This window comes from Synechococcus sp. R65.1 (assembly GCF_047461755.1).
Taxonomy (GTDB): domain Bacteria; phylum Cyanobacteriota; class Cyanobacteriia; order Thermostichales; family Thermostichaceae; genus Thermostichus.
This window is the reverse complement of sequence record NZ_JANSHU010000011.1, coordinates 1-57,671: the sequence shown is the minus strand read 5'-3', so window position 1 is coordinate 57,671 and position 57,671 is coordinate 1. Positions and strand designations below refer to the sequence as shown.

The 57,671-nt window shown below is 60.6% G+C and carries 48 protein-coding genes, 3 tRNA genes and 1 pseudogene (1 of these 52 running past the window's edge); 24 read left to right on the top strand and 28 right to left on the bottom strand.

The window, feature by feature from the left end; translation table 11 throughout:
- Positions 1-2,525, top strand: the 3' portion of a protein-coding gene (locus NW814_RS06645) for a DEAD/DEAH box helicase (protein ID WP_414405666.1). The gene continues 2,545 nt to the left of window position 1, outside the view; 2,525 of the gene's 5,070 nt are visible here — the last part of the coding sequence; the start codon falls outside the window, past its left edge; the stop codon is at positions 2,523-2,525.
- On the opposite strand, the gene NW814_RS06640 is transcribed toward NW814_RS06645, so the two are convergent.
- From NW814_RS06640 to pds, 3 genes are read right to left on the bottom strand one after another with little or no spacing between them, the layout of a single operon-like run.
- Positions 2,522-3,337, bottom strand: a complete 816-nt coding sequence (locus NW814_RS06640) for an ABC transporter permease (RefSeq protein WP_414405665.1) — start codon at positions 3,335-3,337, stop codon at positions 2,522-2,524. The two genes, NW814_RS06645 and NW814_RS06640, sit on opposite strands and share 4 nt — an antisense overlap.
- Before the next feature lie 50 nt (positions 3,338-3,387).
- Positions 3,388-4,275: a phytoene synthase gene (locus tag NW814_RS06635; protein WP_414405664.1), complete on the bottom strand. Its 888-nt coding sequence runs from the start codon at positions 4,273-4,275 to the stop codon at positions 3,388-3,390.
- 48 nt (positions 4,276-4,323) lie between these two features.
- Positions 4,324-5,736 (bottom strand): 15-cis-phytoene desaturase, encoded by a 1,413-nt coding sequence (pds, locus tag NW814_RS06630; RefSeq protein WP_414405670.1) that lies wholly within the window; start codon positions 5,734-5,736, stop codon positions 4,324-4,326.
- Between the two features lie 134 nt (positions 5,737-5,870).
- On the opposite strand from pds, the gene NW814_RS06625 reads away from it, so the two are divergent.
- Positions 5,871-7,109, top strand: a complete 1,239-nt coding sequence (locus NW814_RS06625; RefSeq protein ID WP_414393861.1) for a phosphoglycerate kinase — start codon at positions 5,871-5,873, stop codon at positions 7,107-7,109.
- Positions 7,110-7,202: 93 nt separating this feature from the next.
- Here the strand turns inward: NW814_RS06625 and NW814_RS06620 are convergent, their stop codons facing one another.
- The 3 genes from NW814_RS06620 to NW814_RS06610 form a co-directional block, all read right to left on the bottom strand.
- A complete protein-coding gene (locus tag NW814_RS06620) occupies positions 7,203-7,553 on the bottom strand; it encodes a DUF1257 domain-containing protein (RefSeq protein ID WP_414360780.1) in 351 nt (116 codons plus the stop codon).
- 119 nt (positions 7,554-7,672) lie between these two features.
- A complete protein-coding gene (locus tag NW814_RS06615) occupies positions 7,673-9,184 on the bottom strand; it encodes an AAA family ATPase (protein ID WP_414405663.1) in 1,512 nt (503 codons plus the stop codon).
- A 70-nt stretch (positions 9,185-9,254) separates the two neighbouring features.
- Positions 9,255-9,626: a hypothetical protein gene (locus NW814_RS06610; protein ID WP_414393858.1), complete on the bottom strand. Its 372-nt coding sequence runs from the start codon at positions 9,624-9,626 to the stop codon at positions 9,255-9,257.
- A gap of 172 nt (positions 9,627-9,798) precedes the next feature.
- On the opposite strand from NW814_RS06610, the gene NW814_RS06605 reads away from it, so the two are divergent.
- Positions 9,799-10,005 carry a hypothetical protein gene (locus NW814_RS06605; protein WP_414393856.1) on the top strand — a complete coding sequence of 69 codons (207 nt, stop codon included), beginning with the start codon at positions 9,799-9,801 and terminating at the stop codon, positions 10,003-10,005.
- Here NW814_RS06605 and NW814_RS06600 read toward each other — a convergent pair.
- The 3 genes from NW814_RS06600 to pheT all read right to left on the bottom strand — a co-directional run bounded on the left by NW814_RS06600 (position 10,002) and on the right by pheT (position 15,472).
- Complete coding sequence (locus NW814_RS06600; protein ID WP_414405662.1) at positions 10,002-11,846, bottom strand: ABC transporter ATP-binding protein; 1,845 nt, start codon at positions 11,844-11,846, stop codon at positions 10,002-10,004. The genes NW814_RS06605 and NW814_RS06600 overlap by 4 nt on opposite strands.
- Positions 11,847-12,003: 157 nt before the next feature.
- Complete coding sequence (argB, locus tag NW814_RS06595) at positions 12,004-12,900, bottom strand: acetylglutamate kinase (RefSeq protein ID WP_099813268.1); 897 nt, start codon at positions 12,898-12,900, stop codon at positions 12,004-12,006.
- A 100-nt stretch (positions 12,901-13,000) separates the two neighbouring features.
- A complete protein-coding gene (gene pheT, locus NW814_RS06590; RefSeq protein ID WP_414405661.1) occupies positions 13,001-15,472 on the bottom strand; it encodes a phenylalanine--tRNA ligase subunit beta in 2,472 nt (823 codons plus the stop codon).
- Positions 15,473-15,881: 409 nt separating this feature from the next.
- Between pheT and NW814_RS06585 the strand changes: the two genes are divergently transcribed.
- Positions 15,882-16,808 carry a D-isomer specific 2-hydroxyacid dehydrogenase family protein gene (locus NW814_RS06585; RefSeq protein ID WP_414405660.1) on the top strand — a complete coding sequence of 309 codons (927 nt, stop codon included), beginning with the start codon at positions 15,882-15,884 and terminating at the stop codon, positions 16,806-16,808.
- A 24-nt stretch (positions 16,809-16,832) separates the two neighbouring features.
- Here the strand turns inward: NW814_RS06585 and NW814_RS06580 are convergent, their stop codons facing one another.
- The 4 genes from NW814_RS06580 to NW814_RS06565 form a co-directional block, all read right to left on the bottom strand.
- Positions 16,833-17,915, bottom strand: a complete 1,083-nt coding sequence (locus NW814_RS06580; RefSeq protein ID WP_414405659.1) for an isocitrate/isopropylmalate dehydrogenase family protein — start codon at positions 17,913-17,915, stop codon at positions 16,833-16,835.
- A gap of 126 nt (positions 17,916-18,041) precedes the next feature.
- Entirely contained in the window at positions 18,042-20,465 is a 2,424-nt protein-coding gene (gene priA, locus NW814_RS06575; protein ID WP_414405658.1) for a primosomal protein N', read from the bottom strand.
- Positions 20,466-20,476: 11 nt separating this feature from the next.
- On the bottom strand, positions 20,477-21,667 hold the full coding sequence (locus NW814_RS06570; RefSeq protein WP_414405657.1) for a hypothetical protein: 1,191 nt from the start codon (positions 21,665-21,667) through the stop codon (positions 20,477-20,479).
- A gap of 174 nt (positions 21,668-21,841) precedes the next feature.
- Positions 21,842-21,914 (bottom strand) — tRNA-Ala (locus NW814_RS06565).
- 389 nt (positions 21,915-22,303) lie between these two features.
- On the opposite strand from NW814_RS06565, the gene sppA reads away from it, so the two are divergent.
- From sppA to NW814_RS06540, 5 genes are all read left to right on the top strand, one after another.
- Entirely contained in the window at positions 22,304-23,311 is a 1,008-nt protein-coding gene (gene sppA, locus NW814_RS06560; protein ID WP_414405656.1) for a signal peptide peptidase SppA, read from the top strand.
- Between the two features lie 70 nt (positions 23,312-23,381).
- Positions 23,382-24,566 carry an alanine racemase gene (alr, locus tag NW814_RS06555; RefSeq protein WP_414405655.1) on the top strand — a complete coding sequence of 395 codons (1,185 nt, stop codon included), beginning with the start codon at positions 23,382-23,384 and terminating at the stop codon, positions 24,564-24,566.
- Positions 24,567-24,791: 225 nt separating this feature from the next.
- Complete coding sequence (gene speD / locus NW814_RS06550; RefSeq protein WP_414393840.1) at positions 24,792-25,250, top strand: adenosylmethionine decarboxylase; 459 nt, start codon at positions 24,792-24,794, stop codon at positions 25,248-25,250.
- A 27-nt stretch (positions 25,251-25,277) separates the two neighbouring features.
- Complete coding sequence (locus NW814_RS06545) at positions 25,278-26,216, top strand: fused MFS/spermidine synthase (protein WP_414405654.1); 939 nt, start codon at positions 25,278-25,280, stop codon at positions 26,214-26,216.
- A gap of 425 nt (positions 26,217-26,641) precedes the next feature.
- Positions 26,642-27,793 carry an NAD-dependent epimerase/dehydratase family protein gene (locus NW814_RS06540; protein WP_414393836.1) on the top strand — a complete coding sequence of 384 codons (1,152 nt, stop codon included), beginning with the start codon at positions 26,642-26,644 and terminating at the stop codon, positions 27,791-27,793.
- Here the strand turns inward: NW814_RS06540 and NW814_RS06535 are convergent.
- The 5 genes from NW814_RS06535 to lepA form a co-directional block, all read right to left on the bottom strand.
- On the bottom strand, positions 27,790-28,701 hold the full coding sequence (locus NW814_RS06535; protein WP_414405653.1) for a histone deacetylase: 912 nt from the start codon (positions 28,699-28,701) through the stop codon (positions 27,790-27,792). The two genes, NW814_RS06540 and NW814_RS06535, sit on opposite strands and share 4 nt — an antisense overlap.
- 37 nt (positions 28,702-28,738) lie before the next feature.
- The gene (locus tag NW814_RS06530; RefSeq protein WP_414405652.1) at positions 28,739-29,059 is read right to left on the bottom strand and encodes a hypothetical protein; all 321 of its coding nucleotides are present in this window, start codon (positions 29,057-29,059) and stop codon (positions 28,739-28,741) included.
- 435 nt (positions 29,060-29,494) lie between these two features.
- Positions 29,495-29,866 carry a ribosome silencing factor gene (gene rsfS, locus NW814_RS06525; RefSeq protein ID WP_414393830.1) on the bottom strand — a complete coding sequence of 124 codons (372 nt, stop codon included), beginning with the start codon at positions 29,864-29,866 and terminating at the stop codon, positions 29,495-29,497.
- 12 nt (positions 29,867-29,878) lie between these two features.
- Positions 29,879-30,520: a bis(5'-nucleosyl)-tetraphosphatase (symmetrical) YqeK gene (gene yqeK / locus NW814_RS06520; protein ID WP_414405651.1), complete on the bottom strand. Its 642-nt coding sequence runs from the start codon at positions 30,518-30,520 to the stop codon at positions 29,879-29,881.
- Complete coding sequence (gene lepA / locus NW814_RS06515; protein WP_414393826.1) at positions 30,513-32,324, bottom strand: translation elongation factor 4; 1,812 nt, start codon at positions 32,322-32,324, stop codon at positions 30,513-30,515. The genes yqeK and lepA overlap by 8 nt, the downstream gene beginning before the upstream one ends.
- 249 nt (positions 32,325-32,573) lie before the next feature.
- On the opposite strand from lepA, the gene NW814_RS06510 reads away from it, so the two are divergent.
- On the top strand, positions 32,574-33,815 hold the full coding sequence (locus NW814_RS06510; RefSeq protein WP_414405650.1) for an ATP-binding protein: 1,242 nt from the start codon (positions 32,574-32,576) through the stop codon (positions 33,813-33,815).
- Positions 33,816-33,856: 41 nt separating this feature from the next.
- On the opposite strand, the gene NW814_RS06505 is transcribed toward NW814_RS06510, so the two are convergent.
- Positions 33,857-34,174 (bottom strand): DUF3067 family protein, encoded by a 318-nt coding sequence (locus tag NW814_RS06505; protein WP_414405649.1) that lies wholly within the window; start codon positions 34,172-34,174, stop codon positions 33,857-33,859.
- A gap of 138 nt (positions 34,175-34,312) precedes the next feature.
- On the opposite strand from NW814_RS06505, the gene NW814_RS06500 reads away from it, so the two are divergent.
- Entirely contained in the window at positions 34,313-34,831 is a 519-nt protein-coding gene (locus NW814_RS06500; protein ID WP_414405669.1) for a cytochrome b6-f complex iron-sulfur subunit, read from the top strand.
- Between the two features lie 143 nt (positions 34,832-34,974).
- A complete protein-coding gene (locus NW814_RS06495; protein WP_414405648.1) occupies positions 34,975-35,958 on the top strand; it encodes an apocytochrome f in 984 nt (327 codons plus the stop codon).
- A gap of 52 nt (positions 35,959-36,010) precedes the next feature.
- Here the strand turns inward: NW814_RS06495 and NW814_RS06490 are convergent, their stop codons facing one another.
- A complete protein-coding gene (locus NW814_RS06490) occupies positions 36,011-36,823 on the bottom strand; it encodes a PhzF family phenazine biosynthesis protein (RefSeq protein ID WP_414405647.1) in 813 nt (270 codons plus the stop codon).
- Positions 36,824-37,033: 210 nt separating this feature from the next.
- Here NW814_RS06490 and groES point away from each other — a divergent pair, with 210 nt between their 5' ends.
- The 6 genes from groES to NW814_RS06460 all read left to right on the top strand — a co-directional run bounded on the left by groES (position 37,034) and on the right by NW814_RS06460 (position 43,210).
- Positions 37,034-37,345, top strand: a complete 312-nt coding sequence (gene groES / locus NW814_RS06485; protein WP_414393818.1) for a co-chaperone GroES — start codon at positions 37,034-37,036, stop codon at positions 37,343-37,345.
- A gap of 90 nt (positions 37,346-37,435) precedes the next feature.
- On the top strand, positions 37,436-39,070 hold the full coding sequence (gene groL / locus NW814_RS06480) for a chaperonin GroEL (protein ID WP_414405646.1): 1,635 nt from the start codon (positions 37,436-37,438) through the stop codon (positions 39,068-39,070).
- 136 nt (positions 39,071-39,206) lie between these two features.
- On the top strand, positions 39,207-40,043 hold the full coding sequence (locus tag NW814_RS06475) for a DUF429 domain-containing protein (protein WP_414405645.1): 837 nt from the start codon (positions 39,207-39,209) through the stop codon (positions 40,041-40,043).
- A gap of 27 nt (positions 40,044-40,070) precedes the next feature.
- Positions 40,071-41,234, top strand: coding sequence for a GuaB3 family IMP dehydrogenase-related protein (locus tag NW814_RS06470; RefSeq protein ID WP_414405644.1), 1,164 nt, complete (start codon positions 40,071-40,073; stop codon positions 41,232-41,234).
- A 38-nt stretch (positions 41,235-41,272) separates the two neighbouring features.
- A tRNA-Val gene (locus NW814_RS06465) sits at positions 41,273-41,344 on the top strand.
- 285 nt (positions 41,345-41,629) lie between these two features.
- Complete coding sequence (locus tag NW814_RS06460) at positions 41,630-43,210, top strand: iron uptake porin (RefSeq protein ID WP_414405643.1); 1,581 nt, start codon at positions 41,630-41,632, stop codon at positions 43,208-43,210.
- Positions 43,211-43,320: 110 nt separating this feature from the next.
- Here NW814_RS06460 and NW814_RS06455 read toward each other — a convergent pair whose 3' ends face one another.
- Positions 43,321-44,160, bottom strand: a complete 840-nt coding sequence (locus NW814_RS06455) for a DUF6671 family protein (RefSeq protein WP_414405642.1) — start codon at positions 44,158-44,160, stop codon at positions 43,321-43,323.
- Between the two features lie 52 nt (positions 44,161-44,212).
- On the bottom strand, positions 44,213-45,904 hold the full coding sequence (locus NW814_RS06450) for a SulP family inorganic anion transporter (RefSeq protein WP_414405641.1): 1,692 nt from the start codon (positions 45,902-45,904) through the stop codon (positions 44,213-44,215).
- Positions 45,905-46,101: 197 nt separating this feature from the next.
- Here NW814_RS06450 and gyrA point away from each other — a divergent pair, with 197 nt between their 5' ends.
- From gyrA to psb28, 4 genes are all read left to right on the top strand, one after another.
- Positions 46,102-48,633 (top strand): DNA gyrase subunit A, encoded by a 2,532-nt coding sequence (gene gyrA, locus NW814_RS06445; protein ID WP_414405640.1) that lies wholly within the window; start codon positions 46,102-46,104, stop codon positions 48,631-48,633.
- A gap of 166 nt (positions 48,634-48,799) precedes the next feature.
- A complete protein-coding gene (locus NW814_RS06440) occupies positions 48,800-49,195 on the top strand; it encodes a DUF760 domain-containing protein (RefSeq protein ID WP_414395907.1) in 396 nt (131 codons plus the stop codon).
- Between the two features lie 44 nt (positions 49,196-49,239).
- On the top strand, positions 49,240-50,412 hold the full coding sequence (locus NW814_RS06435; protein ID WP_414405639.1) for a glycerate kinase: 1,173 nt from the start codon (positions 49,240-49,242) through the stop codon (positions 50,410-50,412).
- A gap of 26 nt (positions 50,413-50,438) precedes the next feature.
- Positions 50,439-50,753 (top strand): photosystem II reaction center protein Psb28, encoded by a 315-nt coding sequence (gene psb28, locus NW814_RS06430; RefSeq protein ID WP_414395904.1) that lies wholly within the window; start codon positions 50,439-50,441, stop codon positions 50,751-50,753.
- Here psb28 and gatA read toward each other — a convergent pair.
- The 6 genes from gatA to NW814_RS06400 all read right to left on the bottom strand — a co-directional run bounded on the left by gatA (position 50,750) and on the right by NW814_RS06400 (position 54,225).
- Positions 50,750-52,249: an Asp-tRNA(Asn)/Glu-tRNA(Gln) amidotransferase subunit GatA gene (gatA, locus tag NW814_RS06425; protein ID WP_414405638.1), complete on the bottom strand. Its 1,500-nt coding sequence runs from the start codon at positions 52,247-52,249 to the stop codon at positions 50,750-50,752. The two genes, psb28 and gatA, sit on opposite strands and share 4 nt — an antisense overlap.
- 45 nt (positions 52,250-52,294) lie before the next feature.
- A complete protein-coding gene (locus NW814_RS06420) occupies positions 52,295-52,633 on the bottom strand; it encodes a hypothetical protein (protein ID WP_414395900.1) in 339 nt (112 codons plus the stop codon).
- Between the two features lie 81 nt (positions 52,634-52,714).
- A tRNA-Ala gene (locus tag NW814_RS06415) sits at positions 52,715-52,787 on the bottom strand.
- Entirely contained in the window at positions 52,778-53,416 is a 639-nt protein-coding gene (locus NW814_RS06410) for a Uma2 family endonuclease (RefSeq protein WP_414405637.1), read from the bottom strand. The genes NW814_RS06415 and NW814_RS06410 overlap by 10 nt, the downstream gene beginning before the upstream one ends.
- Before the next feature lie 70 nt (positions 53,417-53,486).
- Complete coding sequence (locus NW814_RS06405) at positions 53,487-53,783, bottom strand: hypothetical protein (RefSeq protein WP_414405636.1); 297 nt, start codon at positions 53,781-53,783, stop codon at positions 53,487-53,489.
- A gap of 142 nt (positions 53,784-53,925) precedes the next feature.
- The gene (locus NW814_RS06400; RefSeq protein ID WP_414395897.1) at positions 53,926-54,225 is read right to left on the bottom strand and encodes a ferredoxin; all 300 of its coding nucleotides are present in this window, start codon (positions 54,223-54,225) and stop codon (positions 53,926-53,928) included.
- Between the two features lie 449 nt (positions 54,226-54,674).
- Here NW814_RS06400 and NW814_RS06395 point away from each other — a divergent pair, with 449 nt between their 5' ends.
- The gene (locus tag NW814_RS06395) at positions 54,675-56,888 is read left to right on the top strand and encodes a hypothetical protein (RefSeq protein ID WP_414405635.1); all 2,214 of its coding nucleotides are present in this window, start codon (positions 54,675-54,677) and stop codon (positions 56,886-56,888) included.
- Between the two features lie 251 nt (positions 56,889-57,139).
- Positions 57,140-57,671 (top strand): annotated as a pseudogene (locus NW814_RS06390) (hypothetical protein); the annotation flags it as partial.

The window sequence follows — 57,671 nt, the reverse complement described above, 5'->3', positions numbered from 1 at the left end:
TGTCTCTCCTGGTCAGCCAGGGCCTGCTGCGGTGCCACGTGGAAAATGACCAGGTAGCCTACCAGCTAGACGCCGGCTGTCTGCGTTGGTGTCTGGGGGATGGCCTGCCGCCGCCACCGGATCCTCTGTACTCCCGCCGCGCCCAGCAGGAGGGCTACACCTCCGTCCGCCGTCCCATCAACCCCTTCTTCCAGGAGCTCTACCGAGCCGGGGCAGCAGGGCTGGGATCCCTGGAGGCCAGAGAGCACACCGCCCAGGTGGTTCAGCCGGGGGAGCGGGAGCGGCGAGAGAGACGCTTCCGCAATGAGCCGGGGGAGCGCCGCCTTCCCTACCTCATCTGCTCGCCCACCCTAGAGCTGGGGGTCGACATTGCCGATCTGGATCTGGTGCACCTGCGCAACGTTCCCCCAACGCCAGCCAACTACGCCCAGCGCAGCGGTCGGGCCGGTCGCCAGGGGCAGCCGGGGCTCATCCTCAGCTACTGCGGCGCCTTCAACAGCCACGACCAGTACTACTTTCGCCGCCGGGCCGAAATGGTGGCTGGACGAGTGCGACCTCCCCGCCTGGACTTGGCCAATGAGTCGCTGCTGCGGGCCCACATCCACGCCGTCTGGCTAGCCCAGGTGCGCTTGCCCTTGGGCAACTCCATCGAAACGGTCATCAACTTGGATCGGCCAGAGCTGCCCCTGCGGGAAGAGGTAGTTGCCTCCATTCAGCTAGGGGAGGCGGCGCGCCAAGAGGTGGCGGAGCGGGTGGAAGCGCTCTTGGCTGCTGACCGGGAAGTGCTAGAGCGCAGCGGCTGGTTTAGCCGGCGCTGGATCCAGCAGGTTATTGAAGAGGCCCCCCGCGCCTTTGACCGCGCTTTTGACCGCTGGCGGGAGCTCTATCGGGCCGCCACGCAACAGCTAGAAGCCGCCAACCAGCAACTGCAGACGGCTCGCCGCCGGGAAGACCAGCAGGAAGCCAGGCGCCGCCAGCAGGAGGCTCTGCGCCAGCGGAACCTGCTGTTGCAAATCGATACCCAGCGGGAGGAAAGCGACTTCTACCCCTACCGCTACTTAGCCAGCGAGGGGTTCCTGCCCGGCTACAACTTCCCTGCCTTGCCCGTGCGCGCCTGGGTGCCCCGCGGCAGCGAAGGGGAGTTTATCGCCCGGCCCCGGTTTTTGGCCATTCGCGAGTTTGCCCCCCACAACTTCCTCTACCACGAGGGCTGCCAGTGGGAATCGGTGGCCTTTCAGGCTCCGCCCGGCGGCCTGGAGGAGCGCAAAAGCAGCCACAAGCTCTGCTTTAGCTGTGGGGCCTTTGGGGATCCCTCCTTGGATTGCTGCCCCGTCTGCGGTACCCGCTTCGATGGGCAAAATAGCCTTTTAACGCAGCTTCTGGAAATGCCTAATGTGCGCATGCGGCGCCGGGATCGCATTACTGCCGACGAAGAAGAGCGGCGGCGCCAGGGATACGAGCTGCAGACTTTCTTTCAGTTTGCTCCCGAAAGTTCGGGCTACCGCGTCCAGGAAGCCGACGTGCTAAGGGGCGAAACTCCCTTGCTGCAGTTGCGCTATGCCCCAGCCGCCACGCTACTGCGCATCAACTCCGGCTGGCGGGGCAGTGGGGGGCGAGGTTTCCTGGTCAACTTTGACAACGGCGAAGTCCCTTCTCGAGCTCAGCTGGAGGGCCATAGAGCCAGCTCGTCTAGCCAGATGTCCTTGCAGCCCATCCGCCTGGCAGTGCGCGCTACCCAAAACCTCTTGCTGGTGCGGCTGGTTCAGCCCAGCGGGGGGAATCTGCAGGCGCTAGAAACGACCCTGCGCTATGCCCTCAAGCGGGGCATCGAGGAGACCTTTGAGCTGGAGGAGACGGAGCTGGCGGCCGAGTCCATTGGCCAGGGATCCCATCGCGCCATCCTCCTCTACGAGACCGCCGAAGGGGGAGCTGGCGTCCTGCGGCGGCTGGTGGAAGAGCCCCACGCCCTTGCCGAGGTGGCCCAAGTGGCTCTGGAGATCTGCCACTTCCAGCTTTCGGAAGAGGGGATCCAAGATCGGCGACCGGAGTGCCGGGCAGCCTGCTACGAGTGCCTGCTCAGCTATGCCAACCAAAGGGAGGCGTTGGAACTCGACCGGTACAGGATTCGGGATCTCTTGGGGGCGCTAGCCAACAGCCGCACCGAGCTGCGCTCCCTGGGCCGCTCCCGCCAGGAGCACCTGGAGTGGCTGCGCCAGCTCATCGATCCCCGCTCGGAACTGGAGCGCCGCTTTCTGGAGACCCTCGCAGCAGGGGGTTATCGCCTTCCCGACGACGCTCAGAAAGCCATTGCCGATCCCCGCTGTGTTGTCGACTTCTTCTATGATCCCAACGTCTGCATCTTCTGTGATGGCGCTGTGCACGACCAGCTTCCCCAAGTGGAGCAGGATCACCAGATTCGAGCTCAGCTCCTGGGGCGGGGCTACCGGGTAATTGTCCTGCGCTACGACCAGGATCTGGGGGAGCAACTGGCTCGCTACCCCGAGGTGTTTGGCCAAGGCAACTAGTCTTGCTGGTGGGAAAACAGGTAGGCTCCCACCAGGGCCAGGATGGCCGCTAGGCCCGCTAGCACCACAACCGTGTACCAGGGGAACTGGGAGAGGGGCTGGTAGGCCGCCGCCCGCATGCCGATGCTGGCGTAGGAAAGGGGCAGGCAGTAGACCAAAACCTGCAGGTAGGTTGGCAACTGACTGGGATCGAAAAAGGTGGCCCCTAGGAAGGACATGGGTGTAATTAAAAAGTTGGTGAGCACGCCCACGCTCTCCAGGCTGGGCACCTTCAGGCCAGCAATGACCCCAATGCCGGCAAAGACGGCGCAATCCAAAAGCAGCACCAACAGCGCCAAGGGGTGAAGCAGGCCCCAGGCCCCTGTACCTAGCACCCCCACCGCCAAGACCCCCAAAGCCGTCAGCAAACCCCGGGCAATGCCGGCCAACACCTTGCCCAGGTGCAGCGCCAGCGGATGCACGGGCAAAAGCAGCAGCTCTTCAAAGCTTTTGGTAAATAGCCGCGCTCCACAGATGGAGAAGGTGGTGCCGGCAAAGCTAATGGTCATGGCAGAAAGCGCCACCATCCCTGGCAGAATGAAGCGCAGGTAGGAGCCGGCCGCCGTGGATCCCGCTACATCGGCCAGGGCTTCTGAGCGTAGGGATCCGCCCAGCCCCACCCCAAAGGCAACGATGTAGATGAGGGGGGCTACCAGCCCCGAGGCCACCACCTGCCAGACCCGCCCGCGCAGATCCAGCCAGTCGCGCCAGAAGATGGTTAAACTGTCTTCCCAGATTTGCCGATAGGGTAGGCTCAGGGCACGGCTGACCATAGGTTTTCCTTTCTATTTCTTGGTTTTCTGCCGCTACTGCCAACGGCTCGCTAATAGCCGTAGTAGTTGGAGCGGCGCGACCGCCACCAGGCCACCGGCAGCGCCAAGGCTTTGCCCAGGGTGGACACATAGGCGCGGGTGCGAAACACCTGGTAGTGGTTGCGCTCGATGGCGTTGAGAATCTGCCGGTAGAGCATCAACGAAGCCGCCACCGGCCAGCGGGAGTCCGGCTGCAGGGTGGGGATCCCCCGTTCCGCCTGGGCATAGAGCTCTCGAGCCCGCCGGATCTCGTAGTCCATGAGCGCCATCCAGCGCTCGTCGATGACGTGGTTAAACAGATCCCGCTCCGAGTAGTTGAAGCGGCGCAGATCTTCAAGGGGAATGTAGATCCGACCCCGACGGGCATCTTCCCCCACATCCCGCAAAATGTTGGTCAGTTGCATGGCAATCCCCAGGGCCACCGCCTCCTCGCGGCCATCCCGCCCCGGCACAAACCCCATGATCTCGGAGCACATCAGGCCCACTACCCCAGCCACGCGGTAGCAGTAGACCTGCAGCTCTTCCCAGGTGGCATAGCGCCGAATGTCCAGATCCATGCTCTGCCCCCGCAACATCTCGCGGAAGGGCTCAATGGAGAGGCGGTAGGTGCGGATGGTGTGGATAAGAGCCAGGTCAGTGGGGACTTGCGGCTCCCCCCCCTGGAACAGGGACTCCAGATGAGCTCCCCACTGCTCCAGCTTGCGGCGGGTGACTTCCACCTCTACTTGGCTGGCCTCTAGCCCATCCAACAGCTCGTCCGTTTGCCGCAGCCAAGCATAGATGGCCCAGATGGCCCGCCGTTTGGGTCGAGGCAGGAGTAGGGACCCCAAATAGAACGTCTTGGCGTGCTTAGCCGTGATCTGGCGGCAGAGGGCAAAGGACTGCTCAAGCGGACTCATTGGGCTCGTCTCCAGAGGCGCAGGGCCACATCTCAACACTATGGGAAGCTAGACCCCTGCCGGTGCCAAACGTGAGCAAGCAGCCGCTGGGGAGGGGATCCCTTTGTGGATAGCCTCAGCCGCCCACTTGCCGGAGAGGATGGCTCCCTCCATGCTGCCTAGGAAGGGCTGCAAGGTGTAGCTGCCGGCTAGGAAGAAGTTGGGAATGGGGGTAACTTGGGTGGGGCGGTACTGCTGCCGGCCTGGAGTAGCCTTGTAAACCGAGCGCGGGGTCTTCACCACCACCCATTTGCGCACCCGCGCCGGGTTGGGGCCAGTGAGATGCTGGGGAAAGAGTTTTTTCAGCTCCTCCAGGGTGGCGGCAAAGATCTCCTCGTCGCTGCGCTCGATCCATTCGGCAGCCGGGGCCAGCACCAGCTCCAGCATGGACCGGTGGGGATCGGCATAGGCGCGGCAGGTGTTGCTCATGTCGGCATACACGCTTAAGAGAGGCGAGCGGGAAAACAGGGAGTGGTCAATGTGAGTAATCTTGCGGTCAAACCAAATCTGCAGGCTGATCACCGGCACCCCTTCCAGCTCGCGCAGCTTTTGGAAAAAGGGGATCCCCCACCACTGAGCTGGCAGCAGCTCCTTGAGCGCATCCACCGAAAGGGCCGAGACGTAGGCATCGGCAGTTACCTGCAGGGATCCGGAAGGAGTGACGACGCGAAAGCCGGCCACGCTGCCGTCAGGGTTGAGGTCAATCGCCTGCAGCGCCGCGTTCAAGTGCACCTGGCCGCCGTGGGCTACGATATAGTCCACCATCGGCTGGCAGAGCCGCTCCGGCGGGGCACCGTCCAGGTAGGCAATTTTGGAGCCGTCTTTCTGGCGCAAAAAGCGGTTGAGGGCTGTCAGGGGCACCATGGCCGAGATCTCGTCCGGGTTGATGAACGCCAGCGCCTTGGAGACGGCGATGAAAATATCCGTGTTGACCCGCTCGTCAATGCCCTGCCGCCGCAGCCACTCCAGCAGAGTGTAGCGATCCATCTGCTCCACGTAGCGCTGGCCGCGCACCATGGCCGGCACCAACCCTAGGGCAAACCTCACCTTTTCGCTCCAGGTGAGCATGTCGTTGTTGCGCAGGATGGCCACAATGGCGTTGAAGGGGGCGGGAATGTCCGGCAGGTCAAAGCGGGAGTAGGTGCCCGGCTTGTCTGGCTGGTTGAAGATCAAGCTATGCTCCTTCCACTGCAGGCGATCCGAGATGCCCAGCTCCCGGAACAGTTGCAAGGTGTTGGGGTAGGCGCCGAAAAAGTTGTGCAGCCCCGTCTCGATCCAGTCGCCGTCGGCATCCTTCCAGGCGGCCACTAGCCCCCCCAGCACATCCCGCCGCTCAAAAAGCAGCGGCTGATGCCCAGCATCGCAGAGGTACTTGGCACAGGCCAGCCCTGCCAGCCCTCCCCCAGCAATGGCAACGCGCATGACGGTGACGCTCAAGCAACACTACCATTCTATTTGCAAACCGTTACAATTGCTGGCGGCTGCGAGAGCCCTGCTTTCCCGCCGGGATCCGATCCCTGGTAGGATACGGAAAAAATCCAGGGGGAGCGACAAAGATGGCCAAGCAAACATTGGGATCTCTTTTGTCATCTGGCTTTGATCTCAAAGGCAAGCGCGTACTGGTGCGAGTGGATTTCAACGTCCCTCTGGATCCTCAGGGCAACATCACTGACGACACTCGCATCCGCGCCTCCCTGCCCACCATCCAGGCCCTGGCCCAGGCAGGGGCCAAGGTCATCCTCACGAGTCACCTGGGCCGCCCCATCAAAAAAGACAAAGAGACCGGCGCTGTTCACATTACCCGCGAGGGCAACAGCCTAGCTCCTGTAGCCGTCCGCCTTGCCCAGCTTTTGGGCCAGCCGGTGGCCTTTGCCCCCGACTGCATTGGCCCTGAGGCCGAAGCGGTGGTGAACAACCTGGAAAACGGCCAGGTGGCCCTCTTGGAAAACGTTCGCTTTTACCCCGAAGAGGAAGCCAACGACCCAGAATTTGCCCGCAAGCTGGCCTCGCTGGCCGATCTATTCGTCAACGATGCCTTTGGCAGCGCCCACCGCGCCCATGCCTCTACTGCTGGCGTCACTGCCTACCTCCAGCCTGCTGTAGCTGGTTATCTCCTGGAAAAGGAGCTGCAGTTTCTTTCCGGCGCCATCGAGAATCCGCAGCGGCCCTTGGCGGCCATCATCGGCGGCTCCAAGGTCTCTACTAAGATTGGCGTCATCGAGCGGCTCTTGGAAAAAGTGGATAAGCTCCTTCTGGGTGGCGGCATGATTTTCACCTTCTACCAGGCCCAAGGGATTAAAACTGGCAAGTCTTTGGTGGAAACTGACAAGCTGGATCTAGCTCGCTCCCTGATGGAGAAAGCCAAAGCCCGGGGCGTCGAGCTGCTGCTGCCGGTGGATGTGGTGGTAGCCGATAAGTTTGACCCTGAAGCCAACGCCCAAACGGTTTCCATCCACGCCATCCCCGAAGACTGGATGGGCTTGGACATTGGCCCGGAATCGGTCAAAGCCTTCCAGGCTGCCCTACAGGGGTGCAAGACCGTAGTCTGGAACGGGCCGATGGGCGTCTTTGAATTTGACCGCTTTGCCGCAGGTACAGAAGCCATTGCCCGCACCCTGGCCGACCTCACCCAGGCCGGGGCCATCACCATCATTGGCGGCGGCGACTCGGTGGCGGCTGTGGAAAAAGCGGGCCTAGCGGACAAGATGACCCACATTTCCACGGGTGGCGGCGCCAGCCTGGAACTGCTTGAGGGCAAGGAGCTGCCTGGCATTGCTGCCCTCAGCGAAGCGTAGGTTCTGCGCAGCCCCTTAAAGGCAAAAAAGTGGGGGCTGGGCCCAGCCCCCTCCTTTGAAGATCGCTGCAGCGATGAGGACAGAGGATCCGGCTTAGTGCACCACCACCTTAACGTTGGCGTTGTTCAAGCCGGGACGCTTCACCTCAGCCAAGGTCTTGTTGATGGCGTACTTCTGGTTGATGGAGTTAATCAACTCGGTTTGGTTGTACTTCTTGGCCACGCCCCACAGATCGGCAATCAGGTCGTAGGAACCATCAGGGTTCTTGGACCAGCCCAGATCGTAGTCGCCCTCCAACTGGGCCACGATGTCAGCGCGAACACGCTGGCCATTGTAGCCACGCACCTCGGCGTTCAGCTTAACGGTGTAGCCAAGATCGCGCAGGGAGTTGATCAGGATTTGGCCGTCGGTGATTTTGGTGCGCAGAGTGCTAAAATGGGACATGGTGTTTCTCTCCTCCTTTGTGTAGGGGTTGGAACGTCAACAGAAACAACGGGCAACTTCTAGCGAAGGGTTGAGGCCATCTCTACCTATGCGGCAGTGATGTGGGCCTCAACCTTTTACTAGAACTCCAGCCGTTGATACTCGGCTACAGCAGCTGCTGCTGGCCGAGCCCGCTGCTGGGCCCATTCCCTCAACGCTACCACTTGCTCCGTCATGGTGCGAGATAGCGGTTGAGTTGCTTTCGTTGCTGCCAAAATGTCCAGCTGGGTAAACTCACGGTTTTGGGCGAACGCTTCGTACATGGCAGCAATCAAAACTTGTTCGATCTCCGCGCCGGAGAAGCCTTCGCAGGCAGCGGCTAGCTGGCGCAGGTCAAAGCGACTGATATCGCGCCGCCGCTTCTGCAGGTGGATCCGGAAGATTTCCATGCGCTCGTTGATGTTAGGCAGATCCACAAAGAAGATCTCGTCAAAACGGCCCTTGCGCAGGAACTCTCCAGGAAGGCGATCCACGCGGTTAGCAGTGGCAAGCACGAAAACCGGCGCGCGCTTCTCCTGCATCCAGGTGAGGAAGGAACCGAAAATGCGGCTGGAGGTGCCCCCATCGGAGTCGCTAGAGCCTGCTGCTCCTGCAAAGGCTTTATCCAGCTCGTCGATGAAGAGGATGGCTGGCGCCAGCGATTCAGCGGTGCGCAGGGCGCTGCGGAGGTTGGCCTCTGATTTCCCCACCATGGAGCCATCGTAAACGCGGCCCATGTCCAGGCGCAGCAGGGGCAAGCCCCAGAGACGGGCCGTAGTCTTGGCAATCAGGGACTTGCCGCAGCCAGGCACCCCCAGGATCAGCAAGCCCTTGGGGGCAGGTAGCCCGTAGGCGCGGGCTCGCTCGGTAAAAGCCTCGGAACGCTGCAGCAACCAGCGCTTTAACTCCTCGAGGCCGCCAACCGCGTCGATGGACTCGTCCTCTTCGATGAACTCAAGGATGCCATTGCGGCGGATGATTTGCTTTTTCTCGGAAAGGATGATGTCCACCTCCGCCTCGCTGAGGCGGCCATGCATCACCACCGCCTTGCGGTAAACTTTTTCCGCCTCGTCCTGCGTCAGCCCCAGGGCTGCCTTGACCAACTTTTCTCGGGTTTCGGGACTCAGGGATCCCCCGCGCGGAAGCTGCTCCAGCTGCCGGTTGAGGATGCGCTCTAGCGTGGCCATGTCGGGAAGGGGGAAGTCCACCACGCAGATATCCTTTTCCAGCTCAACTGGGATTACCTGCACCGGCGACATGAGGAGAAGCGTTTTGTGGGATCCCTTGAGGCTGGCGACAGCATCCCGCAGCCAGCGCTTGACCTCAGGGTTGTCCAGAAAGTCGTGCAGATCCTTGAAAACAAAGATGGCAGGATCCTTGTGCTCCATCACCCACTGGATAGCAGGCTGGGGAGACTGGGTGTTGTGCTGGGTTAGGCTGCGGGGGTTGCCGTATTCAACAATGCCGTGAGTAACCGTCCAGGTAAACAAGCGCCGCTGCGGCCTAAGAGTACGGGCAATCGCCGCCAGGGTTGCCTCCGCCCGCTCCTCCTCTGAGGTAACCAGGTAAAGCAGTGGGTATTGAGCTTGGATGAGGATGCTGAGCTCTTGCATGGAAAACACCAACTGCGCGGAGGGAAACTGGAAAAAGGCTGAGGCAAGTGGGCGCTAACTGGGAAGCGGCCTAGCAGGGCACCAGCGCGTCCTGGCGCTCTTCCCCTGAACCTGTGGCAGCCTCCCAATATCCTGGCTCCACCGCTTCCAGGATGGCTTCAGCGGCAGACTGTTGGCGGAGAGAGACCACCTCCCCGTTGCGAATGACAAACGGGTGACTGCACTCGGGACAGCGGTGAACTCGGTAGGTACTGCCCTGAACTCCCTCGATGATCTCTGGGTGGAGCAAGTAGAAGCTAAGCGCCTTTTCGGCCACCGCTGACATCGGCTCCCTCTCCACGGCAGCCCGGATCTTCAGCCTGCGGTGCAGTTCAGGCGAGAGATATAGCGTTACCTTTTGCTTGGCCTCTGGGCCTTCCCCAACCTCTGGCCGCTGACTCATGGCTAGCTGTTTTCTCGTTACGCGCCGGGCTTGCAAGCCATCATAGCCAGCCTGACGTCTTGACGGCAAAATCTTAACAATCTGTAACGATCTTCTTGGGGGCTTTCCTGGCTTGTGGAGATCCCCTGCTGGCAGAGTAGGCTGAGTTAGGAGATGCAGAAGTTCATTCCCCATGGAACGCCTCATTGCCACCTTCAGCAAAAGCTTCTTCACGTGGGGCCGTCGTTTCCTGGTGCAAGCCGGCGACGGTTTGGCCAGCCTGAAAGATACGGCCCTAGACAGCGGCAACCTGCTCCTCTGTAGGGCGCGCATTGCTTTGGCGGATGCCAGCTTCACCACTCTAAGGGCAATTCGCTCTCGCTTCGGCTCGACCCGCTAGCTACCCAGACCTTGCAGCCGATAGAGCTTGGCGTAGAGACCGTTGCGGGCCAGGAGCTCGGCATGGGATCCCTCTTCTTTCAGCTCCCCCCGCTGCAGCACCAGGATGCGATCCACATCGCGGATGGCGGAGAGACGGTGGGCGACGATGAGGGCAGTGCGATCCCGCAGCAGAGTTTGCAGAGCAGATTGGAGGAGGGCCTCGGTGCCCACATCCAGGCTGGCGGTAGCCTCATCCAAGACCAGGATCTTGGGATCCCGCCACATGACCCGCAGGAAGCTGATGAGCTGCTTCTGGCCGCTGGAAAGGTTACTGCCCCGCTCCCGCACAGGGGTGGCATAGCCCTGGGGCAGGCTACCGATGAACTCGTGCAGGTGAAGTTGGCGAGCAACCCGCTCTACCTCGGCCAGATCCCCTTGCTCGCCTAGGGTGATGTTTTGCTGGATATCCCCGGAAAACAGGAAGCCCTCCTGCAGGAGGACCCCTAGGTGACGGTGCAGCTCAGCCTGGGGCAGGTCGCGAATGTCCACCCCGTCGATGCGAATGCAGCCGCGGCTGACGTCGTAGAGGCGGCAAAGGAGGCGGATGATGGAGCTTTTGCCAGCGCCGGTGGGCCCCACGAGGGCTACCTTTTCGCCGGGGCGGATGGTGAAGCTGAGGTCTTTGAGCACCCACTCGCCAGGGTTGTAGGCAAACCAGACGTGCTCGAACTGCACCTCCCCTCTGGCAGTGGGGGGCAGGTGGCGCGGCTGGGCGGGATCCCGAAGGGCCACCGGCAGGCTGAGGATGTGGTCGATGCGTTCCACAGCGGTGAACCCTGACTGGAGGGCAGTGAACTTTTCTGCCAACTGGCGCAGCGGGTTAAAAAAGCGCTGGGAAAAGAGGATAAAGGCGTAGAGGCTGCCCAAGGTCAGGGGCTCCGTAAGCAGGGGCAGGGATCCTCTCCAGTTGCTCTTACTAGCGGCGATGACCTGCTGCCCGCCTACCCAGAGGAGAGCAGCCACTGCCAACCACGCAACCCACTCCAAAACGGCAGAAAGGGCAGCGTCGTAGAAGATGGTCTGATCCACCTCTTGGATATGGCGCCGATTGAGGGTTTGAAACATCTTGCTGTTGAGCCGCTCCCGGCAAAACAGTTGCACCACGGCAATGCCCAAGAGGTTTTCCTGGATCCAGGCGTTGAGCTTGGAGAGCTCTTCCCGGGCGCGAAAGTCGGCAAGGCGAAAGCGGCGCTGCAGCTCGAGGACCAAAGCGCTAATAGGCAGGACGAGGAGGATGAGCAGCAGGCCCAGATCCCAGCGCTGGCTGAGCATCACCGTGGCAACGACCAGCAGGGTAAACAGGTCGCTGACAATGCCAACCGCACCGGTGGAAAACACGTCCCCCAACGCTTCCACGTCGCTGGTGATGCGGGTAATCAGCTTGCCCACGGGGGTGCGGTCAAAAAACTGAGCCGGCAGGGCCAGAACGTGGGCAAAGAGATCGTTGCGGATGTCGCGGGTTATCAACTGCCCCAGCTTCTGGCTGGTATACCCTTCCAAGGCTTGAAAAACCCAGCGGACAAGCAGCGTGAGCAGCAACAGGCCCAAGTAGGGCCAGAGGCTGGCAAGGGGCCTACTATCCCCCTGGGCAAAGGCTTGGGCGATGGGGCCATCCAGAGCCCGCTGCAGGATCAAGGGCTGCACCGCATCCGCCAAGGCCAGGGGGGGCAGAAAGGCTAAGGCGGCCAACAACAGCTTCAGGTGCCGCCGGGCGTAGGGCCAGAGCAGCCGCAGCAGCCGCCAATCGCTTTGGGGATCCCTGGAGGAAGCGGCCTCGGAGGAAGAGGTAGCAAGGCTCACGGACTTCTACCCAAGAACGCTGATGACACCTCGTGGAGATTGGTGCGCGCCAGCAAGGAGCTGGGGCACAGCTAAACCCGACAATCCGCTAAGCCGTGGTTCAATGTCTCAGCCATGGGCGCAAATCCCATTGCCGCACCGCTGTCGCGAACGAAGACTAGAGGGAGGCTCCGTTCCCCAACTGGGCAGAGAACTGAGAAGGGATCATCTTGGTGCCCACACCGGCATCGGTCAGCAGCTCCAGGAGCAGGGAGTGAGGGGAGCCGCCATCCAGGATGTGGGCAGCGCGCACCCCTTGGGCCAAGGCGCGAATGCAGCACTGCACCTTGGGGATCATTCCCCCTCTGACCACCCCTGTCTGGATCAACTGGCGAGCCGTCTCGATATCCAGGAGCGTAATCAGGGAGCTGGGATCCTCAGGATCCCTGAGAATGCCTGGGGTATCGGTGAGGAGGATTAACTTCTCTGCCCCTAAAGAGGCTGCCAGCTCCCCGGCCACGGTGTCGGCGTTGATGTTGTAGGCTTGGCCGGTCTCGTCAGCGGCCACACTGGCAATGACCGGGATCTGGTTGCCCTCTAGCAGAGTGTGCAGCACCTGCGGGTTGACGCTGCTCACCTCCCCCACAAAGCCAATTTCCGCTCGACCCTGGGAGCGAGCTCTAATGAGGTTGCCATCCCGGCCACACAGCCCCACCGCCGATCCGCCAGCCAAGCTGATGAGCTGGACAATCTGTTTGTTGACTTTGCCCACCAGCACCATCTCCACCACCTCCATGGTGGCGGCATCGGTTACCCGTAGGCCGTCGACAAACTTGAAAGGGATGTCCAGCTTCTGGAGCCAACTGTTGATTTCCGGCCCCCCGCCATGCACCAGCACCGGCCGAATGCCGACACAGGCAAGAAAAACAATATCCCGCAGCACCTCAGCTCGGCGCTCCTGCTGCACCATGGCGGCGCCGCCGTATTTGATGACCATGATGCGCCCCTGGTACTGCTGGATGTAGGGCAGGGCTTCGAGGAGAATCTGCGCCCGTGTTAGGGGATCACAGGCCACAGCCTGAGAGCTGGTTGCTGCCGAAAGAGAGGCGTTGCTCTGCACGGCCAAAAGTCCCGTGTAAAACTTCCCGAAGATCGTACTAGAAACTAGCAGACGGCTAGCTGCGCAAGGTAACCGGAAAGTGCTTTTCTAGCTGGGCCCTCACCTGGTTTTGCGCAGCTTCCACTTCGGCATCGGTGAGCGTGCGATCCAGAGCGCGGTAGACCAGCCGGAAGGCCAGACTGCGCTGCCCTGGCGGTACCCCTTGGCCGCGGTACTCGTCAAAAAGCTGCACCGACTGCAACAGAGGGCCCGCCGCCTGGCGGATGACCTCCTCGATTTCCGCCACCGATAGCTCCAGCGGCGCAAAGAAGGCGATGTCCCGGGCGGAGGCGGGGAAAGGGGAAAAGGGGGAAAATTGCACCCGGCCCCGCCTCTCTAGGCTGGCTAGCAAGGGATCCAACTCCAGCTCAAACCCATAGACCTCCTCCGGCAAATCCTTCTCCTGGCAAAGGCGGGGGTGAAGCTGCCCGAATAGGCCAAGGCGGGATCCCTCAATCCAGATGCCGGCCTGTCGACCCGGGTGCAATAGCGGCGATTGCGCCTCAGGGGGATCCGGGCGAAATTCCGGGGTAAACCCCAGCCGCTCCAGCGCCGAGACCAAGAGCCCCTTGGCCTCAAACCAGTCCATGGGCCGATTGTGGTGCCGCCAGTCATTGGGGTTGAGATCCCCGCCCAGGATGCCCCCCAAGTGCTCCGCCTCTTGATAGGGCTCAGGACTGGAGGGAGGGGCATAGGCAAAGACATGGCCAATCTCAAAAGCCTGCAGGGGGCCATTCCCCTGGGCCCAGTTGTAGCGGAAGGCCTCCACCAAGCCAGGCAGCAGCGCCTTGCGCACAGCGGAGTACTCGGGGGAAAGCGGATTGGCGATTTTGACCAGGGAGCTGTCCTCGTCCGCTGGACAAAGGGAGATGTGGTACACCTCCGTCAGGCCAATGCCCCGCATCACCTCGCGAATTTGCCGCGTCAAAGTTTCCCGTGTCGAGAGGGATCCCACCAGCGGCTCCGTGGGCAGGGTTTCGGAGAAGCGGTTGTAGCCGTAGAGGCGGGCAAACTCCTCAATCAGGTCGATCTCTCGCTCAACATCCCGCAAGCGATGGGGGGGAACAGATACCTGCCAAACGCAGCTAGCCACGCTCGCCGTCGCGGTAGCGGGGTCGGCCTTGGGGGCAACTGCCTGAGAGCGGGAAAGCTGAAAGCCCAGAGCCGACAGGGTTTCCTCCACTTCCTCTGGCTGCACCTCGTCCCCTAGCACGTCGATAAGCCGCGACAGCCGCAGCTGGAGCGTCCGCTCCAAGGGTGGCCGCTGGTCAAACGTGGTCAGGCCCACCACCGCGCCTCCAGCCAGCTCCAAGATTAACTGCACCGCCCGATCCCGCGCCAGCTCAAGGGTAGCCAAGTTAACCCCTCGCTCATAGCGGGCCGAGGCTTCAGTGCGCAGCCCCTGCAAGCGGGACGAGCGGCGCGTGACCACGGGGTCAAAGAGGGCTGCCTCCAGAAAAACCTTGGTGGTGGCTTCGTCTACTTCCGTCTCCTCCCCTCCCATGACGCCAGCCAGGGCCACCGGTCGGCTGCCGGCAACGATGAGATGGTTTTCAGCGTGCAAAGTACGGATTTGGCCGTCCAGAGTTTTCAGGGTTTCTCCCGGCTGGGCAAAGCGCACTTCGATGGTGGGTTCCTCCTTGCCCATGACCTGCAGTAGGCGATCCCAATCGAAAGCGTGCAGGGGCTGGCCCCATTCCAGCAGGATCAAGTTGGTAACATCCACAACATTGTTGATGGAGCGCATGCCGGCGGCGGCCAGCCGGTGTTTGAGCCAGTCGGGGGAAGGGCCAACCTTTACCCCCTCAATCAGCACGCCGCTGTAGGCGGGACAAGCTTTGGCATTGGCAATGCGCAACTGGAAGTTGGGGATGGGCAGAGCCTGCAGAGGCTGGACGGGTGGCAGGCGTAGCGGGTTGCGGGTGAGGGCGGCCACCTCGCGGGCAATCCCCACCATGCATAGAGCGTCGGCCCGGTTGGCGGTGGAGGTGAGATCCAGCACCACATCGTCTAGGCCCAGCAGGGGGCGCACATCAGAGCCCAGCGGATGGGCCTTGAGATCCAAATCGGGGGGAAATTCGTGGATCCCCGCCGAAGCTTTCTCCAAGCCCAGCTCAGCTAGAGAACAGATCATGCCCTCCGAGAGCACCCCTCGCTTTTCCGCTTTGGCGATGGTCAGGTTCACCGCCGGCAAATGGGTGCCTGGCGTAGCTACAGGAACCAGCAGGCCAGGACGGGCATTAGCGGCTCCGCAGACAATCGTGGCCGGCTGTTCGCCTCCCAAATCCACTTGACAGACCCGCAGCCTATCGGCGTTGGGATGGGGCTCGGCAGCCAGGATCTTGCCCAGAACCACTCCCTCTGCCCAACGGCGGCGATCCTCAATCTCCTCCACTTCAAAGCCCACCATGGTGAGGGCTTCCGCCAGCTCTTCTGGGGAAAGCTCAAAATCCACCAGTTCCCGCAGCCACTTCAAGGAGATGCGCATCGCTAGTCTAGGGTGCCAACGCCGCACCCATTATCAGATCCCCCTCCAAAACCGGCAAGAGACTCCCTATCCCCCGGCAGCAAAGGTGGCCATGAGGATCAATGACAGCAAGATGCCTGGAAAGAGCAGGGCTATCAGGAGCAGGAACTCGGAAAGCGTCATAGGCCAGAGGTAAGCAGAGGCATCACTTTTCAAGCTAGACTCTTCCAGTTGCCTTTCCTCCCTCTGTTTGGGATCTCTTCCGGCTAGCAAGGTCCTGACCCCAATCGCAACAAGCTTTGCCCTCCTGCTGGGTACTTTGGCAGGCCGTAGGCAACCAAGGCAGCCTACGGCAGGGCATCGAGAGTTCCCACCCTCTAGGGCGGGGAGGATGGCAAAAAAGAGGTAAAGAACTTCTCCAACAGCCGTAATGGGCATTCAAGGCAAGCGCATTGCCGTCGAGCCTGCGGATCTTCGCCCCTGGCTGAAAGCAGCAGTCCTGGCGGGGGGCGGCGAAATTGTGCCCCTCTCAGAAGCAGAAGCCTTGGTCTGGACCGATGGTTTCGACGTGCCAGGTTTAAGGCGTTGCTTGGCAGAGGGCCAAGGGATCCGCTGGGTGCAGTTGCCGTGGGCAGGCGTGGAGCCTTTTGCCCAAGCGGGGATCTTGCATCCCGCCTACGTGTGGACCTGCGGCAAGGGGGTGTACGCCCAGGCAGTGGCCGAGCATGCCCTGGCCCTCACCCTGGCTGGCCTACGGGATCTGAAGATCCGCGCTTTGGCCCAGACTTGGCAGCCGGGATCCGGCACCAGCCTCTGGGGCAAGCGGGTGGTGATTTTTGGGGCAGGGGGCATTGCCCAGGCCCTGATCCAGCTGCTGCAGCCCTTTCAGTGCGCCATCGATGTAGTGCGGCGCAGGGCGGATCCCTTGCCGGGAGCCGGCCGAGTGGTGACGCTGGCAGAGCGGCAGTCGGTGCTGGCGGGGGCGGATGTGGTGATCCTGGCCTTGGCCCTTACCCCCGAGACCGAGGGGATCATCGCCCGGCCAGAGCTGGAGCAGATGGGATCCGGCTGCTGGCTGGTCAATGTGGCGCGCGGCAAACACATCGTGACTCCCGACCTGGTGGCTGCTTTGCAAGAAGGAATCATCCGGGGCGCCGCCCTGGATGTTACAGACCCGGAGCCGCTGCCCCCTGGACATCCCCTCTGGAGCTTGCCCAACTGCCTAATTACCCCCCGCACAGCCATTACCGATGCCATGATCATCCCCGCTTTGTCTGAGCGGGTGCGGGAAAACGTGCGCCGCTTTCGGCTGGGGGAGCCTTTGTTGGGGGTGGTAGACCCAGTTCTGGGCTATTGAGCGGGGTTGCTTGAAGCTGCGGCTTTAGACGCGAGCGAGCTCCTGGACGCGGGCGGCGATGGCCTCGGCCATCTCCTGAGTGCCCACAGGCTCCCCTTGGGCCAGGTCATAGGTGACGTATTTGCCTTCGGCAATGACCGACTGCACTGCCGCTTCTACCCTCGCGGCGGCTTCCCGCTCGCCTAGGTAGCGCAGCATCATGGCCCCGGAGAGGATGAGGGCAGAGGGGTTGACCTTGTTCTGACCAGCATATTTGGGTGCTGAGCCGTGGATGGCCTCAAAGACAGCGATGCCATCGCCAATGTTGGCCCCCGGCGCCACCCCCAGCCCGCCAATCATGCCAGCGCACAGATCCGAGATGATGTCCCCATAGAGGTTGGTGAGCACCAGCACATCGTAGAGCTGCGGCTTTTGCATCAGTTGCATGCACATGTTGTCCACGATGCGATCCTCAAACTCGATGTCGGGGTACTCCTGGGCCACCTCCCGCGCCACCTGCAAAAACAGCCCGTCGGTAAACTTCATGATGTTGGCTTTGTGAACGGCCGTTACCTTTTTGCGGCCATTTTGGCGGGCATATTCGAAAGCAAACTTGACGATGCGGCGGCTGCCAAACTCTGAGATGGGCTTGATGGCAATGGCCGATCCCTCGCGGATGAACTTGCCGGAAAGGCGCATTATCTCCTCTCGCGCCTGCACAGCTTCGGGGGTCCCCCTTTCAAACTCGATCCCGGCGTAGAGATCTTCAGTGTTTTCCCGCACCACCACTAGGTCGATGTTTTGAAAAGGGCTTTTGATGCCAGGGATAGATTTGGCCGGGCGCAGGTTGGCGTAGAGGTCTAGCTCTTTGCGGATGGCTACATTGACGGAGCGAAAGCCCGTGCCTACGGGGGTGCCAATGGGCCCTTTGATGGCCACTTTGGTTTCTCGGATGGACTCTAACACCTGCGGCGGCAAAGGCGTGCCGTATTTCTCAATCACCTCTACCCCTGCTTCCACCCGGATCCACTCCAATTCCACCCCGGTGGCTTCCAGGACCGTGGTCATTGCTTTGGTTACTTCCGGGCCGATGCCATCGCCGGGAATCAACGTTACACGATAGGCCACAAACGCTTCTCCTTGCTTGACGCCACACAAAGCACCCTTGGCCGTTGTCGACCAGGGATCCCCTAAGCTTAAAGACTATAGAAATAGAACAGGTTGAGGCCAAGAATTGGCCAGGGCAACCTACCCCTAGAGGATCCGCAGCGGATCCACATCGAGGCTGACGCGGATCCCCTGGGGGATATGCCCAAGGGCGCTGCGCAAGTGGGCATCGATCTGGGCGCGATCCCAGGGCTGACCAGGAAGCTGTTTGAGCAGGATCTGCCAGCGGTAGCGGCCGGCAACCCGTTCCACTTGGGCTGGCCCTGGGCCTAGGATCTCGGCTGGGATCCCTTGCAGGCGTTCGCCCACGCGCTGGCAATAGCGCTCCAGTGCCTCCAAGCAGGTGCTGCTTAGGCGGATCAAGATCAGGGCTCGGTAGGGAGGGTAGCCCCCCTCTTGGCGTTGGCGCAGCTCGGCCTGGACAAAGCCCTCGTAGTCGTGGGCCAGCACCGCTTGCAAGATGGGGTGCTCCGGCAAGTAGGTCTGGATGATGGCCTGGCCTGGCAGGGATCCCCGTCCTGCTCGGCCCGCCACTTGGGTGAGCAGTTGAAAGGTGCGTTCACCAGCGCGGTAGTCAGGCTGGTGCAATAGTCCGTCGGCAGCCACTACCCCCACCAGCGTCACCTGGGGAATATCCAGCCCCTTGGTGAGCATCTGGGTGCCCACCAGTACCTGAGCCTTGCCGCTGCGAAACTGCTCCAGCAAGTTGCGGTGGGATCCCTTGCGGCGGGTGGCATCGCTGTCGTAGCGCAGGATCCCTAGCTGCGGCCAGTGCTGCTGCAGCACCTCCACCACCTTCTGGGTGCCAGTGCCGAAGTGCTTTAGGTAGGGCGAACCACAGGCAGGGCAGCGCTGGGGGTGGGGTTGGCGGGCGCCGCAGTAGTGGCAGCGCAGCTCCTGCCCGCCCTCTAGGTGAACGGTAAGGGAGACGTCGCAGTGGGCGCAGGTGAGGACAAAGCCGCAACTGCGGCACAAAACAAAGGTGCTGTAGCCGCGGCGGGGGACAAAGAGGATGGCCTGTTCTCCCCTCTTCAAAGTCTCGTGCAAGGCTTGTTGCAGGCGACGGCTAAGAATGCTGCGGTTACCCGCCTGTAGCTCTTGGCGCATGTCCACCAGCTCCACCTGGGGCAGAGTGGCCGGGATCCCCGCCTGAGGAATGCGCTGCGGCAGGGCCAGACGAACCCAGCGCTGCGGGTCCTGGAGGTGGGCGGCGTAGGTTTCCACTGCGGGTGTGGCGCTGCCCAAGACCAGGGGACAGTTGGCCAGCTCAGCCCGCCACTCCGCCACTTGTCGAGCGTGGTAACAGGGCTGGGGCTGATCCTGCTTGAAGCTGTCGTCGTGCTCCTCGTCCAAGACAATCAGGCCAAGATTGGCCAAGGGGGCAAACACCGCCGAGCGCGTGCCAATGACCACCTGGGGAACAGAGATCACCATCTGCCGCCAGAGGTCGTAGCGCTCCCCTGCCGAGAGGCCGCTGTGGTAGGTCCACACGCGGGATCCCAGCCGCGCCCGAAAGCGGTCCGTCAGTTGCGGGGTAAGGCCAATCTCCGGCACCAGTACCAAGGCCGACCGTCCCTGCTGCAGCACCTGGGCAATGACCTGCAGGTACACCTCCGTCTTGCCCGAGCCGGTGACCCCGTGCAGCAGAAAGCGTTGGTTTTGCCCCAGAGCTTGGCCAATGGCCGCCACTGCCTCGGCCTGAGCTGGCGTCAGAGGCTTGGGCAGATCTTTCTCCCCAGGCCGGCCGGCCTCCCCCAGCCGCAGCAGGGGCCGCTCGTAGAGGTGCACCCGGCCTTTGCGGGCCAGACTCTGCAACACCGACCGGCTCACCCCCGCCAGACGCTCCCACTCGGCTAGCAGCAGCTCCCCCCCTTTTTGCTTGAGGATCTGCAGCGCTTTCTGCTGGGGCAAGCTCAGCCCCTCCAGCGAGTCCTCCACCAAGGTGGCTGCCTGCTGGGTTTTTACCCTACCCCCCTGCTGCTCCTGCCAGAAACTTTCCACCCAACCCCGCCGCTGCAGCTCCCGCAGGGCCAGCTCGGCGCCGGGCACCTGCTGCTGGAGGTAGCGCCAAGACAGCTCCCCCCCTTTTTCCTGGAGCAGCCGCAGCAAAGCCTGGGCAGCCGGCGAACATTCCCCTTGCGGGGATCGAACTAGGCGGATCCGTCGCTGGGAGCGGCTAAGCAAGCCAGGGGGCAAGACCGTGCGCACCACCTGCGCCAGGGGGGTGAGATAGTAATCGGCTACTCGCTGCAGCAGGGGCCAGAACTCCTTGGGCAGGATCCCTTTGGCCACCACTGCCTCAATTGCCCGCACCGACTGGGGCTCTACCCCTGCCGGCAACTCGGCACGCCAGCCCAGCGCCACTGCCCCCGCTACCTGCTGGCCAAAGGGGACACTGAGGAGATCGCCGGCCTCTGGCTCCCATCCCTCCGGCACGCGGTAGACGAAGCACCCTCCTAAACGAGGATGATCCACCCACACCTCCAACCAGCGGGGAGGAGCAGACTGCAAAACGGGATCCCTCACGGACGGGACAAAAACCGCGGCAGATCTACTGCTCGCCTTCCAGCCCGAGCCAGCAGGGGTCGCGGCTGAAGCGCGGGCTTGGCGGCTTGGAGGGAAGCAGGAGACTCCGCTCCCTTGGGTGTGTCAGCCCCTTTGGCAACCCCATCAACCCGAGCTGGGATCTCTAGACCCCTGCGCTCCAGGGCCGCCTTGAGGCTAAGCACATGCATCTGTTGCTGCTCGCACTTTTCTTTCAAGGATCGGTTCTCTTCTAAAAGAGCCTCTCGCTCTGCCTGCAAAGCCTTCACCTGCGCCTCCAAGGCTTCGGCTTGTTCTTGCAAATGGGCAATGGCCACCTGGGCAGAGCGCAGCTGCGATTGCTTGGCAGATTGCTCGGCAAGCTCATCCAAAGCCGCCTGAAGCTGCTGCTCCAACGCCTCGATGCGCTGCTGAGCTTGGGCGTACTGCCCCTGCCAGTGGGCAATCTCTGCCTGGGCTTGGGAGAGGGCTGCCTCCAATTCCTGCCGTTGTTCTTGCCAGCGCTGCTGCGCTTCCGCTTCCGTCTCCGCATAGCCCGCTAGCCGCGCCTCAAGGCGCTCCCGCTCTCCCTGCCAAGCTGCCTGCTGCTCGCTGTAGAGAGCCCGCAGTCTGCTCAGCTCTGCCTGCGTTTCCGCCAGTTGGGTGCGGGCTAAAGAAAGCTCGGCCTTGAAACGCTGTAACATCTCCACCCGTTTTTGAGCCAGGTCCTGGGCTTCTACCAGCGAGGCTTGGAGCTCCTGCTGGCGGTGTTCCCACTGACGGCGCTCCTGGGCATGGGCCAACCGCAGCTGCTCAAGCTGCTCCTGCAGGGCCTCAATATCTTGGCGCTGCCGCTCGTTGAGTCGTTGTCGTGCTGCTAGCTGAGCTTCTTGCTCCGAGAGCAGAACCTTTTGCTCTGCCAAGGTTTGCTGGAGCTGGTGCAGGGCGCGCTCCCGCTCCTGCAGCTGAGTGCGCAGGGCTTGTACCTCAGCCTGCAGGTTTTCCTGAAGGGTGCGCCGCTCTTGCAGTTCCGCTTCAGCTTTGAGCAGCCGGGCCTCCAACTGCTGCTGCCACAGGGCCGAAGGCTGCTCTGACTTGGGATCCGGTTCCGAGACAGAGTCCTTGACCGAACGGCCAGCCTGTGCCTCGGGAAGGGTGGGATCCAGCTTGCCTGAGGAGGGAACCTGCATAGGGAGAGGAAGCAGTGGAGGTAATGACGAGGCTTCTTGAAGTATAGGGAGATTTTCTAGGGGGTTCAAGCTAGCCGGCAGAGCTCCATGCCCTCCGGCCCCCAGCTAGGCAAAGCAGCTGCCCTAGCTTTCTGCTCCTCTTAACTCCCTCACTCCCCAGCCTAACTACTGTCATGGAGCTTAGCGGACTCGAACCGCTGACCCCTTCAATGCCATTGAAGTGCTCTACCAACTGAGCTAAAGCCCCAAGTCCCACTAGAAGCTAGAAGTGTGGACAACAGCCTTACTCCTAATTTTAGCCTAAAGAAGCGGCCTTGCTGACCAAAGGTACCAGCTACTTTTGACCTCTCTCCAGCTTTGGAAGATCTCTACCCCACGCCTGCCAGGGACTTTACGTAGTCCCCTAGTCCGCAGTGGGGGCCCTCAGCCGCTCGTACTTCTCCAGGCTCTAGCCCTGGCAATACCCTGCCGTAGGCTACCTGGGTGACAACTGCAAGTATACTACAACTCCCCCCGTCTGCACTGCCCTTCCCCTCGCTCGCCTGCAGAGCAGTGGGGATGCAGTCGCTACAAAAGCCTGCTGGGTGATAGAACAAAGTCAGTGACAACGGGGGGGTTGTGACTCAGGAAAGCCAGTTGAACCGCATTTTGGCGGCTGCTTTGCTGGTGGTTTGCCTAATTGCGGCCCTTGTCGGCAGTAGACGCCCTGCAGCCGAGTTGGCTCGAGGGGGAGCTCCTCAAGGGGCAAGTCGCATCGAGGTGGTCGCTCTCGAGGGTCCTATCGGCGGCTTGCGCCGCTCAAGCTTGGTGGGCTTGCCCACCTCCCCTTTGGAGCAGTTGCGGGAAGCGGTTGACGATAGCGCTGTCAAGGCTGTCCTGCTGCGCATCAACAGCCCAGGCGGGGCCGTGGGATCCAGCCAGGAACTCTACCGTGCCGTTACCGCCCTGCGCGAAGCCGGCAAGCCTGTGGTGGCCGTCCTGGAGGACATTGCCACCAGTGGCGGTTACTACGTGGCCAGTGCTGCCGACAAAATCTACGCCAACCCCGGCACCCTGACTGGCAGCCTAGGGGTACTCATCAGAGGCCTTAACTTTAGCAAGCTGCTCGACACTTACGGCATAGAGCCGCAGACCTTCAAAACCGGCGAGTACAAGGACATGCTCTCCCCCTTTCGCCCTGCCACTCCCCAAGAGCGGCGCCTGCTGCAAGAGCTGGTGGAGAATACCCTCGACCAGTTTATTCGCGATGTGGCCCGCGGGCGCCAGCACTTGCCGGAAAAAGGGGCGGAAGAGGTGCTGGATGCGGAGATGATTGCGCGGCGGCAGAGTTTGGATGAGGTGCGACTGCGCCAGTTGGCCGATGGGCGCCTCTTCACCGGAGCGCAGGCGGTGGAGCTGGGCCTAGTGGACGCCTTGGGGGGGTATACCGAAGCCGTGGAGGATCTGCGGCGGATGACCGGGGATCCCTCTCTGTCGCCGGCAACCAGAGACCCGTTCCAACGCGCCCTGCGGCGGCTATTGAGCCAAGGGCTGCCTCCAGCAGGGCAAAGCTTCTGGCTGGGTCAACTGCTGGGAGACGAGGAGGCTGCCGGGATCCCAGACCTGCCGCTGTTGTGGATGGCGCCGGCCTGGACTTTGCGCTAAATCTAACCTTGGCCGGGTGTGAGGGTGAGTTGTGGATCAAGAAGTGTCCACGTTGGGCGACGCTTCTACTTTGACTGCGGTTGCGGCGCCGGGAGCAAGGACAGACTCCTGGACGGCGTTTAACCCGGAGCTAGAGCTGCTAACCAGCCGCGCGTGGGTGGAAATTGACGCAGCCCAGTTGCGAGAAAACCTAAGGCTGTTGCAAGCCCGCCTAGGCCCAAACGTCGAGATCTGGGCGGTGGTCAAGGCCAATGCCTATGGTCATGGAGCTCAGCTAGTGGCTCCTCTGCTGGTGGCTGCTGGGGCCAAGGGGCTATGCGTGGCCACGCTGGCCGAAGGGATCGAGCTGCGCCAGACCGGCCTACAGGTGCCGATCCTGGTCTTGGGCGCTTTGAATACCTGGGCGGAGCTCCAGCAGGCCATGGCAGCGCGGCTGGAAATTAGCCTTACCCGCGCCGAGCAGATCCCCCTGCTGCGCCAGGTGGCCTCCTGGGCCGGGCGGCCCGTTCCGGTCCACGTTAATGTCGATACCGGCATGACCCGCCTGGGGATCCCTTGGCAGGAGGCTGCCGCTGTGTGGGGGCAGATCTGCCGGATCCCTGAGCTAGAGATCTGTAGCCTATTCTCCCACTTTGCAACGGCAGACGAGCCCAACTCGCCGGCAATGGCCCAGCAAGAGTCCCGTTTTGCCCAGGTGGTAGAGCAGATCCGCCAGGCTGGGGATCCCTTGCCGCCGTTGCATCTGGATAACTCCGCCGCCGCCCTCACCCGCCTTCACTACTCCCGCGTGCGGCTGGGGCTAGTCCTCTACGGCTTGTCTCCTGCTCCTCACCTGCAGGTGCCTGGGCTTAGACCCATCCTGCGCCTTAAAGCGCGGCTGACCCACATTCAAACGGTGCCTGCCCACACGGGTGTCAGCTACGGCCATCGCTACATCACCCGCCGTCCCAGCCGCATTGCCACTCTGGCCATTGGCTATGCCGATGGGATCCCAAGGCGGCTTTCCGGCTGGCTGCGAGGGTGGGTGCGTGGCGGCCTGATCCAGCAGGTGGGCACCATCACCATGGATCAGTGCATGTGGGACGTTACCGAGAGGCCGGATATCCAAGTGGGAGACGTGGTGGAGCTGTTGGGCCCCCATCTGGGCAGCATGGGCTTATCGATCCAAAACTGGGCCGATCAGTTGGGCACTATCCCCTACGAGTTGCTTTGCGGGCTTTCTGCTCGCCTGCCAAGGGTGCTAGTCAACGCCTGAGCCTGCCACTGGCGCAAGCTCCCACCAGTTAGAGAATTCCCGTCCCCTGGGGCTTTTTCCTGAGCTTGCTTCTTTTCCTCTGGCTTGAAGAACTCACGCCCCTTGCTCGAAAGGCCAGAAGAAAGCCGCTGCTCCTTGTAATCTGCCTCAATTTGTGAGACAATCAGAAAACTGTGCTTTTGCTTGCACGGCTCTTGTCGTCTATCTGGCCAATTAGGGGATAGTATGGTACACACGCTATCTGGCCAATTAGGGGATAGGTCTCTGGCTCTAATCGGGATCCACTGCATCCTAGAGCTGTACGACTGCCCGGCCCACCTCTTGGATGATGTCTCCCTGGTGCAGCAAGCCTTGCGGGAGGCGGCAAGACGCTCCAACTCCACCCTTTTGGGTGAGCTTTACCATCCCTTTGAGCCGCAGGGAATCACGGCGCTGGCCCTCTTAGGAGAATCCCACATCTCCATCCACACCTGGCCTGAAGTGGGTTATGCAGCGGTGGATGTGTTTACCTGCGGGCGCCATACGCGGCCTGAAGCAGCCTGTGAATATTTGATTGAGGTCTTTCAAGCGCGACGGCATTCGCTGCGCAAGCTGCCTCGCCGAACCACGGAGCCGGCGTCCCTTGAGGAAGTGACGCCCTTGCCTGAGGCAGTTAGTTGTGAAACAGCTAGACGAAGGCGCTGAGATTGCACCACCTTTGCCAAGCTACCCATGAACCTGCCAAGGAACTTCTTCTGGGCCCAGGAGTACTTTACCCCCTGGAGCTACACTGCCTTTGCTATCACACGCATCCTGGCCTACCGAAAGACCCCCTTTCAGGAAATGCTGATTGCCGAAATGGGGGCCTACGGCAAGGGCTTGATGCTGGATGGGCATTGGCAGTCCACCACGCTGGACGAGTTCCTCTACCATGAGGCGCTCGTCCATCCCGCCCTTCTCCAAGTTGTCCAGGGGGGTGGGACCCCTCGGCGCGTGCTTGTACTGGGGGGAGCGGAAGGGGCAACGCTGCGGGAGGTGCTGCGCTGGCGCTCGGTGGAGCAGGCGGTGATGGTGGACATCGACGGAGAGGTGGTGGAGGCCTGTCGGGAACACTTGCCAGAAATGCACCAGGGGGCCTTTGAGGACCCGCGGGCGCAGGTAGTGATTGCCGACGCTTTCGACTTTCTCCAGGAGACAGAGCCGGTTTGGGATGTCATCCTCTCCGATCTTTCGGATCCTGTGGAAGCTGGCCCTGCCGCCCGGCTCTTTACCCAGGAGTTTTTCTGCCAGATCCGATCCAAGTTGCAGCCCGGTGGAGCTTTTGCCCTCCAGGCTGGGCCGACAAGCCCCTTGGAGTTGGAGCAGCACACCCGCATCGTTCACACCCTCAAAACCGTGTTTGCTGCTGTGCAGCCCTACGCCATCTACGCCACCACCTACGGCGGGCCTCTTGGATTTGCCCTAGCAGCTCAGGCTCCTATCCCCTCCAGGCCGGAGCCGGAACAGATCGACCAGCTTCTGGCTCAGCACTTGGATCCCAGTCGAGGGGAACTGCGCTTCCTCGATGGCACTGCCCTCCTGGGTCTTTACCAGGTTCCTGTCTATGTGCGCCGCGCCATTGCCGCTGAGACCACCGTCTACACCCTGGATAACCCTCCTCAGGTTGGCTAAGTCGCTGGTAAAAGTGGGTTCTCCTCTAGTCCTTGATTCACTAGACAATTGGCCACTTTGTGGCACAACTAACCTTCTGCCTTGACGTAGATGGGCTGAGCTAGTAGGCTAGCAGGTAATCTTCTTGAGTAGATGTTTTGCCTGGGCTAAAGTTGGCTCCGTCCTTAGCCTGTGTGCCCGGTATAGCAAGGAGCAACTACCTGCAGCTCGCGGGAAAGTCACGCCTGTGGAGATCCCTCTGGCGGGGTAGTAGAGGTGAACTCTACTACTAGCTACGGGTCGTGGAAGCAGGAAGAAAGCCTCAACGCCGAGTGAAAGTCTGCTTTTGCTCGGGGTTGTATAAGTCTTTCAGAGCGGCTCCTGAGGTATTTGTCTTTGGTGCCATAACTTGGTAGATTCGTGAACAGGCGAATTCCGCTTCCCCAATGAGAGTTTTAGTTATTGGTGGTGACGGATACTGTGGCTGGGCAACGGCCCTGTACCTATCCAACAGGGGCTACGAGGTGGCCATCCTCGACTCGTATATCCGCCGGCTTTGGGATCTGCAACTGGGAGTTTCTAGTCTGACACCCATTGCCCAGCTTGAGCAGCGGGTGGATCGCTGGAAGGGGCTGACTGGCAAGGATATTCCCATCTTTGTTTGCGATGTTACTAACTACCAAGCCCTAATTTCTTGCATGCGCCGCTTTGAGCCAGAGGCTATTGTGCACTTTGGCGAGCAGCGCTCTGCTCCCTTCTCGATGATTAGCCGCGAACATGCGGTGATGACCCAGGTCAACAATGTGGTGGGCACCCTCAACATCCTCTATGCCATCAAGGAGGAATTTCCCGACTGCCACCTGGTGAAGCTGGGCACCATGGGTGAGTACGGCACTCCCAACATTGACATCGAGGAGGGATACATCACCATCGAGCACAACGGCCGCAAGGATACCCTGCCCTATCCCAAGCAGCCGGGATCCATGTACCACCTCTCCAAGGTCCATGACAGCCACAACATTCACTTTGCTTGCCGCGTCTGGGGCCTGCGGGCTACCGACCTGAACCAAGGGGTGGTGTATGGCGTGCTTACGGAAGAAACAGGCATGGACGAGGTGCTGATCAACCGCCTCGACTACGATGGCGTGTTTGGCACAGCCCTCAACCGCTTCTGTGTCCAGGCAGCAGTCGGCCATCCGCTAACAGTCTACGGCAAAGGGGGTCAAACGCGCGGCTTCTTGGATATTCGCGACACCGTGCGTTGTGTGGAGCTGGCCATCGCCAATCCTCCTGAGCCAGGTCAGTTCCGGGTGATGAACCAGTTCACTGAACAATTTAGTGTGGAGCAGCTAGCAGTGATGGTGCAAAAGGCTGCGGCTGCCATGGGCTTGAAGGTGGAAATCCAACACCTGGAGAACCCCCGCGTTGAGCTGGAAGAGCACTACTACAACGCCAAGAACACCAAGCTTCTAGATCTGGGCCTTCAGCCTCACTACCTGTCGGATTCGCTGCTGGATTCGCTGCTTAACTTCGCCCTCAAGTACAAGGACCGGGTGGACGTGCGGCAGATTCTACCTAAGGTGAAGTGGAGAGGCTAGCCTTCTAGACAGGCCTGGGCTACACTTAGCCAGCCGCGGGCCAAGTTTTCCAGGTTATACCCCCCTTCTAGGCCAAAGACGGCCTTAGAGGTTACCTCTTTCAAGCAAAGACGGGTCATGCGACCAAAGTCTTCCGGCTCTAGCAGCATATCGGCCAAGGGATCCCCTTTGGCACAGTCGAAGCCGGCACTCACCAGCAGCAAATCGGGCTGAAAGGCTTTTAGGAAAGGCAGAACCTTCTCCTGCAAAGCTTTTTCGTAGGCCGACCAGTCGGATCCTGCAGGCAGAGGTACGTTGCAGAGGTTGCCGTGGATCCCGGTTTCCTCGGCCAGTCCTGTGCCGGGGTAGAGAGGAAACTGGTGGATGGAGGCATAGGCCAGTTGGGGATGGCGCTCCACCACCGCCTGGGTGCCGTTGCCGTGGTGTACGTCCCAATCAAAAATGGCTACTCGCTTGACCCCTGACTGCTCTAGTGCCCATAGGGCGGCGATGGCGGCGTTACTGAAGAGGCAAAACCCCATTGCCCGCTCCGGCTCAGCGTGATGCCCAGGCGGACGACACAGCACCAAAGCTGGCTGTCCTGTGGCCAAAGCCGAGGCCGCTGCAGCAATCCAGCCGCCCACTGCCCGCCGCGCTGCTTCAAAGCTGCCTGGGGAGACAACTGTATCGGCATCAAGGTAACCCCCACCTGCTGCCGCCAGCTCGGCCACCTGTTGGATATGCCGAGGCGAGTGGACCCGCTCCAGCTCCCCCAGCTCAGCCAAGGGGGGATCCCGCCACTCCAGTTGGTTGGCAAAAGGGGCCTTGCGCAGGGCTTTGGAAATAGCTTGCAGGCGGGCCGGGCGTTCCGGATGAAAGGGACCTGTATTGTGGCTAAGAAAAGTTTCGGAATAGTAAACGGGCAGCATTTAAGGCAGCGCCTTCGCAGTGTAGCTAACCCTCCTTCTACCCGTAGAACACCTCCGACATCGCTGCTCCCACGTAGGGATCTTCAAAAGAGTCCTGTTGCAGCTTCTGCTTGACCACATCCCGCACCACCGAGCGGAGCAACTCCAGTTCTGAGGCGCTAAGCTGGTCGCGGCTAGGGCATTCATCGGCAGCCAGCAACCTATAAGCAGGGGGAACCCGGTTGAGAATCTGCTGCAGCAGGGATTCCCGCTCCTTGGCGTCATGAAACACTTGCTGGTGGGGGTGCTCGGTGCAGAGTAAAGTTTCCAGTTCTGCCAATGCAAGGTACTCGATGATATTCACCAACATTTTTTCCATCAGAACTTCCCTCCTAAGAATCTCGGCCGCTTTTAAACAAGCATTAAACAAAGGGCACTAGCTCCTACTTCTCCTCTGCTCTTGCCACTGGACTTTCCTCTAAAGGCTTGACATTCAAGCCAAAGTAGATCAACTCCCTCACTAGCAGGAAGCTGTCGTCAATTATTAACCTTGTGCTCCTGCTGGCATTACCGCCAGCGGGAAATTATCGGCGTTTTGGAAAGTGCAGAGTGGGAACTTTAACAAAGACTATAGAAACTCTTCTGCACCTGGAAACAAGGGTCTTACTACTCCTCGGCGTTTATGCTAGCACGCAACTATGTAAGAAACTGTGGAACTATTAAAAACTTTACGTGCTTCACATATTTCTTGACAGCCGACTAGGGAAAACCGGCAAAGCCCTAGTCTGAAAGGTCGACCCGCAGAGCTAGGGATCTAGCCGGCTAAAGGCAACTCAACCCGTTCGGCTTGGATCCAAAAAGACTCCAGGTCGTAGTACTCCCTTTCGTTTTGCATCATCACGTGGACGATGAGATCGGCGTAGTCAATGAGGATCCACGAGCCTGAGTCTTGACCTTCAATGCGCTGCGGTGTCCGTTGCCACTCCTCCCAAAGCCTTTCCTCAATTGCCTGGGCAATGGCGCGCACTTGCGTCAGCGAGTAGCCACTGACTAGAAGAAAGTAGTCTGCCAGTGTGGAAACCCGAGATACATCCAGCAGGACAATGTCGCCACCTTTTTTTTCTTCCGCTGCGCGAGCTGCACTCAGCGCCATGCGATAGACGGGATCCCTGGCACGGGCAGGCATGAGCTGTAGCAACTAAGACCCTCCTGAAACGACGGAAAGAACTGGAGACGCAGACCTCTGGAAATCCTTTTGATCCAAAGGATGGAGCAGGAAATAATTGCGAGTCATGAGGGTGCGTGGATGAACCACCTGATTCCGGTTTAGCAAAAATCTCAGGCTTAGATCGCAAACCCCCACCACAGCTTTAGATAAATCTACAAAAGCCAGGCGCCGCAACTGCTCCAGCTCTGGGCTACTGCCGCGGTTGGGTTCCAGAGCATCGGCTACAAAAACCACACAACTAAGCGGACCCATGCCGGGCTGGCCTAGGGTGTGGTTGGCGATGGCCGCCAAGATCTCCGCATCCTGCACCTGAAACTGTTCCCGCGCCAACAGGGAGCCCACCTCGGCGTGGAGGATGTGGGGCTCAGCCCGTTCAATCTCGTCTAGCTCCCGCTCCCGAGCTACCCGCTGCAACAGTTGCTCCGCCGGGAAAGACTTAGCTAAGTCGTGCATCAGACCTGCCCAAGCGGCTTTCTCCTCATCCAATCCGTAGTGAGCCGCCAGTTGCCGGGCCATTGCCTCGACTCCCAAGATGTGGCGCAGGCGGGGAGGAGGCACCCGCTCCTGCAGCCAGGCCAACACCTCCTCGCGCCGCAAAGCTAGGTTAGTCATTTTGCAACTTCAACACTGCCATAAACGCCTCTTGGGGCACATCCACTGTTCCCAGCGCCTTCATGCGCTTTTTCCCTTCTTTTTGCTTTTCCAGCAGCTTGCGCTTGCGAGTTACGTCTCCCCCGTAGCACTTGGCCAAAACATTTTTGCGCAGCGCAGGGATAGTTTCGCGGGCAATGACGCGCGAGCCAATCGCCGCTTGGATGGGCACCTCAAACTGGTGGCGTGGGATGAGCTCGCGCAACTTAGCCACTAGAGACCGGCCCACCTGAAAGGCTTTGTCCCGATGCACAATCGTGGAGAGAGCGTCCACCGGCTCGCCATTGATGAGGATATCCAAGCGCACCAGATCGTCAGCCCGATAGCCCACCATTTGGTAGTCCATGCTGGCGTAGCCGCGGGTGCGAGATTTCAACTGGTCAAAAAAGTCAGTGATCACTTCCGCCAGAGGCAATTCGTACACCAGCGTCGTGCGGCCCTGAGCCAGATACCTCATATCCTTAAAGATGCCGCGCTTGGTCTCGCACAGCTCCATCACCGCGCCAACGAATTCCTCCGGCAAAATCATCTCCACGCGGACAATGGGCTCCTCAATGCTAAGGCGCTCGTTGGGAGGAGGCAGCTTGCTGGGGTTATCAACCCGGAGCACCGAGCCATTGTTGAGGGTAACTTGATAAACCACCGTTGGGGCTGTAATCACCAGGTCCAGGTCGTACTCCCGCTCTAGCCGCTCCTGAACCACCTCCATATGGAGGAGGCCCAAGAAACCACAGCGGAAGCCAAAGCCCATGGCAGGGGAGACTTCCGGCTCAAAGTGGAGAGCGGCATCGTTGAGCTTCAGCTTTTCCAAGGCCTCTTTGAGTTCGGCGTACTGATCCGAGTTGCTGGGAAAAAGTCCACAGAACACCATTGGCTTGGCTTCTTTGTAGCCGGGCAGAGGCTCAGGAGCCCTGCGATGAACGAGGGTGATGGTGTCCCCCACGCGGGCGTGCTCAACGCTTTTAATGGCAGCGGCAATGTAGCCCACTTCCCCGGCGTGGAGAGACTCAACCGGCTCTTGGTGGGGGCGCATCACTCCCAGCTCAGTAACCTCGTACTCCCGGCCAGAGGCCATGAAGCAAATCTTGTCCCCCCTTTTCACCTCCCCATCCACAATGCGCACATAGACAATCACACCCCGGTAGGGATCGTAGTAGCTATCGAAGATCAAAGCCCGCAAGGGATCCGCTACCGTATCCTGCGGCGGCGGTACCCGCTGCACAATAGCCTCGAGAATCTCTGAGATACCGAGGCCCACTTTGGCAGAGGCTAGGATCGCCCCGCTGCAGTCAAGGCCGATCACCTGCTCGATCTCGGCAATGACTCGCTCGGGGTCGGCGCTAGGCAAGTCAATTTTGTTAATGACGGGGATAATTTCCAGGTTGTTCTCCAAAGCCAGGTAAACATTGGCCAGGGTTTGGGCTTCCACACCTTGAGAAGCATCCACCACCAACAGCGCCCCTTCACAGGCAGCCAGCGAGCGGGAGACCTCGTAGGAAAAATCCACATGCCCTGGCGTATCGATGAGGTTGAGGACATAGTCCTGGCCGTCTTGGGCACGGTAGTTCATGCGGGCCGCCTGTAGCTTGATGGTGATGCCCCGCTCCCGCTCCAGTTCCATGCTGTCTAGAAGCTGCGGCTTCATCTCGCGGGCTGAGACGGTGCCGGTTGCCTCCAGCAGCCGGTCGGCAAGGGTAGACTTGCCGTGATCAATGTGGGCAATGATGGAAAAGTTGCGAATGCGGGAGACGGGGACGTCAGTCATAGAAACCCAGTCAGGGCAAAGATTTTTTACAATGCTAGCTTGTTTGTCCCTCTAGCTAAGCCAAGCTTATCCAGCGGTTGACCACCGTGGCCCGCACCCCTGGCGCAAGCAGGGCTTAGCCACCTGGGTGGGGGTGAAGGCTAGCTGACAAACCAGGGTTAAGGTTTGTTGCATAGTAGGTAGTAGGGTGCCCCTTCGCGCTACTTGGAGGCAGCCCTCTTGGCGCAAGGCTTGGGGTAGCGGGCCGTAATGACTCCCCTAGAAGAAGCGGCGGAAGCGGCGGCTAGGCTGCTGGTGTTTCGGGACATCTGCGCCCATCCCCTGGCCCTAGCCTGGCAGGAGCTCATTCAGCAGTTGATGAGCGGGGATCCCTTGCCCTGCTGGAGAGCCTATGGGCGTTGGTTTGAGCTTTTGGCCCAGCAGGGCTTGAGCTGGCGGGAGTGGCTGATCCGGGAGATCCGCTGGGCCGATAACCCTTTCTCGCGGGCGGCGCTGCAACCGCAAGGGATCCCAGCACCCCTTCTGCAAGCGGCCCGCCACGATCTCCGTTGCCTGCAAATCCTAGCCAATAGCCAGGAGACGATCGCCGAGCAAATGCAGGCGCTGGGCCTAGGGATCTCCTGGCCAGATGAAAACAGCAGCAGCTCTGGCTGGGATCCTCGCCCCTTGGCCGATTGGGGCCAGAGCCTAGAGGCCTTGATTGCCCACTACCGCCAAGCAGGGGCAGGGCTCTGTGGCCGCTATTGGGCCTTTCGCTGGGGGCCAGCAGGGCTAGAAGGGATCCCTGCTCCCGACTTGCCCGAATGGGAAGAGATTTACGGCTACGAACGGCAGAAACAGCAGCTGGCCGCCAACACCGAAGCGCTGCTGCGGGGGGATCCGGCTTTGCATGTGTTGCTCTACGGAGCGCGGGGCACCGGCAAGTCTTCGCTGGTGAAGGCGTTGTTGCGCCGCTACGGCCCGCAGGGACTGCGCCTACTGGAGCTAAGACCCAGAGACTTGATGCAGTTGCCGGAGATCTTGGCGGAGCTGCGACAGCAAGCGCTGCCCTTTGTCCTATTTGTAGACGACCTCTCCTTTGAGGCGGACGAAACCGAGTTTAAGCAGCTCAAGGTGCTCCTAGAGGGAGATCTCGTCCCACCGCCGCCCAATGTGCGCCTCTATGCCACCAGCAACCGCCGCCACCTTATCCGCGAGTTTTTTGGCGATCGTCCCAACCCCCAAGATCAAGAGATCCACGCCTGGGATACGGTGCAGGAAAAGCTGTCGCTGCGGGATCGCTTTGGCCTTACCCTTACCTTTGCCCCTTTTAGCCAAGCCGACTATCTGGCTACGGTGGAACACTTGGCGCAGCGGCTGGGCCTCTCTCAGCCTTTAGATACCTTGCGCCGCCAAGCGCTGATCTGGGCTCAGCAGCAGAACGGCTTCTCCGGTCGCACCGCCCGCCAGTTTTTGCAGGCCCTGCAGGCCGGCCTGGTGGAAGTTGGATAGCCGCAAGCCGGTGGAGTTTTCCGTTGTAGAGAAGAGCCAGGCTACAGCAGCCACTCGCAGGCCCGCTCTCCCACCCCTTGCAAATTCAGAGGAATGGCCACCGCCTTGCCTATGCGAGGTTTCTGGCGGGTAGCCTCAATTTCTCGCCGCACCGTTTCCCACACACCCCAAGCCTGCAGATGGGCCATCACCGACTCCAGGCGAGCCAGATACTCGGCCTCCGTCAAGGGGAAAGAGGGCTGCTCTAGGTAGCGCCACATCACCAACAACACCACCCTACCCCCCAAGCGGCGCAGCTGCACGTCGTAGGAGCAGCCCCACTTCTCCCGCAGCAAAGCTTGCAACTCGGATCCCCTCATAGGTTGGCTTGGATGCATCGGCCTCCCCCTCGAGCTGCTCCTAGCTTTGCATTTCTTAATGAAATTGGCTAGGGGGCTCGGTTAGGATGGTGTCGTTTGTCAACGAACGTTAAAACTTCTCAGGCTTTCCTGACCATTATGACCGAAGCGATGAGCAACTTTGAGGCGCCCCCCATGAGCCGGCGGGTTCTCTTGAACGCCCTTCTCAGCGGCTCGGTGGGGGTGGTGGTCGTGGGTGCCCTCTACCCAGTGGTGAAGTATTTCATTCCTCCCTCTGCCGGTGGGACAGGGGAGGGGGTAATTGCCCAAGATGCCCTCGGCAGGCCAATTCGCGTCAGCGAGCTGCTAGCTACCCACGCGGCTACGGATCGCGTTCTGGCCCAGGGCTTGAAGGGAGATCCCACCTACATCGTGATCGACAATGGAGCGGTGGCTAACTACGGCCTCAACGCCGTCTGCACCCACCTCGGCTGCGTGGTGCCCTGGAATGCAGGAGAAAACCTCTTCAAGTGCCCCTGTCACGGATCCCAATACGCAGCCAATGGCAAGGTCATCCGGGGGCCGGCTCCCCGTTCGTTGGAGCTAGTCAGCGTCACGGTGGACGGCGACAACATTCGCTTTAGCCCCTGGCAGGGCCCCGATTTCCGCGAGGCCTAAAGCGCGCCATTGCAGAGCTGGCGGTGGCAAGAGGAAAGCCTGAAGAAGGCACGACGTTGGTCTTGGCCAAAGCGTCCACAGGCTCTCGAGGAAAGGATCCAAAGAGCTTTTGCAGATTGGAATTGCAATTTTGAGTTGAGCTTATGAAGCAAATTTTTTCCTTGGCCTTGTGTGCGCTGCTGCTAGTGGTCATAGCATCTTCGCCAGCAGCAGCCTACCCCTACTATGCCCAGATGGCCTACGACAACCCCCGCGAGGCAACAGGGAAAATTGTCTGCGCCAACTGCCACCTGAACGCCATGCCTGTCCGGGCGGAAGTGCCGCAGGCGGTTACCCCCGGTCAGGTGTTCACCATTAAAGTTGGGATTCCCTACGACCTAAGCAAGCAGCAGGTGCTAGCAGATGGCAGCAAGGGCGGCTTGAATGTTGGCGCGGTGGTGATCTTGCCAGAGGGCTTCCGCCTGGCCACCGAGGAGGAAATGACCGAAAAGCAGCGGCAGGAGACCGCTGAGACCTACATCACCCCCTACAGTGACCAGAAGCCCAACATCCTTCTGGTGGGGCCGTTGCCCGGTGAGCAGCACCAGGAAATCGTCTTCCCGGTGGTAGCCCCTGACCCGAAAGAGGATCCCTCAGTGGCTTTCATGAAATATCGGGTTTACATTGGCGCCAACCGGGGCCGTGGCCAGATCAACCCCGATGGCAGCCTCAGCAACAACAACGTCTTCCGCGCTCCCGCCACCGGCCGCCTGACCAGCATCGCCACTATCGAGTCGGATCTTAGCGACCTGCCGGCAGAGCTGGCCGCCCTGGTGCCACCCGAATACGAGTTGCCGGGCACGCGAGTGCTCAGCTTCGAAACTGAGAACGGTATCCAGCATCTGGTGGTGCCGCCGGGGCCGGAGTTGGTGGTTAACATTGGCGACAGCGTCAAAGAAGGGGATCCGGTTACCAACAACCCCAACGTGGGCGGCTTTGGCCAAGTGGAGCGGGATCTGGTGCTGCAGAGCCCGGATCGGGTGAAGTGGATGGTGGCCTTCCTGGCGGCAGTGGCTATCACTCAGCTCCTCTTGGTACTCAAGAAAAAGCAAGTGGAACTTATTCAGGCGGCAGAACTTTTGGGCTAGCCCCACTCTTCCCATCATTCCCAGCACCCCGGAACCAGCCGGGGTGTTTTTTCTAAGGAATCCTCAGCTCTCCCACCATCACCAGCACTGCCTGCCCGGCAATCTCCACCCGAGCGCCGAGATAGCGACACCAGAGCTCACCCCCCCGCGTCGAGAGCTGCCGCACCCTGAGCTCAGTTCGACCCAGCCGCTCCGACCAATAAGGCGCCAACAGACACTGGGCAGAGCCGGTTACGGGATCCTCCGGAATCCCCAAGCGGGGGGCGAAAACGCGGCAAACAAAATCCGCTCCCTCCTCTGAATCTGCTCCGGCAGCGGTGACGATTAACCCGGAGACAGGGAGCGCCTCCACCTGAGCCCGATTCGGCTGGACTTGCCGCACCTGCTGCGCCGAAGCCAGCACCGCTACCCCCATGCTGCCGCAGTACAACTCTAGAGGAGGGATCCCCAAGGCCGCCGCCACCTGTTCTTGCGCTTCCAGCCAAGGTTGGGGAGTCTGGGAGGGGAAATCCATCGCTAGCCGCTTTCCTTGCCGCCGCACCAACACCTGGCCACTGCGGGTGGAGAAGGCCACCTCCTGAGCTTCTGGGTGAACTTCGCTCAAGAGCACATGGGCAGCAGCTAGGGTGGCGTGCCCACAGAGATCCACTTCCGTTGTGGGGGTAAACCAGCGCAGGCTGTAGTGGGGGAGGCCATCCCAGGATCCCTGGGGCAGCAAAAAAGCTGTTTCCGACAGATTGTTCTCTGCCGCAATTGCCTGCAACAGCTCCTGCGGCAGCTCCTGGGACAGCAAGCAAACCGCTGCCGGATTGCCCCTAAAGGGCACTGCCGTAAAGGCATCCACCTGAAACAAGGGAATTCGCACCGCCTCTCCTCCCCCAAAAGGCGCAGAGGAAGTCGGGAGATCCACACCCAACCGCCTCGTCTGTCGTTGCAGCTATTGTCAGGCTGCAGAGCTGACTGATAAACTAGCACTCGGAAGCCGAGAGTGCTAAAGCCTCAATGGATGCAAGTTTAGTTGACTCCTCAATCACCCTTTGACTTCCTGCCATAGGCATCACGGAGGACACTTAGTATGGCTGCAGTAACGCTGAACGTCTCTACGCTGAAACCGCTGGGCGACCGTGTGCTGGTGAAAGTTGCCCAGCAGGATGAGAAAACCGCAGGCGGGATCTTTTTGCCTGACACTGCCAAAGAGAAACCCCAAGTAGGGGAAGTGGTTGCGGTCGGTCCTGGCAAGCGCAATGACGATGGCAAGGTTATTCCAATAGAGCTGAAAGTAGGCGACAGAGTGCTCTACTCCAAGTACGCCGGCACGGAGGTGAAGCTGGGTACCGAGGAGTATGTGCTGCTAGCTGAGCGGGACATCCTCGCCATTGTTCAGTAGTTCTAGCAAGAGGCAGCAAGTGCTGTAAAAGAGACCAACTGCTGCTAGCTTCTAGCTTATCCTTCGTTGGCTGACCGTTGGAGGTTGACTATGGCTAAGTCGATTATTTTCAGCGAAGAAGCCCGTCGCGCTCTTGAACACGGCATGGACATTTTGGCAGAGGCCGTAGCCGTTACCCTTGGCCCCAAAGGGCGCAACGTGGTGCTGGAGAAAAAATTTGGCGCACCCCAGATTGTTAACGATGGGGTAACCATTGCCAAAGAAATTGAGCTGGAAGACCACATTGAAAACACGGGAGTTTCTCTCATCCGTCAAGCTGCCTCTAAGACCAACGACATCGCTGGCGACGGCACCACTACAGCTACGGTCTTGGCCCACGCCATGGTGAAAGAAGGGCTCAAGAACGTGGCTGCTGGCGCCAACCCCATCGCCCTCAAGCGCGGCATTGACAAGGCGGTGAAGTTCCTAGTGGACAAAATTGCTGAACATGCCCGCCCAGTAGAAGACTCCAAAGCCATTGCCCAGGTGGCGGCCATTTCCGCTGGCAACGATGAGGAAGTGGGCCGCATGATTGCCGAGGCCATGGAAAAAGTGGGCCGCGAGGGGGTGATCTCCCTAGAAGAAGGCAAGTCCATGACCACCGAGCTGGAAGTGACGGAGGGGATGCGCTTTGACAAAGGCTACATCTCCCCCTACTTCGTCACTGACACGGAGCGGATGGAGGCGGTTCTGGAGAACCCCTACGTCCTGATCACCGACAAGAAGATTACCCTGGTGCAAGACCTGGTGCCGGTTCTGGAGCAAGTGGCCCGCGCCGGTCGTCCGCTGCTGATCATCGCCGAAGACATTGAGAAGGAAGCCCTGGCCACCTTGGTGGTGAACAAGCTGCGGGGCGTGCTGAGCGTGGTGGCGGTGAAAGCGCCTGGCTTTGGGGATCGCCGCAAGGCCATGCTGGAGGACATCGCCATCCTCACCGGCGGCGAAGTGATTAGCGAGGAGCGCGGCCTGAAGCTGGAGAACGCGCGTCTTGAGTCCTTTGGCTCGGCTCGCCGCGTCACGGTAACCAAAGACCACACCACCATCGTGGCGGAGGGCAACGAAGCGGCGGTGAAAGCCCGTTGCGAGCAAATCCGTCGCCAAATTGAAGAGACTGACTCCACCTACGACAAAGAAAAACTGCAAGAGCGCCTGGCCAAGCTAGCTGGCGGTGTGGCGGTGATTAAAGTGGGCGCGGCCACCGAAACGGAAATGAAGGATCGCAAGCTGCGCCTGGAAGATGCCATCAACGCCACCAAGGCGGCGGTAGAAGAGGGGATCGTCCCCGGCGGCGGCACCACTCTGGCCCACCTGATTCCGGCGGTTACGGAGTGGGCGCAGGCCAACCTGTCCGGCGATGAGCTGGTGGGGGCTATGCTGGTGGCCCGTGCTCTGGGCGCTCCGCTGCGCCGCATTGCCGAGAACGCCGGCCAGAACGGCTCGATTGTGCTGGAGCGGGTGAAAGAGAAGCCCTTCACAGTGGGTTACGATGCCCAGAACGACGCCTATGTGGATATGTTCGAAGCGGGTATCGTTGACCCGGCCAAAGTCACCCGCTCTGCCCTGCAAAACGCTGCCTCGATTGCCGGCATGGTGCTCACCACCGAAGCTATTGTGGTGGACAAGCCCGAGCCCAAGAACAACAAGCCAGCTGGCGGTGGCGGCGGCGCGGATGACTACGACTACTAATCCTCCGGCACGAAGAGGCGGCAGCTTCTCCAGTTAGCAGAGAGTCTGCTGCCTTGCCAGGGCAAAGCTGACTGCTTTTGGGATCCCAGGTGGGATCCCTTTTCCTTCTCCCAGGGGGCGCAGAGGAGAAGGCGGCGTGGCACGGTTAGTCTGCATTGGCCTAGATCTGGCCTGGTCAGCCCGCAACCCTTCGGGGGTGGCGACGCTGGAGGTGGAGATTCGGGATCCCGCCATTCAAAACCTGACAGGCTACCTCCTGGACAGCCGCCTTCTGGGGACCAATGAGGAAATTGTGGACTACATCCAAGCCCAAGCGGGAGGGGATCCCTGCCTGGTGGCAGTGGATGCCCCCTTGCGCGTTCCTAACTTGAGGGGCCAGCGGCAGGCAGAAGCCGAGCTCAACCGTGTGTTTCGACCCTACGCTGCCGGCGCCCACCCGGCCAACCGCCGGCTTCTGGAAAGAAATGGCCAGGTGCGAGGAGAAGCGCTGGTGCAAGCCCTCGCCCGCTATGGCTTTCAGGAGCAGGCCAGCATCGAGCAGGGGCGCTTGGCCCGTCAGGTTACTGAAGTCTTCCCCCACAGTGCCATCGTGAGCCTGTTTGGCCTTAGCCGCAGCCTCCCCTACAAGGCGCGTCCCCGCCGCAGCTGGCAGGAGCGAGAACAGGCCTGGCGGCTGTACCAGCAACATCTGCGCGCCTTGGCCAGCGCCGATCCCTCTCTGCAGGGCCACGAGCCCCTGCTCCAAGTGGAGGTGGGATCCCTCAGGGGCCGCCAGCTCAAAAACTACGAAGACCAAGTCGATGCCTTGATGTGCGCCTACATTGCCCTCTACGGCTTCCGCTGGGGATCCCAGCGCTGCCACAGCTTCGGAAGTCTGCAGGAAGGGCACATCTTCACACCCTTGCCCAAGAAGCCAGTTGACTCCAAAACTTTCTCTGGCTTTAGAGACCTCCTTGGCGGCATGATTAATTAAGGGATCCTCTTGCTAAAGAGGAAAGAAATGAACGTCCAACTGGGCCGCAATCGACAGGCAAGACGGGCTTACGGACTGGATGAGATTGCGCTGGTGCCGGGCAGGCGAACCCTGGATCCCAGCCTGGTGGATACCCACTTCACTATAGGAGGGATCCAACGACCCATCCCCATCATTGCCAGCGCCATGGATGGCGTGGTGGACGTCAAGATGGCGATTTTGCTCTCCAAGCTGGGAGCTTTTGGAGTGCTGAACCTAGACGGGATCCAAACTCGCTACGCGGATCCCGACGAGGTGCTGGAGCAGATTGCCGCAGTTGGCAAAGACGAGTTCGTCCCCCTGATGCAGCGCCTCTACAGCGAGCCGGTCAAGCCAGAGCTAATCCAAGAGCGCATTCGCCAGATCAAAGCTGCCGGCGCCATTGCTGCCGCTAGCTGTGTGCCCGCCCACGCTGCCCAATACGGCCCCCTGGTCGCGGAAGCGGGGGGGGATCTGTTTTTCGTCCAGGCCACTGTGGTTTCCGTCCACCACAAGGTGCCTGAGGGCATGCAAAAGCTCGATTTGGCCCAGTTCTGCCGCTCTATGCCCATTCCCGTAGTGGTGGGCAACTGCGTCACCTACGAGGTGGCCCTAGAGCTAATGCAAGCAGGAGCAGCGGGGGTCCTGGTGGGCATCGGCCCGGGGGCTGCCTGTACCTCCCGCGGCGTGTTGGGGGTGGGGGTGCCACAGGCTACCGCGATTGCCGACTGTGCCGCTGCACGGGAGCAGTTTTTGGCGGAAACCGGCACCTATGTCCCTGTGATTGCCGATGGGGGATTGGTGACCGGTGGCGACATTTGCAAGGCCATTGCCTGTGGGGCCGATGCGGTGATGATCGGATCCCCTTTGGCCCGTGCCCAAGAGGCGCCCGGTCGCGGCTTTCACTGGGGTATGGCCACTCCTAGCCCCGTCTTGCCCCGCGGCACCCGCATCCGCGTGGGATGCACCGGCACCCTGGAAGAAATCTTGTGCGGCCCCGCCCGCCTCGATGACGGCACCCACAACCTCTGGGGTGCTCTGCGCACCAGCATGGCCACCCTGGGCGCTGCCAACCTCAAGGAAATGCAGCAGGTGGAGATCTGCATTGCCCCTTCCCTGCTCACCGAGGGCAAGGTGTACCAGAAAGCCCAGAGCCTGGGCATGGGGAGATAGCGCCCGCCAATGCTAAACTCAGTAGCCGGGATCCCCAAGGGCGGTTAGCTCAGCGGTAGAGCGCCTGCCTTACAAGCAGGATGTCACTGGTTCGAGTCCGGTACCGCCCATCCCCATCCAGGCTGGCAGTTTGGGGGATACACCCGCTAGCCAGGGCCGGATCCCTGGGGTAGAGTAATGGGTGTGGAGCCTGAATTATCTAGCCCTGGGGATCTCGCATTGAGTCTGGCTCAAAAAGTGTGTAAAGTGGTAGACGGTATGGACTGGGGCTGTACTATGTTGTTCTTCTAAAGTCCGCAATTGTCAGGCTCGCTCTCGAGGTAGACGACCTGTTACTTTTAGAAGGCACTGCTACAGCCAAGACAGGTGTGAGGACAGAGAACAAGGAGAGAAACATGCCCGCAAAACACGCGAACTACTGGAAAACGCTGCTGGCTGGGACTCTAGGTGCAGCGGCAGTCTTGACCCCTGGGGTGGCCTATGCCCAAGCGACGGGGCCTGTCACCTCCATCTCTGAACTTTCGGATGTGCAGCCTACTGACTGGGCTTTCCAGGCGCTGCAATCTCTGGTCGAGCGTTACGGCTGTATTGCCGGCTACCCCGACCGCACCTTCCGCGGCAACCGGGCCATGACCCGCTATGAGTTTGCCGCTGGGATGAACGCCTGCTTGGATCGCATCAACGAGCTGATCGCTGCTGGGCTAGCCGACAAGGTTTCCAAAGAGGACTTGGCTACGCTGCAGCGGCTGCAGGAGGAGTTTGCGGCTGAGCTGGCGGCTCTACGGGGGCGGGTAGAGGCAGCAGAGGCCGATATTAACGACCTCAAAGGCAAGGTCTTCAACCCGGTTACCAAGTTGAATGCCCAGGTGATTACGGCTATTCTGGGCAGCGCCCTGACAGAGGATCGGGTTGTTGGGGGAAGGGTTGTGGCTGAGCAGAACCAAGCCAACATGACCCTGCCCTATCGGGTGCGGCTGAACTTCGACGCCTCCTTTGCTGGCCGCGACCGTTTGCGCATCCGCCTGCAGGCTCGCGATGCGGTAACCGCCTTCTTCTCTGGGGATCCAGGCGTTGGCTTTGGCGGTGGTGGCGGTGGCACTTTCACCCTGGCCCAGTTGGTCTATCAGTTCCCTGCCTTTAACCGCGCTGCCACCATTTACGCCGGCATCACAGGCACAGGGGTGTCCAGCGTCCTTCAATACAGCGTTCCCTTCGATGCCCTTTCTGACTTTGCCGACCTTCCCAACTCCACGGGAGATGTGCCTAGTGGAACGCTGTTTGGCTTCCGCTATCGTCTCAGCGACCAGCTTCGCTTAGCCTACGCCTACAGCACTCGCGGCGCCCAGGCCTTAGGCAGAGGCTTTGGTGACAGCGGTTTGACGGGCAACGACAGCGCTCACACGGTGGAGCTGGGCTTTTTGCCTACAAAAGAGCTGGAGTTCTACCTGCAGTTCGCCACCACCTATCTGCAGGATGCTACAAAAGGCCCCAGCTTCTTGGCCACCGGCAGTAACCTCTTCCGAGGGCCGCTGCGCCAGACTGAGGTAACCACCTCTGCGCAGGTCAATGCCTTTACGGTGGCCGCTAAGTGGGATGTAAGTCCACGGATTACGGTGTCCGGCTGGTTCACCGCTGGCAATGTCGATTACAACCTGCCTAATGTGGTACCGGCTGGCACTATCGATCCAGGTGACGAAAGCTTCAACGGCTGGCTGTTTGGCTTTGTCTTCCCGGATCTGTTCGTGGAGGGTGCCAAAGGTGGTGTGGTCTTCGGCCAGCCAATCGTGACCACAGACAACGACGGAGTGTGGGATACCCGCCCCTTCATAGTGGACGTCTACTACAGCTTCCCGGTCAATGAGTACATTACCTTGACACCTGCTGCCTATTTTGTAAGCAACCCCAACGGCGGCAGGCCAGGAGACAACGACCCAACCATTGGTGTGGGCGCTCTGCGGGCAGTGTTTACCTTCTAACCCCTTGCTGTCCTGCCTAGGTTAAAAACAACTTAGGGATCCGCGGCGACGGATCCCTTTTTTGCTTCCCGAGCCTTGCCCTTGCACCGGAATCATGAAGCCTCTGGAAGCTAGGGGTTGCAAAAAGGGCACTGAGCCGGATCCGCCCAGGTCTCTGCCACAGGCTCGGTGTGGGTGTGGGAACAGCGGGCACAGCCATACACCCATGCCTTGGTTACAGGGGTGGGAGCACCACACTGGCCGCAGGGCAAGCCTGCCAGGGGGCGGATGCGCCAGTAGCCGGGAGTGCCGCAGGCTGGGCAAAGGCTTTGGGCTTTGGCAATGAGGTTTTGGGTGGCTGCCGCGATGACCTGCAGGCGGGTTGGGTTGTACAGGGCCCGCATGTCGGTTTCCAGGTGCAGCCCCTGCTGCCGGGCCAGCAGCTCCTCCACCACCTGCCTCAGGGTTGCTTCGTCTTGGATCCCTTTGTGGATAACTTGGGGGTTTTCCGGCTGGTCGAGGGCGATCAGGGCATGCTCGGGGAAACCGACTTTTTGGGCAAAGTCAAGCGCTTCCGCAAAACTTTGCACCCAGCGATGGCTGAAATTGGTTTGGGTACTTTCTGCATAGCCCACCAGCTCCAAGGGATCCGCGCCGGATTCAAAAACCTTGAGCATGACCCATTCCTGGTTCCAAGGAATCCAAGGGATCTGGGGATGGGGGCCGAAGGATCCCTCGCTGGCCAAAACCAAGGGGGCAGGGTAAGCTTGGCGGGCTCTCTCGATCTTTAGACGTAGGGTGTGGAGGGGATCCCCTGGCCGGGGGCGCTCCCGCGAGAAGGTGCCGAATTGGTCGGTGTCTAGAGGTATCACCTGCACCTGGATCCCCAGATGCTCGGCCAAGAGAGGGGCAATCACCTCCTCTTTGCGATGCAGGGTTGCCAAGTAGGCAATCCGACCCTTCCAGTCCATAGAGGTGCTGCAAAAAGCCTACAGCTTTTGTCCTCGGGCCAGTCGAGATGGCTCAAACTAGGGGGCTGGGTTTTGCCGCCAAGCCCAAGTGGGCGACGGCCCCGGCCAAAGCGGCCTCTCGGCTTTCCACAAACCGCTCCGCCGGCAGGGGCAAACGTAGGCTTTCCAAGCGCTGCCGGATGCGGCCTCTGGCGCCGACAATCCACACCTGTTTGCCGCGATCTAGGGCCTCGCGAATGGCATTTTCCAGGGAGAGGGTCGCCGAAACCCCCAGCATTGGCACATCCGATAGGTCCACCACCAAAGCCTGGCAGGAGGCTACCGCCTGATATTGGCGGGAAATGGCCTGGGAAACCCCGAAGATCATCGGGCCGCTCAAGTAAAACAACAGCACCTGGCCGCGGCCCTGGCGCAGCAATTCCTTTTCCCGCGGGGTGAGGTCTACGGCATCGTCCGCATCGGTAATGGCTTTCACCTCTTCCGACTGAAGCTCGCTCAGGCGCTGGATGGTGAGCAAGTTGGCCACGAACACCCCCACTCCCACGGCGGCGATGAGATCCACAAATACGGTCATGAACATCACCCCGTACATAATGGCTGCCCCTTTGAGGGAGAGGCGGTGGGCCCGCTTCAGGAAGCTCCAGTCGAGGATGTCCACCCCCACCTTGAAAGCAATCCCCGCCAGCACGGCCATCGGGATCCCTTGGGTCAGGGGAGCGGCAAACAGCACCACCATCAAGAGGATGAGGGCGCGGAGGATACCGGCCAAGGGGGTACGTCCCCCCGACTGGATATTCACCACCGTGCCCATGGTGGCGCCGGCCCCCGGCAAGCCCCCCAGGAAGCCAGAGACCAGGTTGGCAATTCCCTGCCCAATCAGCTCTTGGTCAGAGTCGTGGCGGGTGCGCGTGAGGTTGTCGGCAATCACCGCCGTCAAGAGGGTATCGATGCAGCCCAGCATGCCCAGCACCACCCCGTCCAACACCAGGCTGGCCAAGGCAGCAAAGGGCAGCTGGGGCCATTGCACCTGCGGCAAGCCAGTGGGGATGGGGCCAATGCGCCGCAAATCCCAATCCGCCATGAACAAGCTGGCCACCAACGTTCCCAGCACCAGGGCCACCAACTGAGGCGGCACCGCCCGCCGCCAAGGCTTGGGATAGCCAAAAAGGATTGCCAGCGTTAGCAGACCTAACCCCAGTTCCGGCACCTTGAGGTTGAGCAGGTAGGTCGGCAGGTTCCGCACGGCCCCAATGACTCCCCCCTGGCTGGCGTAGCCCAACAGCGGCGGGATCTGCAGCAAAATCATGATCCAGCCAATCCCCGACATAAAGCCGGAGATAACGCTATAGGGCATGAGGGTAATGTATTTGCCCAGCTTCAGGGATCCAAACAAGATCTGAAACAGGCCCCCCAGCATGACCACCGTGAAGGCCGGCGCCAGCCCCTGCTCGGGATAGCGGGCGGTAACCTTGGCAATGACTGCTGTCATCATCACCGTCATCGGCCCGGTGGGCTCGGAGATAAGGGTGGGGGTACCGCCGAACAGGGCCGCAAAAAAGCCCACACACACCGCCCCGTACAAACCTGCCACTGGCCCCGCCCCGGAAGCCACTCCAAAGGCTAGGGCCATCGGCAAGGACACAATTGCCGTCGTCAGGCCACCGAAGAGATCCCCGCGCCAGTTTTCTAGACTTAGACGCTGACGCCAGCCCCTTAGAAGATTGCCTCCGCCAGCCTGTACCATACCTTGCCACTCTCAACGCTGTAGGCAGCCTATCATTGAGGGTTACCCTAAGGCTAAGTTAGAGAATAGACTTTTATCTATGAACTTCTTCAGGGATCCCCGAGCAGCCCCGGCGGGAAGCTCCTCACAAGGCCGATGGTAGACTGAGACTAGGGCTACCTTGCCTGCGTCAAGCTAACTGGCATTCTTCCCATCCCATGAGCGACAACGAGTTGGCCGCGCGCATCATCTCCACTGACCTGCAGCGGGAGATGACGCAGTCCTACCTGGAATACGCCATGAGCGTTATTGTCGGGAGGGCTTTGCCGGACGCGCGGGATGGCCTCAAGCCGGTGCATCGTCGCATTCTCTATGCTATGTACGAGTTGGGCCTGACGGCGGATCGGCCCTTTCGCAAGTGCGCTCGGGTGGTGGGGGATGTAATTGGAAAATACCATCCCCACGGGGATCAGGCAGTTTACGAGGCCCTGGTGCGCATGGCCCAGGACTTCTCCATGCGGGAGCGCCTGGTGGATGGGCACGGCAACTTCGGCTCCATTGACAACGATCCGCCAGCGGCCATGCGCTACACCGAGTGCCGCCTTACGGCCTTTGCCCAGGAAGCCCTGCTGCAGGACCTCGACGCTAACACCGTTGACTTTGTCGACAACTACGACGGATCCCAGCAGGAGCCACTGGTGCTGCCGGCTCGGATCCCGCAGTTGCTGCTGAACGGCTCTTCCGGTATTGCCGTGGGCATGGCCACCAACATTCCCCCCCACAACCTGGGAGAGCTGGTGGACGGCCTGATTGCCCTCATCGAAAACCCCAACCTGAGCAGCCTGGAGTTAATGCAGTGGATCCCTGGGCCAGATTTTCCCACGGGCGGGCTGATCCTGGGCCAGGAGGGCATCCGCGAAGCCTACGCCACCGGGCACGGCTCCATCACGCTGCGCGGCGTGGCCACCATCGAAACCCTCGAGCAGCCGGGCCGGCCAGCGCGAGAGGCCATTGTCATCACCGAGCTGCCCTACCAGACCAACAAGGCAGCCATGATTGAAAAAATTGCCGAGTTGGTCAATGAGAAAAAACTGGAGGGCATTGCCGACATCCGCGACGAGAGCGACCGCAGGGGCATGCGGGTAGTCATTGAGCTGAAGCGGGATGCCCAGCCCCAGGTGGTGCTCAACAACCTCTACAAACAGACCCCCCTGCAGACCAGCTTTGGGGTCAACATGCTGGCCATCCTCAACGGCAGGCCCTGCACCTTGACGTTGCGGGACGCGCTCCAGACTTTTCTGGACTTTCGGGTAGAGCTCATCGAGCGGCGCACCCGCTACGAGCTGCAGAAAGCCGAGGAGCGAGCTCACCTGCTCCAGGGGTACCTTGTGGCTTTGGGGCAGCTGGATCGGGTCATTGCTCTCATTCGGGAAGCGGCTGATCCTGCCACCGCCCGCGCCGAGCTGCAGAGCCAACTGGGGCTAAGTGAAGTGCAGGCCGAAGGCATCCTCCAAATGCAACTGCGCCGGCTCACGGCCCTGGAAGCCGAGAAGATCCAGGCCGAGCACGAGGACTTGCTGCGGCAAATTGCCGATTTGCGGGACATTCTCACGCGGCGGGAACGGGTGATGCAGATTATCCGCGAGGAGCTGTTGCAGCTCAAAGCCCGCTTTGGGAGCCCGCGCCGCTCCCGCTTTTGCCTGGAGGACGGTGAGCTGGAGGTGGCCGATCTCATCGAAAACCGCGAGACGGTCATCTTCCTCACGGAACAGGGCTACATCAAGCGCATGGACCTCGAAGAGTTTCGGGTGCAAGGACGAGCCACCCGCGGCAAGGCTGGCGCCCGCATCAAAGAAGACGATGCCATTGCCCAATTTTTTGCCTGTTGCAGCCACGACACCCTTCTCTTTTTCACCAATCAGGGGGTGGCCTATACTCTGCCCGCCTACCAGATCCCCCAAGGGAGCCGCACCGCCCGTGGCAGTGCCATTGTCCAGTTGCTGCCGCTGAGCCGGGAAGAGCGGGTTACCTCGATGGTGCCCGTGGGCGAGTTTAGCGAGGACGAATACCTGGTGATGCTCACGCGCAGGGGGTACATCAAAAAGACGGCCCTCAGCGCCTTTGCCAACGTCCGCTCCAATGGCCTGATTGCCATTTCTCTTGAAGAAGGTGACGAGTTGTGCTGGGTGCGCCGTGCCCGCCCGGCTGACGACGTGGTCATGGCAACTCGCCAGGGCATGGGCATTCGCTTCCGGGCTGACGACGAGCAACTGCGTCCCCTGGGGCGGCCGGCTCGCGGTGTGCGGGCCATTACCCTCAACGCCGGCGACGCCATCGTCAGCATGGATATTCTCTCTGCCGAGTCGGTGAGGGCTGCTGAGCAAGAGGGAGAGCGGCTAGCCAATCCCTGGGTGCTGGTCATCACCAAGGAAGGTCGGGGCAAGCGCTTGGCCATTGACCATTTCCGCCAGCAAAACCGTGGCGGCAAGGGGGTGATCGCCACCAAGTTCCGCCAGGCGTCGGATGAGCTGGCGGCTCTGCGCATCGTCAATGCCGAGGACGAGATCCTCTTGGTCACTGCCAGGGGCATGGTCATGCGCCAGCTGGCTAAGGCCATTCCTGCTCAGTCCCGCGAGGCAACGGGTGTGCTGGTGCAGCGCCTGGATCCCGAGGACAGCATCGTCGGGGTAACAGTGGTGCCGGCCTCATTTGTCGGGGATCCCTCGCCCTTGAGCTCCGGCTGCTCTTAGGTACGGCATTTGCCGCCTCAAAAGGGTGGGATCCCGTACCGAAGGCGGCAAGGCGTAGGTGGTAAGCTGGGCGTAGCCCAAATTGGGGGAGCGGCAAGAGCCTGACGGATCAGGCAGGCCATCCCGTTGGGCTTTAGTTGCTGTGTTTGGGGAGCTTGGTGACTCCATGTCCAGCCCAATCAACTTCATTCCTGGCTTTGAGGCTGTGCCGACGCCTAGCCCCAACAACCGGCTCTGGCAATACCTGCAGGCGCAGGATCCCAGCGTTTTTCAGGATATTGCCCGCAATTCTTCTCCAGAAGTGCTAGAGATCTTGGGCTATAACATCCGCAGCCTGCTGGGCAGTCTGCCGTCCGACCAATTTGGCGTTCAAATCGTTACCAACCGTGAGAGTTTGGCAAAGATGCTCTCTGGGGCGATGATGGGGGGCTATTTTCTGCGGGTGATGGAGCAGCGCCTGGCCCTGGAGCAGTCTTTGGGCAACTCACCCGCTGCCATCGACGCCTCCCAGGCCTCCAGCGCGGATCAACCTTCGCCGGCAGAAGGCGAAAGCGCTCAGTAGCCGGGGGCTAGGCTTTGTCGGCCTGCAGCCCAGTCCACCCTCTGGTGCCACCAAGGACAGTCAAGGCATCCCAGCTCAGCCGCCCGCTGCGGCGAATTTTAGTCTGCCCGGATAGCTTCAAGGGATCCCTGACGGCTAAGGCCGCCGCAGAGAGCATTTCCCGGGGCCTCCGCCAGGTCTTGCCCGAGGTGGAGGTGGAGCTGCTCCCCCTAGCCGATGGGGGAGAGGGCACGCTGGAAGTATGGCTAGCGGCGCTAGGGGGCGAGAAGAAAGGCCTATGGGTCACTGGCCCCCTAGGGGATCCCGTCTGGGCCGAGTACGGGGTGGCAGGGAAGCGGGCGCTGCTGGAAATAGCCCAGGTGGCGGGCCTGACCTTGCTACCCCCCGAGCGGCGGGATCCTACCCGCACCACCACCTACGGCTTGGGGGAGTTGGTGCGGGTTGCCTGTCGGGAGCCCGTTGCCGAGATCTGGATAGGGCTGGGGGGATCCGCCACCGTGGATGCAGGAGCAGGCATGGCCCAAGCCTTGGGCTATCGCCTCTTGGATGAAGCGGGGGATCCCCTGGCCTGGGGCGGGGGAGAGTTGGCCCGGCTGGCACGCATCGAGCCACCTGAGCAGCCGGTCTGGCAGGGCAAGCGCATCCGCGGCCTCTGCGACGTGCAAAATCCCCTCACCGGCCCGCTGGGGGCAGCCGCCGTCTTTGCCCCTCAGAAGGGAGCCACCCCCCAGCAGGTGCAGCAATTGGAGCAAGCGCTGCAGCGTTGGGCTGAAGTGGTCAAGCGCGACCTGGGTCGGGCAGTGGAGGGGATCCCTGGTGCTGGCGCTGCCGGTGGGTTAGGAGCAGGGCTGGTGGCCTTTTTGGGGGCCACCCTGGAGTCCGGGATCCAGCTTTTGGCTCAGCAGTTGAACCTGGCGGAGCGCATCCGCCGCTCTGATCTCGTGGTCACCGGCGAGGGCCGCTTTGACGAACAGAGCACCATGGGCAAAGTGGTAGGGGTGGTGCTGCAGCAGGCTAGGGCAGCCCAGAAGCCCCTCTTGATTCTCTGTGGCCAGGCCTCCCCCGCCGCCCGCACCGACTTGGCAGTCGAGTCCCACCCCATCCGGGTAGGCGCTCTCTGTGACTGGATCCCGGATGTGGCCGCAGCCCAGCGCCAGGCCAGCCATTACCTAGAGCAGCTGGCTGCTCAAGAGTTGCGGGCCTTTTGCCAGCTATAATGCTTGAATCGTAACTCTAGGAAGCCATGGCCAGAATTGAGTTTTCTCCCGGCATCGAGGAAGTACCCACCCAGGTACGGCTGCTGAAATCCAAAACTGGCAGCCGGGGATCTGCCATTTTTCGCTTCGAGGAGTTGAAGACAGATACGCAAAACATCCTCGGCATGCGGATGATTGACGAAGAGGGGGAGCTAACTACCCGCAACATCACGGCCAAGTTCCTCAACGGGGAATTCAAAGCCCTGGAGGTAGTCTACGACATGGAAACCGAAGCCGAGTGGGAGCGCTTCCTGCGCTTTATGGAGCGCTTCTCGGCAACTCACCAGATGGGCAGGGCCTAAATTCTGCCGGACTGGTGTTTGGCCTTGGATCCCCTCGCCTCTTCAACCGAGGGCTGCGGTAGCGGGGGGCGGCGCTTGTGCCAGTCAGTGCTCTGCTCGTAGGCATAGGCCACCCGCAGCACCTTGCTCTCTTGCAAGACGTTGCCGATGATCTGCAGGCCAATGGGCAGGCCGTCGGCAAAGCCACAGGGCAAGCTCAGCGCTGGCAAGCCTGCCAAATTGACGGGGATCGTCATCAGGTCGCACAGGTACATGCTCAAAGGATCCTCCCGCTCCCCCGCTTTGAAGGCTGGCGTGGGGGTGGTGGGGCTGACCAATACGTCCACCTTCTCAAAAGCCCTGAGGAAATCCTGCTTGATTAGGGTGCGCACCTTTTGAGCTTTTAGGTAATAGGCGTCGTAGTAGCCGGCTGAGAGGGCATAGGTGCCAAGCATAATGCGCCGCTTCACCTCCGGCCCAAAGCCACGGGCGCGCGTCTTGCCATACATAGCCAAGAGGGAGTCGGCAGGCTCCCGCAGGCCGTACTTGACTCCGTCGTAGCGGGCCAGATTGGAAGAAGCTTCCGAAGGGGCAATGATGTAATAGGTAGCCAGGCCATAGCGAAAGCTAGGACAGTCGATCTCCAGGATCTCGGCCCCCAGCTCCTCTAGGTGTTGGATGGCTGCTTGCACGGCAGCGCGGGTCTCTTCCCCACACCCCTCTCCCAGCAGGTCGCGGATGACTCCAATCTTGAAGCCTTTGATCTCGGGGATCAGGGCCTGGCTATAGTCCGGGATCTCCACCCTAAGGCTAGTGGAGTCCAGAGGGTCGTGGCCGGCAATCCCCTGCAGCAGCAGGGCCACATCCTCCACCGTGCGCCCAAAGGGCCCCACCTGATCCAGAGACGAGGCAAAGGCCACTAGCCCATAGCGGGAGACTAGCCCATAGGTAGGCTTGAGGCCGACCACGCCACAAAAAGCTGCCGGCTGGCGGATCGATCCCCCCGTATCGGACCCCAAGGCCACCACCGCTTGGTCTGCCGCCACCGCTGCTGCCGACCCCCCCGAGGATCCCCCCGGCACCCGCGTCAGATCCCAGGGGTTGGCCGTGCGCTGAAAGGCCGAGTTTTCCGTGGAGCTGCCCATGGCAAACTCGTCCAGATTGGTCTTGCCGACCATCACCATGCCGGCTGCTGCCAGCCGCGCCGTCACCGTCGACTCGTAGGGTGGGATGAACCCCTCCAGGATCCTGGAAGCGCAGGTGGTGCGGATCCCTTGGGTACAGAGGTTGTCCTTGACAGCCAAGGGGATCCCGGCCAAAGGGCCGATCTCCTCCCCGGCGCGGATGCGGGCGTCCACGGCTCTAGCTTGTTGCAGGGCCAGCTCCTCCGTGACGGTAATGAAGCTCTTAAGCTGCGGCTCCAGTTGGTGCAGGCGATCTAGGTATTCGCGGGCAATCTCCTCGGCAGAGCGCTCTTTGGCTACCAACTGGCGGTGGAGGGTGCGGATGACAGACATAGACCAACTTGCAAGGAAGGGCAAATGCCAATTGGAGGGCTTGGGCTACCGCCGTTCCAAAAAGTCGCGGCGCAGATCCCGAATCTCTTGCCGCATCTCTCTCATCTCTTTCGCCATCTCGTCAGTGCGGCGCTCCAGCGCTTCCGTGCGGCGTTCCAGAGCTTCCGTGCGGCGCTCAATAGCCCGGGTGCGCTCGTCAAAGCGATCCAGGGCCTCGCGGAAAAACTGCGCCAGCATCGCTTGCCCCTCACGCAGCTCTTGAATGAGAAGCTGCTGATTTTGTTGGACGAGGCGCATCTCTTGCTGAGCAGCTTTCAGCTCTTGCTGGGAAGCTTGCAGTTCCTGGATGGCGCGGATCAACCACTGCTCTTGCTCAGGTGTCATCGCTAGCGGCGCTACAGAACAAAAAATCCCCGTACCCCAACTCTCCCCTCTTTTTGGGAGAGAGACTAGGGGCAAGGGAAATGGAGAGTAGGGAACTCGAATCCCTGACCTCTGCGGTGCGATCGCAGCGCTCTACCAACTGAGCTAACTCCCCGTGCCTTTACTAGGATAACCTGAATCGGCAGCCAAGATCCCCCCCGCCTGCAACTCTAGCTCTACAAAAACCTTCGAGGGCACCCGCTCGGATCCCTTTAGCTCCAGCAGGTCATACCAGCCTTCATAGAGCAGCAGCAGGCTTACTTTCTCTTCCAAAGGGTCCACAATCCAGTACTCACCAATCCCCAAGACGCAGTACTCCGCCCGCTTGGCCCGGTAGTCTGCTGCCCGGCTGGACTCGCTCACCACCTCCACCACCAATAGCGGCGGCGGGTCTTCTAGACGAATCAACGCCTCTCGGGATCCCATCTCCTGCCACTGCTGCAAAGGCAGCACCACCACATCCGGGATCCGCACCGTATCCCAGCGGTTGCCCCGCGGCGACTGGATCCCTAGGCCGCCCTGGATTGTTGTCCAGGGCAACTGCTGCCGCGCAATCTCTGCCTCGAAAACCTGGCTGAGAAACTTTTGAATCTGCACATGCCGTCCGGTTGGAAGGGCCATAGGAACCAACTCCCCCGCCACCAGCTCATAGCGGGTGTCGCTGCCATCTGAATAAGCAAGGTATTCCGCCAAGCTCAGGCGAGCTGTTGGGGGTGCGGAAACGGATCCCATGGCCAGAGCCATAACTTCTCTGTTGTCATCCTAGACTTCCAAAATAAAACCCCTTAGGAAGAAGGGCTAGAGGTCGCTTGGGCTAGCGCCGTTCCAAAAAGTCGCGGCGCAGATCCCGGATCTCTTGCCGCATCTCTCTCATCTCTGCGGCCATCTCGTCAGTGCGGCGCTCCAACGCTTCTGTGCGGCGTTCAATGGCGCGAGTGCGTTCGTCAAACCGCTCGAGGGCCTCCCGGAAGAACTGCGCCAGCATCGCCTGCCCCTCGCGCAGTTCCTGAATAAGAAGCTGCTGGTTTTGTTGGACAAGGCGCATTTCTTGCTGGGCAGCTTGCAACTCTTGGACGGCACGGATTAGCCACTGCTCTTGCTCAGGTGTCATCGATCGCTAGCAGGTGTTGCGGTGCCACAGAAATCATACCGCCCTAAACCTCTCGCTCTGGGAGAGGGGCTGCTCCAAGCAAAACCCCCCTTCCTTAGGAAGAGGGGCCAAGGGTAGAGATGGAAACTCAAGCTCGATCAGTTCAGTAAAGGGCTTCTTCTTGGTGGGTGATGATGGTGCAGTCAGAAGTAGGGTAAGCTACGCAGGTCAGCACATAGCCCTGGGCAATCTGGTCGTCATCCAGGAAGGATTGATCGCTTTGATCCACCGTGCCGCTCACCAGCTTGCCAGCACAGGTCGAGCAGGCTCCGGCGCGGCAGGAGTAGGGCAGGTCGATCCCTTGTTCCTCCGCCACGTCCAGAATGTACTCGTCGTCCGGCACATCGATGGTGACGTCCAGGCCCCGCTCTTCGTTGATCAACCGAACTTTGTAGACAGCCATCCTGCTTGGGTCTCCAGAAAAAACGTCCACTCCTCATCCTGCCACCCTTCTGCCCCGGATCAAGCACTATTTGGTAAGGAAGTAGGCAGATCTTCGGATTTTTTACAAAGGGATCACCCGCCCCTCCAGAGCCTTCCTTCGGCAGGGCCACTCTGTGGGGGCAGGGCTCGGCCTTAGCCAGGCCCTCAGGGATCCCAGAAAAAAAGGGCAAGACTTGCCAAGTTGGGCAGATCTGACGGTATGATTTACGGAGTAGCTAGAGCAAGCGCCGAACAGGCGTGTACGCGTCTCCCACCCGACCGTCGAGCCTGAGGCCTTGAGTTGCTTCAGGTCAGGTGATCGGGTAAGGTAAGGGAAGTGTTCAGCCGAACCCTACTTTTTTGGTTAAGAGGAGAAAAATGAACGGAACAATGCAGAGGTGGCTGCTGAAGTCACTTGGTTCTCTGACCTTGGCGTCTGCCGTGGTGCTCTTGCCCGTGATTCTAACGGGCTGCGGTGAAAGCAGTACTAGCCCAACTGTGCCGGTGCCTCCGCCACCGCCGCCCCCGCCTCCCCCAGCACCAACTCCTACGCCGACTCCCACGCCAACCCCGCCAGCAGGAACAGTTAGAGTTACGCCCGAAACCGACATTAACCGGATTATCGCCACTTCTGATCGCACCCAGCCTCTCACGCTTGTCCTGGAGCCAGGCGTCTATCGCCAGAACATCGTGATCAACCGCAGCAACGTTACGGTGCGCGGTGCCACTGGCTTGGTGGGCGATGCTATTGTGGTGGGTGCAGAGAGCGGCGCTCCTGTTCAGGTCACTAGCAATGCCAGTGGCGTTGTTCTGGAGAACTTCAGCATTCTCAACACCCGCTCCCTGGAACCGATTGAGTACGGCATTAACGCTGAGGGGGCCACAGAAGTTACTGTTACGGGCGTTGACATCGTTCTCTTCCCCACAGTAACCACTCCAGCTTCCCGTGGGGTAGCCATTGGCTTTGGCTCAGCTGCTGCTGGCATTACTTCCAAGAACCTGACCGTTACCCGCTCCAACTTGTTTGTGGCAGGCGGCGCCGGCTCTGCCGGGATTCGTATTGCCGGGGACAACGCGGGCATCAACCTCAGTGTTAGCACCAACAACATCTTCCTGGGCTACACGGCTGCTCCTGATGGGGTCACAACCCAGTTGATTAACTTTGTGCCCCAGGACGTGGGTGCGGGCTCGGCGGCTATTTTCATTGAGCCTGCCGTTACAGGGCTGAGCTTGGTGGCCTTTGCTGGCAACGACATCAGAACTACGACGGCCAACGTCTATGCCATCCGCGACGAGCGGGGTAGTGGGCTGAATGCCGCGGAGCGCCGTGACATCGTTGCTAGAAACACGCGCTTGGTGTTTAACAGCAACACCAGCAACATTTACCTCTCCATTAACCGCGCCATTGCTGAGGCAGCAGGTCCTAACCAGACAGTAACGGCTGGTCCTGGATCCTTTGAGGGTGAGGGCGAGATTCTTCTGCCCGCCGACAGGCCCGGCTTGACCTTGAACTCCATTGACGGCACGAGCACGGTGCGTTCGGTCAAGATCCTGGCCGCTGATGCCACGTTGGGCGGAACGGAGGGCAACGGCTTCCGGATTACTGGCATTTCCCTAGATCCGGACGATGGTGGGCCGGCTACACCTTACCAAGTAGCCATTGGCGAGTGTGGCCTAGCCAACCTCACCACCCGCAACGTAAAAGTCTCCTTCAACGACTTCACGCGGCCTACGCAGGCGCAGTCCTACGTCTCTGTGCAAGTCTGCGACTTCTCGCAGGCGGAGGTTTACGGAAACCGGCTGCGCGGCTTCACCGTTGCCGGCGTACATGTGGTGTCGGCTGAGCCCAACGCGGTAACCATTCGCGAGAACCTCTTTGAGCCTTCCATCGGCAGCCCGACCTTCATTGCGGCCATTGTGGATCGCCAGACTCAGGCACCGGGAACGCTGGCTCCTTTTGCCACGGCTTCGGTGAGGGGCAACACCTTCAACCTGCCGCCGCAGGGCACTCTGGCTGTCTACGCTCGTCCCGGCGTTGACCTCACGCCAACCGCGGCGGGGGATCTGGGCGGAGAAGGCACCATTCTCAAGGCTTTCTTCAACAACACCATCACGCCCACGCCCATTCCTGGCTTTGTCGTGTGCGGTCGCCAAGAAAGCTTGGCGGGAGCCCCGGGCAACCTTCTGAACTTCGTGGATAGGTTGGATAGGGACACGCCACCAGCTCCTTTCACCTCTACTGTCTTTGGCGTGGCGTCGGATGCCCTCTGCTCGGCAGTGGGCTTCGGCCCAGGGGCCAGTCTGCAGTTCCAGCCTGGAGGCGCGCCGCCAGCTCCTCCGCCTCCGCCTGCCGGTGTGACGATCACTATCCCAGGCCTGCCTGCTGGTGCTATAGTAACGGTGACAGGAGCAGGAGGTTCCCCCGTTATTGCCACTTCCACCTCCGTGTCTAGAGACGTGGCTACCTTCCCAGAGCCATTCACCATCCCCTTTGGCGGCCAGATCCGGGTGACTCCCGCCATTCCTTCACCTGGGCCGATTACGGTTGGCGGTACTACCATTAGCACCTTTGACAACACCACTAACCCTGGCAGCACCACCTACTTCAACTTCGGGCCTGCCATTACCGTGACCGCGAACTAGCTCTTGTCTAGTCTGGCAACGGCGGCCTGCTGCTATTGGGCTGACGGAGTTGCTTGGTGGTGGCAGGTCGCTTTTTCCATCTCGCTTGGCTTGCGCATCTCTTCGTTCGATTGGTTTCCCTGTTGTACTTTTTGGCTTCTGCATGGGTATACTACTAGCAGCTAGGCCTTTGTGGGTTTCCCTGTAGTGAGTTGAGCTGCGCTTGCCAAGGCTTCAACCAGTTGTAGAGCCTTTCTTCTTGGAGATTGATGATGTCTAACCGCAACCTCAAGCACAGCTTGCGTTCCACGCTGGCTTCCTTGGCGCTGGCTTCTTCTCTAACCGGGGTGGTAGCCGCTTGCTCTGCCGATACACCCACTGTTACGCAGGTTCCCTCGAGCATCTCTGTCCAGGCTCCTGAAGCGGCTACGGCTGAGGGTGTCTCCTTCTACTACGAGGGGACGAAGACTTCCATCAAAATTACGGACGCAGCAGTCCTTTTTGCCGCCTGCACTCTCAATACTAGCGACACAACCAAGATCGTAGATTTTGTCAACAAAACGCTTAAAGCAGGGCCGATTACGCCCGGCGATGTCACCGGGCTAGGTGACCCTCTCAATCCGGCCATCTCCGACTTCAACGGCAACGGAGTTGTCAACTGCGAGGATGCCGCCATTTTGTTTGCCGTGTCCACTGTGGGTGTAGACGCGGCCAAGGTCAACGCTTTTGTATCCGGCACCCTGAAGATTCCGGGGGTAAGCGTTACTCAAACTCAGTTGGATACCTTCTTCAAGACTCCTGCCA

Coding starts and splice junctions, on each gene's coding strand:
- groL (WP_414405646.1), top strand. CDS start 37,436: ATGGCTAAGTCGATTATTTTCAGCGAAGAAGCCCGTCGCGCTCTTGAA.
- NW814_RS06460 (WP_414405643.1), top strand. CDS start 41,630: ATGCCCGCAAAACACGCGAACTACTGGAAAACGCTGCTGGCTGGGACT.
- lepA (WP_414393826.1), bottom strand. CDS start 32,324: ATGACTGACGTCCCCGTCTCCCGCATTCGCAACTTTTCCATCATTGCC.
- speD (WP_414393840.1), top strand. CDS start 24,792: ATGGTACACACGCTATCTGGCCAATTAGGGGATAGGTCTCTGGCTCTA.
- NW814_RS06510 (WP_414405650.1), top strand. CDS start 32,574: ATGACTCCCCTAGAAGAAGCGGCGGAAGCGGCGGCTAGGCTGCTGGTG.
- NW814_RS06535 (WP_414405653.1), bottom strand. CDS start 28,701: ATGCTGCCCGTTTACTATTCCGAAACTTTTCTTAGCCACAATACAGGT.
- NW814_RS06495 (WP_414405648.1), top strand. CDS start 34,975: ATGAAGCAAATTTTTTCCTTGGCCTTGTGTGCGCTGCTGCTAGTGGTC.
- NW814_RS06530 (WP_414405652.1), bottom strand. CDS start 29,059: ATGGAAAAAATGTTGGTGAATATCATCGAGTACCTTGCATTGGCAGAA.
- yqeK (WP_414405651.1), bottom strand. CDS start 30,520: ATGACTAACCTAGCTTTGCGGCGCGAGGAGGTGTTGGCCTGGCTGCAG.
- NW814_RS06585 (WP_414405660.1), top strand. CDS start 15,882: ATGGGCATTCAAGGCAAGCGCATTGCCGTCGAGCCTGCGGATCTTCGC.
- NW814_RS06410 (WP_414405637.1), bottom strand. CDS start 53,416: ATGGCTCTGGCCATGGGATCCGTTTCCGCACCCCCAACAGCTCGCCTG.
- NW814_RS06610 (WP_414393858.1), bottom strand. CDS start 9,626: ATGAGTCAGCGGCCAGAGGTTGGGGAAGGCCCAGAGGCCAAGCAAAAG.
- gatA (WP_414405638.1), bottom strand. CDS start 52,249: ATGTCTGTCATCCGCACCCTCCACCGCCAGTTGGTAGCCAAAGAGCGC.
- NW814_RS06450 (WP_414405641.1), bottom strand. CDS start 45,904: ATGGTACAGGCTGGCGGAGGCAATCTTCTAAGGGGCTGGCGTCAGCGT.
- groES (WP_414393818.1), top strand. CDS start 37,034: ATGGCTGCAGTAACGCTGAACGTCTCTACGCTGAAACCGCTGGGCGAC.
- NW814_RS06625 (WP_414393861.1), top strand. CDS start 5,871: ATGGCCAAGCAAACATTGGGATCTCTTTTGTCATCTGGCTTTGATCTC.
- NW814_RS06440 (WP_414395907.1), top strand. CDS start 48,800: ATGTCCAGCCCAATCAACTTCATTCCTGGCTTTGAGGCTGTGCCGACG.
- NW814_RS06405 (WP_414405636.1), bottom strand. CDS start 53,783: ATGACACCTGAGCAAGAGCAGTGGCTAATCCGTGCCGTCCAAGAGTTG.
- pds (WP_414405670.1), bottom strand. CDS start 5,736: ATGCGCGTTGCCATTGCTGGGGGAGGGCTGGCAGGGCTGGCCTGTGCC.
- NW814_RS06605 (WP_414393856.1), top strand. CDS start 9,799: ATGGAACGCCTCATTGCCACCTTCAGCAAAAGCTTCTTCACGTGGGGC.
- NW814_RS06420 (WP_414395900.1), bottom strand. CDS start 52,633: ATGACACCTGAGCAAGAGCAGTGGTTGATCCGCGCCATCCAGGAACTG.
- rsfS (WP_414393830.1), bottom strand. CDS start 29,866: ATGCCTGCCCGTGCCAGGGATCCCGTCTATCGCATGGCGCTGAGTGCA.
- pheT (WP_414405661.1), bottom strand. CDS start 15,472: ATGCGCATCTCCTTGAAGTGGCTGCGGGAACTGGTGGATTTTGAGCTT.
- NW814_RS06640 (WP_414405665.1), bottom strand. CDS start 3,337: ATGGTCAGCCGTGCCCTGAGCCTACCCTATCGGCAAATCTGGGAAGAC.
- NW814_RS06570 (WP_414405657.1), bottom strand. CDS start 21,667: ATGCAGGTTCCCTCCTCAGGCAAGCTGGATCCCACCCTTCCCGAGGCA.
- NW814_RS06500 (WP_414405669.1), top strand. CDS start 34,313: ATGACCGAAGCGATGAGCAACTTTGAGGCGCCCCCCATGAGCCGGCGG.
- psb28 (WP_414395904.1), top strand. CDS start 50,439: ATGGCCAGAATTGAGTTTTCTCCCGGCATCGAGGAAGTACCCACCCAG.
- NW814_RS06470 (WP_414405644.1), top strand. CDS start 40,071: ATGAACGTCCAACTGGGCCGCAATCGACAGGCAAGACGGGCTTACGGA.
- NW814_RS06455 (WP_414405642.1), bottom strand. CDS start 44,160: ATGGACTGGAAGGGTCGGATTGCCTACTTGGCAACCCTGCATCGCAAA.
- NW814_RS06545 (WP_414405654.1), top strand. CDS start 25,278: ATGAACCTGCCAAGGAACTTCTTCTGGGCCCAGGAGTACTTTACCCCC.
- gyrA (WP_414405640.1), top strand. CDS start 46,102: ATGAGCGACAACGAGTTGGCCGCGCGCATCATCTCCACTGACCTGCAG.
- NW814_RS06620 (WP_414360780.1), bottom strand. CDS start 7,553: ATGTCCCATTTTAGCACTCTGCGCACCAAAATCACCGACGGCCAAATC.
- NW814_RS06505 (WP_414405649.1), bottom strand. CDS start 34,174: ATGAGGGGATCCGAGTTGCAAGCTTTGCTGCGGGAGAAGTGGGGCTGC.
- NW814_RS06635 (WP_414405664.1), bottom strand. CDS start 4,275: ATGAGTCCGCTTGAGCAGTCCTTTGCCCTCTGCCGCCAGATCACGGCT.
- NW814_RS06615 (WP_414405663.1), bottom strand. CDS start 9,184: ATGCAAGAGCTCAGCATCCTCATCCAAGCTCAATACCCACTGCTTTAC.
- NW814_RS06540 (WP_414393836.1), top strand. CDS start 26,642: ATGAGAGTTTTAGTTATTGGTGGTGACGGATACTGTGGCTGGGCAACG.
- NW814_RS06400 (WP_414395897.1), bottom strand. CDS start 54,225: ATGGCTGTCTACAAAGTTCGGTTGATCAACGAAGAGCGGGGCCTGGAC.